Raw genomic sequence first — 55,044 nt, forward strand, 5'->3', positions numbered from 1 at the left:
ACTGGAGGTGACGGCAACCGGCGATACGCTCGTCGTCTGGAAGCTCGATCGGCTCGGACGCTCGCTCAGCCATCTAGCGAACATCATGGCTCAGCTCGACAAGCGTAAGATCCGCGTCGTATCGCTGACGGAATATATTGATACGCGCTCGTCGAGCGGGCGCTTTACTTTCCATATGCTCGCGGCCATTGCCGAATTCGAGCGAGGCCTAATTAGTGAGCGGACGCGTGCCGGGATGGAGGCCGCTCGCGACCGGGGCAGCCAGATCGGGCGCCCAAAGGTACTGAGCGACGCCCAATGTATCGAGGCGCGCGACTTGTTGAGACACTACTCCCCGTCACAGGTTGCAAAACGCTTCAATGTGCACCGTGCGACCTTGATGCGACATATCAAATCGTATCTGGCTGAAGCCGAACATATGTATGTTCCTGATGCCGGAATTAATTCGGGCGTGGCCGAACCCCGTCATTCGGCCGAAATTTAGTTTATTTTGAATTGAAAATATATTGTAAAGTCAGATAAATTGGCTGGCGCGAACATTGTTTTCTATCGCATATAGAATCAGTTCGGCATTGTTATCGATACCAAGCTTCTGCATGAGTCTCATTTTATGTGTGCTGATGGTTTTAGCGCCGAGGGAAAACTCGGCGGCAATTTCGTTTATGGTGCAGCCTGCGGCAAGACGCTCCAGCACTTGCTGTTCGCGAGCCGATAGCAATTCCCTGCCAGCCACTACACTTCGCCGGCCGAAGCCGACGCCGAAGGGGAAAATGTCGTCATACGTGCCGCGGAATGAAGTCGTCCCGACGCTCGGCGTTGCGAACGCCTGACGCCAACTCGCCCAGGGGCAGGCGTATTGAGAGTCATACATCATTCCCGAGCTCGGCACGCCTCAACACTCAACCCTTAGGTACCTTACTTGATCTTGACCACGACCTTACCCTTGGCGCGTCCTTGCGCTAGGTACTCAAGCGCTTCCTTTGCCTGTTCAAACGGAAATACCTTGTCAATCACCGGATGGATGCGTTCTGACTTGAGCAGTTTGCCAATCTCGGCAAGTTGAGCACCGTCGGGGCGTACGAAGAGAAATGAGTAGGTGACGTCCCGCGTTCTCGCGAGACGCATGATCTTGCGACTCATTAGGCCAAATACGAACCTCAGGACGAAGTTCAGCCCGCGAGCACGGGCGAACGCTGCGTCCAGCGGCCCGATAAGAGAGACGATCTTGCCTCCTTGACTCAGGATTCCTATCGACTTTTCAATCGCATCACCCCTGATCGTGCCAATCACCACATCGTAGCCGCGCAGCACTTTCTCGAACTCTTGCTTCTTGTAGTCGACTACCTCGTCCGCGCCCAGGCTTGTAACCAACGGGATATTACCCGTACTGGTGTTGGTCCCTACTTTAGCACCGAAATACTTGGCCAATTGGATCGCAAACGTGCCAATACCGCCAGATCCTGCAGGAATGAACACCTTCTGACCCGCGTGAAGATTGGCACGTTCCTTCAGCGCTTGCCAGGAAGTGAGTGCGACCATTGGAACTGAGGCGGCCTGCACGAAGTCGAGATTAGCCGGTTTTGGGGCTGCTGCACTCTCCGGTACAACGGCGAATTCGGCGATAGATCCTCTTCCAAGGTCGAACAGACTTGCAAAGATTGCGTCGCCTTTCTTGAAGCGAGTTACGCGACTGCCAACATCGATCACAATGCCAGCCAGATCGCTACCCATAGTCGCGGGCAGTTGGAACTTCAATACGGGTTTGAAAATTCCCGTCGGAATCATGTTGTCGATCGGGTTCACCCCCGCGGCGTGAACCTCGACCAGCAGTTCGTCGGGCTTTAGTGTGGGGCGCGGAACTTCGGCGAACCCAATCTCGGGTGATTTGCCATAGCGTTTGAATGTGAGTGCTTTCATGTTGCTCTTACTCCGATGTTGCGTTGTATTGTGAAGGCGCTGAACTGAGCCGCACTCACGCCCACGGCTGGAGTACTATCCAGCCGCTTCGACGCGAATGAGAACTTCGTCGTCGGCGAGTGAGGGATCTGGCACATCCTCATAGACCAGGGTTTCAGGGCCTCCGGTCTTATGAAATCGGACTGCTTTCATTTCTTTCTCCAAATTTCGGTGATGCTTTCGGCAAAGCGCGTCACGAATTTTGGTCGAGAATCATGCGCGCTCTGCTGGGTTCGCGAGAAACTTCATACGCCGCTGGTTCACAAAGTATTCATTGCGATAGGAACTCCAGTGCCGTGGGTACGAAGTTGGTGTAATGCTGGAAAATTCCACCATGGCCCGCGTCCTGATAAATGACGAGTTGTGCATGGGGGATGCGGCGGGCCATATCGTGGCTCAAAGCGGTGGGTACCATAATGTCGTTATCCCCATTGGCGATCAGGACAGGCATGGGCAGGTTGGTGAGGTCCTGTGGCGCCTGCTGGCCCCAAGCCTTGATCGCCTTGAGTTGATGAAGGAAGGCGCGAGGTGTAGGCCCTTTGTCACGGCCAGTCTTACGTTCCTTCAACCGTTTCAAGAAGGCGCTTGCTGCCCGCCGGCCATTGGTTGTGGAGGTGAAGAACAGATAGGCCTTTGGATCGCGCAGCGTTAGCAGGCCTTTGAGCATCAGTGGCCAGGACACGGCACCCACACGATCGATGCCGTGACCGCCGGCGGGACCCGTGCCAGTGAGGATGAGCTTGCGCACCAGGCCGGGCGCCTTGAGCGCCACGTCCTGCGCCACGAATCCGCCGAGCGAGAAGCCAAGCAGGTCGACTCGATCAAAACCCATTGCGCGAATCACCGCGATGGTGTCGCGCGCCATCTCGTCCACGGTCACCGGCGCGATACCGCCGGATAAGCCAATTCCTCGATAGTCGATGGTGATAACGCGACGCTTGTGAGCCAAGCCGTCGACGATGCGCGGGTCGAAGTTATCCAGAACGGCTCCCCAATGGTTCAGCAAAACTAAAGGAATTCCGCCGTGCGGACCGAGTTCGCGGTAGGCGAAGGTAGTGCCAGCCGCCTTGACGAAGTTGTTCGGTGCTCGAGCAAACGACGGGGCCGATTGGGTGTCTGGGTTGATGCTCTTCATCATTGACTCCTTGGGTTCTACTTTCATATGTCGAGCATCATGCTGACGGGTAAAAAAAATGCAGTCGGACTTTAATCCGCGCCGCAAGCAAGATGCTCGAGTGCTGCTTCAAGCATCGATTCGGACAACGGCTCTTCGTCGACAGCGCGCGCCAGGATCACGGCCCCAATCATCGTTGCTGTGGTCGCCAGGGCACGCTTGTGCGCATCGGGCTCACCCCAATCGGCCGATTGGCGGGAGACGACTTCGATCATTTCTTTGATGCGGCGCGTAATTACGCGTCGTACAGCCGGCGCCTGACGCGGCATTTCCGTTCCCAGGGCGGCGATTGGGCAACCGACCTCCGGGTTTTTCACGTGCTCCTTGGACAGATAAGCTCGTAGGAGCGCCCGCAGGGAATGCTCGGCGGGCACTGCGGCCGTACAGCGCAAAAAGGTGGCGATGGCATCGGCGCCTGCCCGATCCGCCAACTCGACCAGCATTGCCTCTCTCGAAGCGAAATGTCCGTAAAACCCACCGTGGGTGAGGCCCGCGTGCTTCATGATGTCGCCAATGGCGACGCCGTCATACCCGCTGCGGCGGATCACGCGCGCGCCAGCGTCGACAATGCGCTCGTGCGTGGCTTCCTTTGATCGGGCGGCGGATCGTTTCATAGGACGTTCATCAGCGATGAGTTTCTAATCGCAAGCGCCTCGGCGCTCAACTGCGCGCCCGCAAACGACGCGTGCGAAACGTTCCCCAGCCGCTGCTGAATGCAGACTTCAAGAATGCTGCAAGCCCGCTCTCGTCGGGGCGCGGTTCTCTACCCCTCGCAATGCGCTTGAGCTGGCGCGTGTACCACAGCACCTCCATGATTCCGATGCGATCGACAGTCTTGAGGCCGGTACTGATTGGGTGCACCTGCTGCAGGCTGTCGCGCCCTTGAAGCAACGCGACGGGGGCATCAGGATCGATCGCGAGCAGACGCGCCAAGCCCACCACATCCAGCGCGCTGGAGTGCAGCGCCGCATTCATGCCGGCAGCCGTTCGGAAACCACCGGTCACCATCAGTGGCACTTTGACTGCTGCCCGCACCTTCTGGGAAAATTCAAGGAAGTAGGCTTCTCGGGCCGCGGTGGATTCCTTCTTCGGTTCTCGCATCGCCCCGCTCATGGCCGGCGCCTCATAGGTACCGCCAGAAATCTCGATCAGGTCGATGCCCGCGTCGGTCAACGCGCGGATTGTCTCGATCGATTCTTCTTCCGTAAATCCACCACGCTGGAAGTCGGCCGAATTGAGCTTGATGCCGACCGGGAAGTCTGGACCGACCTGCCGGCGGATTTCCGCATATACGGCCAGTACGAACCGGCGCCGCTTCTCGGGACTGCCGCCCCATTCGTCGCTGCGGCGGTTATGGTGCGGAGAAAGAAATTGGCTAATCAGATAACCATGTGCGCCATGGATCTCTACGCCACTGAACCCAGCCTTCTTGCAAATAGCCGCACTGCGCCCGAAGCGTTCGATGATTTCTTGAATCTCGGACGTGGTCGCTTCGCGCGGTGTCTCGAAGAATGCTGCCATGTCCTCGCGGAAAGGAACCGCAGAAGGCGCCAGGTTGAAGGCGTTCAAACCCTTGGTCGACTGCTTTCCGGGATGGTTAAGCTGCACCCAGATCGACGCCCCTTGCGCGGTTGCAGCCTCCGCCCACTGCCGCAGCACGGGCAAGTCTGCTTCGTCTTCGATCACGACATTCCCAGGCTCGCCCAAGGCGCGGCGGTCGATCATTACGTTGCCTGTCATGATCAGTCCGAGCCCCGAGGCAGCCCAGCGTCGGTACAACTGCACAAGGTCCGGTGTTGGGCGATTATCGTAGGTGCCCAGAGTCTCACTCATGGCGGCCTTGGCGAGCCGGTTGCGCAGAGCGCTGCCATTGGGCAGGCGCAGCGGCTGGTTAAGCAGATCGGGTTTCATGGCAACTCAGAAGACGGTGCGGTCGTAAGGCAAGACGACTTTCGGAGGCTGCAGGAACGCCGTAAGGCCCTGGAACCACAACACTTCCCGGAAGTCGCCGCTGATGGTCAGGTCTTTACTGCTCACCCCCCTGAGGAAAGCCGCTTGGGCATCCTTGGCCGACAGAATCTCGAAGCCTTTGGCGGCACTAGTAAAGGTGAGCGTGAATCGAGGAGTCGCTGCCAGTCCCGCAAACGATCGGACGGTGCCATCTTTGACAACAAAGTAGCGCCCGGCACCCGAAACCGTACGAATCTGGAATACCAGGCTCTTGGACGCGACGTAGCGTGCGGCGTTGGCGTCGCTCCTGATCTTACGTCTGAGCATCTGGGCGAATGCCCACAACAGGAACTTGAACTTAAGCATTTCGGGCCATCCTTTTGACTTGCGAAAAGTGCGTTCGGACTATGACGACCGTCGCGTCACTCGCTCAGAAACTGAATTGCGTGCCCCAGGAAGCGTTGCGGGTACTGGAACTGCGCTGCGTGGCCGGCGTCCGGGTAAATGAACAACTGAGCATTTGGCAAGTTGCGAGCCATGTAAAACGAATTAACCGTCGGGACCATCACGTCGTTCACGCCATTGAGGATGAACGTCGGCTGCCGGATGTTGCGCAGATACGCAAATGGATCGTCTTCCGAGAGCCTCGGCATGTACAGCACGTTGGCCTCAATCTGCGCGATCGAGACCTCCGGCGAGGATGGCGGATCTTGGTCGGCTCGCATATGACGCCGCTCCCAGAACGCCCTTGCTGCCTGCTCAGCCTCTGCTGATCGGCCGAAGAACAGGTAGAGGAAGTCTTCGAACGCAGGGACCGGATTGACCGCTGTCGTCAACACGCGCTGCTCCATTTCGGGATTTCCCCCGCGCGGCCCGGTACCCAGCAGCATCAGCTTGCGCACGAGCTCGGGATGGCGCCAAGTCAGGTCCAGCGCCTGAAACCCTCCCAACGAAAAGCCCAGAACGTCGATTTGCTGCAAGCCGAGTGCGCGAACGAAGGCCGCTGCGTCATCGGCCATGTCCTCAATGCGCGTGCGTGGTTGCCCGCCGGAGGAAGCGACGCCGCGACCGTTGTAGAGAATGACTTCGCGGCTTTGCGCAAGACCATCGGTCATCAGTGGATCCCAGTTGTCCATGCCCCCACGGAAGTGCTGCAGGAACAGTAACGGCGGCTGCGAAGAATCTGCGTTACCCCAGCGGCGGTAGGCGAATCGAGTACCTTCGACATCCACGAAGCGCGTGGGCGTAGTGATATGGGTGTCAATCATGTTTTCACCTGTTGAGGCAGCTTCGCAGCTTCAATGCGCTAGAAATGCCAACACTTGGGGCGCAAAGTCCTCGTGGTATTGGTCGCTCCGCCGTTTGCCGCAATTGCTTTACAGACCACGGCGCCCCCTGAAACAACCAGAGGGTGCAGTGTCGGGATGCAAAAAACGGCTTCTTACAGATCAGGTACAGCCTGACGCTCGCCAAAGGCAGAAACGGCAATAGTCAGGCGTTGAGCTGATAGCGCTCGGCCGCGTGTGCTTGTCGAATGTCCGACATCAGTCCCTGGCGAGCGCCATCCAGCGCGTCCCATCGTCCGGCTACGTGCAGTGGCGGGATCGTGACCAGTTCGCGACGGTCGAACCCAATCAGTGCCGCATCAACCAGCTCTCCGACTTCCATAACTTCGGGAAGCGTGTTCACGTCGACCCCGGCACGCTCCCAGATCTCCGTGCGGGTCGCCGCCGGCAGTACCGCCTGCACGTAAACGCCCTTGGGCGACAATTCGAGGTTCAGGCCCTGCGACAGGAACAGCACGAATGCCTTGGTCGCGCCGTAGATCGACATGCCGAACTCGGGCGCGAAACCTACCACCGAGCCAATGTTGACGATCGAGCCATTACCGGACTGCACAAAGCGTGGAGCGACCGCGGCTGCAAGCCTCGTCAGCGCCGTGGTGTTGAGCGTGATCAGGCGTTCGATGCTTTCAGAGGTTTGCTGCAGGAAGCCGCCAGACTGAGCCACACCGGCATTGTTTATTAGAATTCCTATCCGATCGTCATCGCGCAGACGCGCCTCGAGCGCGGACAGATCGGTGGACTGGGTCAGGTCGGCCTGCAGCACTTCTACGGCCACACCGCTTTCCTCACGCAGGCGCGTTGCCAAGGCATCCAGTCGCGCCTTGTCACGGGCGACAAGGACGAGGTCATGGCCACGCCGAGCGAAGCGCTCGGCGTAGGTGGCGCCGATGCCGCTGGAGGCGCCGGTGATGAGGACTGTCGGAAGCGTGGTCATGGGTACTTTCCTTTGCAAGGGTTCTTCTGGCGGAGACTCAGTCAAGGGCACGAGCTTTAGCCGGAGATCGTCGGATAATCGATGTAGCCTACAGCGCCGCCGCCATAGAGCGTCGCCGGGTTGAGCTGCGTCAGGGGTGCGCCGTGCTGCAGGCGTTCGACCAGGTCCGGGTTGCTGATAAACGGACGGCCGAACGCGAACAGGTCGGCCCTGCCCTCATTGAGTTGAGTGGTGGCGAATTCCAAGTCGTAGCCGTTGTTGGCTAGATAGGTCTGCTTGAAACGGCGGCGCAGCGCGTCATAGTCGAACGCGGCGATATCGCGTGGGCCGCCAGTCGCACCTTCGACTACGTGCAGATAGACGACGCCCTGGGCGCTGAGCTGTTCGGCGATGTAGTCGTACTGCGCTTGCGGATCGCTGCAGGAAATGCCGTTGGCCGGCGAAACGGGCGAGATGCGCACGCCAGTGCGTTCGGCGCCGATTTCCCTGACCACTGCGGCGACCACCTCGAGCAGCAGGCGCGCACGGTTTTCGATCGAGCCGCCGTAGTCGTCGGTGCGATGGTTGGCCCCGTCCTTGATGAACTGCTCCAGCAGATATCCGTTGGCGCCGTGAATTTCCACTCCGTCGAAACCAGCGGCAATAGCGTTGGCGGCAGCCTGTCGAAAATCGTTCACGATGCCCGGCAGCTCGGCAAGTTCCAGGGCGCGTGGTTCGGACACGTCGGCAAATCCGTTGTTGACGAAAGTCTTCGTCTCGGCGCGGATAGCGGAAGGTGCGACCGGCGCCGTACCGCCAGGTTGCAGGTCAGTGTGCGAGACGCGGCCCACATGCCAGAGCTGCACGAAGATGCGTCCACCCTTGGCATGTACGGCGTCCGTGACCTTCCGCCAGCCAGCGATCTGCTCGGGCGTGTACAGGCCGGGAGTGTCCTGATAGCCCTGGGCCTGGGCCGAAACCTGAGTGGCCTCCGTGATGATCAGGCCGGCCGACGCACGCTGGGCGTAGTAGGTCGCGGCATGCTCGCTGGGCACCAACCCGGCGCCGGCACGGTTGCGGGTCAGCGGTGCCATGACGATGCGATTGGCGAGCGTCAGGCCACCAAGGGCGTACGGCTCGAAAAGCGTTTTCTCCGACATGTTGTTCCAGCGTCTGGTGGTGGGAATGGGTTAATAATGATGACCATAATCAAAAGTGTCAAGACTTTGATGACGACCAACATCAATGTATAGTCAGGCCATCAGACAGGAACGCGCCCACGGAGAGGAAAAGTGAAAGTCACCAAGGCACAGGCCCAGGCCAACCGGGCCCACGTTGTTGAAACAGCGTCGACGCTGTTCAGGGAGCGCGGTTTTGATGGGGTCGGAGTAGCGGATCTGATGGGCGCAGCTGGGTTCACCCACGGCGGCTTCTACAAGCACTTCCGCTCAAAGACCGATCTGATGGCAGAATCGGCGGCCTGCGGCATGGCGCAGACCGTTGCGCTGTCGGCTGGGGTGGACGCATCGGAATTCGTGCGACTGTATCTCGCGCGCGAGCACCGCGACTCGCGCGCAACCGGCTGCACGATGGCCGCGCTGGGTGGGGATGCCGCGCGTCAACCCGAAGCGGTCCGGGCCACATTCGCGGACGGCATCGAAAGACTGCTGGCGGCGTTAGTCCAAGAACGTGATTCGTCAGACGGTGCAGACTCGGCGGAGGCCCGAGCGAACTGCCTCGACATCATGGCGCATGCGGTCGGCGCCATTGTGTTGTCGCGCGCGTGCCCGGATGATTCTCCACTGGCCGACGAAATCCTGACGGTATGCCGCGACAAGATTCTCGCGACACTGGGCCCGTCGGCGACAGCGCGCGAACCAGGTCGCAATCAGGGTAACGACAGCTCCGCCAAGTCAAATTGACATCGGGCGCAGACGGCCACCTGGAAGGTATTGGAGATCATGGAATACGAGAGCTCCGACAATTGTTGTTCCCTGCGGGGCCGACTATCGTTCTCTTCTTTTATCCGTACGGGCGCACGAGCAGACCCGCATTTCTGCCGTTTGGATGATCTGTTGACGTGACGCCTTATAGCTTGAGGAGAGGTGAGGGATTGGACCGTGGAACGACGAGTGTCAGATGCTCGCACGCCCGGCTCAGCGCAACATAGAGCAGGCACCGATTCTTCTCGTTGGCAACGAGGTTGTTGGCGTCACGGGGGACCAAGAGCGCTCTTCGGGTTTCCAGCCCCTTCGACTTGTGGATGGTGCTAATCGCTTGAGGCGGCGACTGGCCTTTCCGTACGCCGCGTTGATGTGTCAGTCTCGTGAGAACGGCATTGATGTCCGGGTCCGTATGTATCTGGCGTGCCTCAGCGAATTCCCGCCCCAGATCGATCCGGATGTCGCGAAAATTTGCGCTCGTCTGCATCAACTGATGAATCAGCTCACCGAAAAATCGGAGCCGGGCACCAGCTCGGGATAACGCGTCAACGATATCCGCATCTAATCGAAGATGACGCGTGTATGTCAGATTCGATCAGATGCGGATATGGGCGCTCGGCGCATGGCCGACATACCGCGCCGCTGCCGCAGGGCTTGCGGCAGATGCTGCAGTGACGGTCGAGAAGGCTCGCCGTCGCCCCGTTTCCTTGAGCACACGACGTGTGTCGTGCGAGCCTATCGGCGCGAATCGAGCCTCGCCAGCACGCTGGCCACGATCCGATCGCAACGCGCGCCGCCGAACGAGAACACGTCACGCTCGGCCGATCGACTTCCTGAGCAAGGGATTCTCGCAGCATGCTCCTTGCCCGGAAATGACGCGAACGCACGGTCGCTTCCGGTATACCGAGACACTGTGGCGTTTCCTCGACGCTCAGCTCCTCGACGCAACGCAGGACGAAGACGACCCGGAACGCGTCGGGTAACGCATCAAGCTTGCGCTCGAGCAACGCGCGCAACTCTGCCCGCATGAGCGCGCGATCGGGCGATGAGATTGGGTCTTCGACCATGACGTTCCGCTCGAAATCGCCGATGGTCGACGTGCTGACCATCGGCGCGATGTTATCGCGCCGGGCGCTCCGACGCTGACGCGTAAAACAGGTTCAGCCTGGTCGCAAGCGCGACTGCCGATCGGTTCACGCTGGTGTGGTCCGTGACCATCAATTTTGCGAAGTCCCTGACCTGCGTCGTGTGAGTCTTGCCTATCGCAAGCTTCCCTGCATCGATGCCGACCTGATTCGCCGTCACCACGATCGCGGCGATCCGGGGATCGGTTAACTGCGCATCCTGCGCGCAAGCCGCGAGCGGCAACGTCGAAAGCAGTGCCACCAGGCTCAGTTTGTACGTGAGCGCCATTTGTTTTCTCCTGTCCAGTTTGAACGGCCGTCCTCGCAAGGATCGACGATGGACGGTTCTGTGGCGATAGACGTCACGACTGATCGTCGCGTTCCGCGCCCGACACCGTAGCCGCGCGAATGAAACGAGCGGAATAAACGCACCGGCCTGTCCGTTTACTAACGTCTCAATCGTGTTCGGAGCCAAGTCATGAAACAGGTCCATACAACGCTCGGCGCTGCGATGATGGCATTCGTGCTGACCAGCGTCGTAGCATGCGGCAGTTCATCCCACGTCAGTCAGTACAAGGTCGGCGTACTGGTTTCCGACGGTGCGCTTCCCGCTGCTCACGTGGATACAAACCTGAAGAATCCGTGGGGCATTGCATTCAATCCCAAGGGCTTTGTCTGGGTCGCGGATAACGGGACGCAGCACGCGACGCTCTATGACGGCAATGGCGTGCCGCAATCGCTCGTCGTGACAATCCCCGCCGGCTCGCAAGGCGACGCCGCCCCCACGGGCATCGTATTCAATGGCACGTCAGACTTCGTGGTGACCCAGGGCGCAAAATCGGGGCCGGCGCCTTTCATTTTCGCCGGAGAGGGTGGAACGATCACGGCGTGGTCGCCAGCGGTCAATCCGACATCGGCCGTCACCGTGTTCGACAGCGGCGGCAGCGCCGTCTACAAAGGGCTCGCCATGGCCAGCAACAACGGCGCGAATTTCCTGTACGCAACGGACTTCCACAACAACCGGATCGATGTTTTCGACAGAACCTTCACAAAGGTTACGACGACCGGTGCATTTCAAGATCCCGCTTTGCCGGCAGGGTTTGCGCCGTTTGGAATTCAGGCCATCGGCTCGAAACTTTACGTCTCTTATGCGAAGCAGGACGCGGCAGCACACGACGACGTCGCTGGTGCAGGGTTGGGTTTGATCGACGTGTTCAGCCCGTCGGGACAATTCGTTCAACGCTTCGCCTCGGGCGAGCCGTTGAATGCGCCGTGGGGCATGGCGCTTGCGCCCGCGGATTTTGGCCGCTTCAGCAACACCGTTCTGATCGGCAACTTCGGTGACGGCATGATCCACGCGTTCGATGCGACGTCAGGCATGCTGCGCGGGACCCTGCAGCAACTCGATGGCAAGGCGATCGTCGAGCCGGGGCTGTGGGGCATCGCATTCGGCAACGGCCTCAACAATCAACCCGTCAATACGCTGTTCTTTGCTGCCGGCCCCAACGACGAAGCCGACGGTGTCTATGGCCGCATCGACGTCGGCCCGTGAGCGTTCTCGCCGGGATCGCTTACGGCAATCGCTCGACGCTTGATAGGCCGCGTTGTTTCGATGCAAAGGAGGCCGCCATGGACGCCGCTTACAGAATCGCCATCCTCGCCAGTGTGACCGCCCTCGGCATGACATCGCATGCAAGCCGGGCGGAGCAAACCGTCAACGCGACGTTGCGTTCGAACTCGATCCAGCTCGAGACACACAACGTGAAAGCGGGTCGCGTCACGTTCGACGTCAAGAATGCTGTGGACAACAACATGGAGCACGAACTTGTCGTGCTCAGGACCGATCTCTCGGATGATGCACTTCCTGTCCGCAAACGGCAGGTGCTGGAGCACAGGTTGAGAAAGATCGGCGAAGTCGAAGACATCGCGCCGGGCACGAGCAAGCGCGCGTCATTCAAGCTCACGCCCGGCCACTACGTGCTGATCTGCAACAAGCCGGGACACTACGTTGCGGGCATGCATACGGCGCTTGTCGTGACGCCGTAAGTCACTTCGCGGCCCGAAAGACAGCCCGGAAGCGCCGGGTACCGATGTCGTGCGGTCGGAACCGGAGACTTCGCCACGCGGCGCGGCGTGTGCGTCGTCGACTTCGGCCCCTCTTCAGTTCGTCCGTCGCGCGGCGCCACCTCGGCGTCACGCGGACGGATGCCCTTGTGCTGCTGCCCCCGCCCCTTTTCAACGACGGCACGGCAAGCAGACCAATCAGCGAGAGGGTGACGATCCAGAACGCCACTCGCTGACGTCGACCGTCCGCGGATTTGCACAGGCTGAACCTGCCCGCGTGTTCCAGTGCTGCCGGAATCGCCCCCAATGATCCGGTCATGATGTCGGGAAGACGGTCCATTGAATTTCCATCCGTACACTTCACGATGGACCCTGGAGCACACTCTCGGGTCGAGGCCTGCGGCTCAGTTTTCTGCTGAATTCCGCTGCAGCCAGCGCGTGCGCACCACATGATCGATCGATAACAATCCGGCGCCGCGACACAACAGCACGATCAGCATCGCCGCCCATTGAATGTGTATGGGCCACGCCTGCGGATAGACAAAGATTTCAATCACCGAAGTCATCCCGAGCAGGACCAGCGCGGCGGGCCGGACTGCCAAACCGAGTACGAGCAGCACCGGCATGCTCAGTTCGATCGAGACAGCGATGTATGCGGCGATTTCGGGTGGCAGCACCGGCAACCGGTATTCTTCCGAAAAGAGTTGCAGTGCCGCATCCCAGTTCGCAAGCTTGGTCATCGCCGAGTTCCAGAAGACGGTCGCCACCGCGATCCGCAGCGGAATGGCGAGCAGCCAGTAAGGAACACGCTCGAGCGTCTGCGCGATGCGCAGCAGTGCGTCGGCCGCGCTCGCACGGGTATGGGCGGTTCGTGACAGGCGAGTCATGTCCTTGATCCTCCGTCGAACGCGCAGTCGTTCGCCGACTGCGACGCTTCAGCAAAACATCCGCGTGCAAGACAGGTTGCGAGCAGTGCGTATCCGTGCGCTTCGGGAGCTTTCGCGAGTGCGACACTCACCGTCTCGCCTGCAAAGAGCGCCGTGATGATCTGCCATTCGGCGACACCCAAGCGGAGCGTCTCCACATCTTCGGCCGTGCGCTGCACGAGCAGGTGTGCGGGCGCGTCGTCGAGCCGGATCGCGCGTAGGGCCGAATCGTCGTTCTCGAGCACTGCGCGCCAGATCGCGTCGGCGGGAGCGTTACAGCACAGCAGCCGCGCAGCTGGATGGGGCCACAGCCGCAACTCGCCCAGCGCGACGTCGTCGAGTCGTGCCAGGCGGGCAAGATCGAGTATCGGATCGTCCGGTGCGTGAAGCACGAGATTGACCTGCCATTCGAGGCGTGCGACGTCGCCGAGGTACGGCAGCGACGCGGTCTGCGGCATCTGCGCGAGGAAGTCGGGAAACTGCGCGCCGTATTCGTCCAGCCACGCGCGATGCGGCGGCGCCGTGCTGCAGAACAGGCGCGCGGCACCGTCGAAGAATTCGGGGCCGACCAGACGCTGCACAGCCGGAAAGCTCAGGCGCAGCGCGTTGGCCAGCACGCTCATCGCCGTGTTCCGGTAGATGTTCAAGCGCGCGCGTGGCTCCAGCCCGTCGCCGAGCACCACGGCTGCAACGTCGTCGTTCGCATCGTGATCGGCATCGCACAGCAGGCTGCGGCTGAAAGCCTGCTGCACGTCAGCAAGCGAATGCGTTTGCGGTTTCATTTCGAATCGCCTCCCGTACGGCATCCGCGATGGCCGCCTCCTGAATCAGAACCTCGAGCGTGGGCACGTCGTTGTCCCATTCGATCAGCGTCGGCACCTGGCCAAAACGCCGTAGCGCCGCTTCGTAGAGTGTCCACACCGCGGGCGCGACGCGCGAGCCATGATCGTCGATGCGCAGTGTTCGGCCGTTCTCGAGTTGCATCGTGCTATGGCCGGCGAGATGGATTTCGCCGATTGCCGCCGGCGGCAGCGTAGCGAGATAGGTATGCGGATTCCAGCCATGATTGCAGGCGCTGACGTAAACGTTGTTCACGTCGCAAAGCAGGCCGCATCCCGTGCGCCGCGCGATTTCCGAAAGAAATTCCCACTCTGGAATGGTCGAGTGGACGTAGCGCAAATAGGTGGACGGGTTCTCCACCAGAATCTGCCGCCCGAGCACGGTCTGCACCTGGTCCACATGCCGGCATACGACCTCCAGTGCCTCCTCGGTCATCGGCAAGGGCAGCAGGTCCGCCAAATAGGTTCCGCCCACCGCGCTCCACGACACATGCTCGGAAACCAGGTCGGGCTCGAAACGCAGCACTGCTGCACGCACCCGTGCGAGATGCACGGCGTCCAGCCCGTCCGCGCTGCCGATGGACAAGCCCACGCCATGCAGCGACAGCGGGTAATCGCGACGAATCGCATCCAGACATCGCGACGCCGTGCCACCGCCCATGTAGTTCTCGGTGTGCACCTCGAACCATGCGACAGCCGGCCGCTCGTCAATGACCGTCCGATGGTGCCGGAAGCGCAGCCCGACGCCCGCCCGGGCCGGAATCGGGCGCGGCGCCGGGCGATGCGGCGCGGATACGCTCATGATGGGGCGGGCCGTCAACCGGCCTTGAGCTTGCCGCCGGCGATCTTGCCGCAATCGCCTGCCGGCAACAGCACGAACGACTTCGAATCACGAGCCTGCGTGGCCTGCCCCGCGCACGAATGCGCGCCCTCGGCGCAGTCGTTCTTGGCGACCGCGTTCACGCCGTAGCATTTTTCCAGATGGTTCTGCGCCATCTTCGCCATGTTGTCCTTGACGACCTGGGGCATATTGCTCATATCCTTCATACCCTGCGCCAGTCCCGGAGCGGCTTGCATGGCAAGCGCAAGTCCGATCGCGGCTGACAGGGAGGAAACGGCTAAGGCGGATTTGCTCATGGTGTCTTCTCCTGAAGATCGAGAGATCGCCGGTGCGCGACCTTGTCAGAAAATTCGCTCCGCGGCGACTAAAGGTTACGCAGCGCACCGGAAAATTTTCTGCGCCGGACCTTGTAGCGGGATACCTTGGAAATGACCGACGACGAAAGCCATCGTGCAAAGCGTATCCGTCTGGTCCGGCCGGCAGCCGGTCCCGAGGCAGGTAGCGGACGGGCGGCGATTCGGGAGGACGGATCGCCCGACTGGTCGATGCTGATGGCGTGCGCACAGATCGGCGACCGGGACGCCTACCGCCGGCTGCTCGAGAGCGTCACCCCGTACTTGAGGCGACTTGCTGCACGCCACGGCGTCCACCCCGATGCCGTCGAGGATGTGGTGCAGGACATACTGATCACCCTTCATCAAGTGCGCCACACCTACGCGCCCGAGCGGCCATTCGGGCCGTGGCTGGTATCGATAGCGAGTCGCCGCATCGTCGACGCGCTGCGTCGCCAGGGCCGTGCGGCATCACGCGAGATGTCGCTCGACCCCGACCACGAAACCTTGGCCGGCGACGGAGCGAATCTTATGGAGGAGGCAGCCGATGCGCAGGTGCTGCGCGACGCGCTTGCCCGGTTACCCCAGGGCCAGCGCGACGCGATCCGGATGCTCAAACTCGAGGAAATGTCGTTGAAGGAAGCGGCCGTCGCGAGCGGCATGACGGTTGCCGCCCTGAAGGTCGCGGTCCATCGCGGGATCAAGACATTACGTAAATTGCTGGCGAGAAAAGGGACAGCTGAATGATACGGCCGACCTCCGAACTGATCGAATCGCTGGTAGCGGACAGCACGCCGGTCCGCCCGCTGCGCCGGCCGCTGTGGCGGGCAACAGGCTGGCTGACGTTCGCGGCGCTGCTGCTCCTTGCCATCGCCGTCGCGCACGGCTTGCGGCCGGATCTGTCGTTGAAGCTGCACGAGCGAGCGTTCGTCACCGGCATCGCAGCGGCGGCGGCAACAGGAATTCTGGCCGCCATCGGCGCGTTCATCGCGAGCGTGCCGGGGCGCTCGCTGCGATGGCTTCTGTTGCCGTCGCCGGCTCTGTTCGTCTGGATCTCGACGATCGGCTACGGTTGCCTGACGAATTGGGTCGAAATCGGCCCCGACGGCCTGTCGCCGGGCGAAACAGCCCGCTGTTTTGCGACGCTCGTGCTCACCGGTGTGCCGCTTTCGTTGACGCTGCTGATCATGCTGCGCCATGCCGCACGTCTCGCGCCGGTGCCCGTGGTCATGGCGGGAAGCGTTGCCGTCTCCGCGATGACGGCGGTCGCGCTATCGCTCTATCATCCGCTCGACGCCACGATGATGATTCTCGCGTGGAACGTCGGACTGACGATTGTCCTGCTGATCGCAAGTGCGTCATACGGTGCGCGGCTGCTCCGTTGGGTCGGGGCGGGCGTGTGATCGACAGATGGCCGGCAGCCGATTGTCCGGCCGCTCGCATCGGGCCTGCCGTTACGCACGGCCCGACCCAACGGAGCAGCCGCACGAGCGGCGCATAGCCGTGCTCATTACACGCGCTTCAACGCTTCCAGCCCCTCCGGCAGCTTCGCATCCGGAAACTGCGTGGACAGCGTCGCATCCCGCCACCGGGCGGCTTCTTCCGCGCGCTGCGTTTCCGCCTGCTCGCATACGAACAGCGCATCGCCGCCGAGCAGCAGGCGCATCGGCACGTCGTCGCGCCGCGACAGCTCGACGATCAGCTTCGCGATCCGCGCCGGATCGCCGACCTCGTGGCCGGCATATGCGCCGTACAGCTCGAGAATCTTCCCGACCGACGGCTGATAGTCGGGCAGCAGGCCGTCGACGCTGCGCTTCGCCTGCGCGGCCCAGTCGGTGCGCATCCCGCCCGGCTCGAGCGTGCACACGCGCACGCCGAACGGCGCGACTTCCTTCGACAGCACGTCGCTGAACCCGCCGACCGCCCACTTCGCCGCCTGATACGCGGACAAACCGGCCGTCGACGTACGCCCGCCGACCGACGATACCTGGAAGATGTGGCCCGCGCGCTGCGCACGCATCGTCGGCAGCACCTCGCGCGTCAGGTTGATCACGCCGAACAGGTTCGTTTCGATCTGGTCGCGGAAGTCGTCGGCGCCCATCTGCTCGAACGGCACCGTATGGCCGTAACCCGCGTTGTTCACCAGCACGTCGATGCGGCCGAACGCTTCGCGTGCCGCCGCGACAGCCTGCGCGGCCGCCGCTTCGTCGGTGACGTCGAGCGCCACCGGCAGCAGCCGGTCGCCGTATTGCTCTGCCAGATCGGCCAGCCGCGCGGGATCGCGCGCACCGGCCACCAGCCGGTCGCCCGCCGCCAGCACCGCTTCCGAAATCGCTCGCCCAAGGCCGCGCGCGGCCCCTGTTACCAGCCAGACTTTCGACATTTTTCCACTCCTCGAAAAGATGAAACCACGAAAATGAATGATTACTCACTCATTAATATCGACGATGCATCGATGATTCGTGCGATGCGTCGCCCTGCCTGAAACCGTCCTGCCTTCCGCCGTACCGCCCACGCACCGCCCACGCACCGCCCACGGCGGCCACCCCTTCCGTCACATCGTTCGCGTCACGCTCACACCGCGTGCAGCACAGCCCACAGCGCACGAAACCCGGCCTCCCGGTACGCATCGGCCCGCGCCGGATCGCGCGCGACCGACTCCATCGCCGTTTCCGCGATCGACGTAAACAGCGCCGCGCAGAACGCGTGCGCTTCATCGGCCGTCAGCCCGCGCGACGCGACGATCTGCTCCCGCAGCAGCGAGCGGATCGTGCCGAAGCCTTCGGCGCCGGCCGCGCGATGCACGTCGTCGATGCGCCCGCTCACGCCGAGCTGCTGCAGCGCACGCCGCCCGTCCGGATTCGCGACGCCCCACGACACATAGCCGTTCCACGCATGCCGCACGGCCTGTTCGGCCGGCGCGCCTTCCGGAAACCCGGCCATCATCGCTTCGCGCATGTCGGCCTTCAGGCTCAGATACAGCGCATTCAGCAACGCATCCTTGGTCTCGAAGTACGTGAACACCGTGCCTTCCGCCACGCCGGCGAGCCGCGCGATGCGCGCGGTCGTCGCGGTCGCGCCGTCCTCGGCAAGCGCGCGGGCGGCGGCGGCGAGGATGGCTTCGTGCTTGTCGGGACTGCGCGGTCGGGCCACGTTCGATTCCTTTAATGAGTGAGCACTCAATCATAATCAGGCCGCCCGACGGAACGCAAGCCCTGTTACATCTTGGGGGAACGCACACGCAATCCATCAAAACCGTGCACTATTATCGTTTTGCCGTACCGGTGCCGGCCATCCGGCGCCCGATGCCTTCGACGTTCGTTTCACGTTCCCCGTTTCAAACCGCGAACCACTCATGACGAATCAGCCTACCCAGACCGCGGCCGACCGGCCCGTCGACATGATCATCTTCGGCGGCGGCGGCGACCTGGCCGCCCGCAAGCTGTTGCCCGCGCTGTACATGGCGCACCTGCACTGCAACCTTCCGCCCGAGACGCGCATCATCGCCGTCGGCCGCCGCGACTGGGGCATCGACGGCTATCGCAAGTTCATGGACGAGCAGTCGCGCCCGTTCATCGACGAGAAGGCGTTCAACGCCGACGCGTGGAGCCGTTTCCTCGACCTGTTCAAGTACGTGCTGATCGACGTGAACGCGCCGGACGACTACCTGCGCCTCGCCGAAGCGGCGCGCGGCGACGCGATCCGCGTGTTCTACCTGTCGACGTCGCCGGAGCTGTTCACGACGATCTGCGACAACCTGTCGGCCGCGCACCTCGTCGACGCGCGCTCGCGCGTCGTCCTCGAAAAGCCGCTGGGCCACGATCTCGCATCCGCGAAGGCGATCAACGATGCGGTCGGCAAGCACTTCGAGGAATCGCAGATCTATCGGATCGACCACTATCTCGGCAAGGAAACCGTGCAGAACCTGATGGTGCTGCGCTTCGGCAACCCGATCTTCGGGCCGCTGTGGCAGGCACCGAACATCCGCAGCGTGCAGATCACGGTCGCGGAAACGGTCGGCGTCGGCAGCCGCGCGGGCTTCTACGACCATACCGGCGCGCTGCGCGACATGGTGCAGAACCATCTGCTGCAGCTGCTGTGCATCGTCGCGATGGAGCCGCCCGTGTCGCTCGACCCGGACGCGGTGCGCGACGAGAAGCTGAAGGTGCTGCGCTCGCTGCGGCCGATGGCGCTGTCGGACGTCGCGCGCGACACGGTGCGCGGCCAGTACACGGCCGGCGCGGTCGACGGCCAGCCGGTCAAGGGCTATCTCGAGGAAGACAACGTGCCGGCGGACAGCCGCGCGGAAACCTTCGTCGCGCTGCGCGCGCACATCAACAACTGGCGCTGGGCGAACGTGCCGTTCTTCCTGCGCACGGGCAAGCGGCTGCAGCGCCGCCAGTCGGAAATCGTGATCGAGTTCGCGGACATGCCGTTCTCGATCATCCCGACCGGCCCGCGCCACTACGGCAACCGCCTCGTGATCCAGCTCCAGCCGGAAGAGTCGATCCAGTTGCAGATGCTCGCGAAGGAACCGGGCAGCGGCATGAACATGGTGCCCGTCAGCCTGAACCTCGACCTGCAGCAGGCGATTCCGGAACGGCGCGCGGAAGCGTACGAACGGCTGCTGATCGACGTGATCCGCGGCCGCCTCACGCACTTCATGCGCCGCGACGAGCTCGAAGCCGCATGGTCGTGGGTCGAGCCGATCCTCGACGGCTGGAAGCAGCTCGGCGACCGGCCGCGCCTGTACACGTCCGGCACGTTCGGGCCCGCGGCCTCGTCGGCGCTGCTCGCGCGCGACGGCATGTCCTGGTCCGAAGAAGCGTAACCGCAGCACGACGGCGTGCCGCCGCGCGGCACGCCGGGCCAATCGGGGCGTGTGCCCGCCCCGTCTTTCTCGCTTTCCCCGCAAGCCGCCCGCCGCCGCTAGCGCGGCTCCAGCCACGCGGCCTTGCGCCGGGCCGGCGCATCGCTGCCGCTGCTGCCGCCACCGCCGCCCAGCACCTCGATCATGTAATCGACGAACGACGCGATCCGCGACGAGATCGCGGTATTGCGGTAGTACACCGCATGGATCGGCTGCTCGACGTCGAGCGTCTGGCGCGCGAGCAGCTGCACGAGCCGCCCCGCTTCGCGATCCTGCGCGGTCATGAAATCCGACAGGCAGACGATGCCCGCGCCGTCCAGCGCGAGCTGCCGCAGCGTCTCGCCGCTCGACGACCAGATGCCCGGCTCGATCCGGCACGGTTCGCCGTCGGTGCCGAGGATCGGCCACACGTTCAGCGATTCGGGCTGCGTGAAGCCGAGCAGCGTGTGCCTGCCGAGATCCTCGACCTTGCGCGGCAGGCCGTGCGCTTCGACATACGCGGGGCTCGCGAGGATGCGCAACCGGCTGTTGCCGATGCGCCGGCTGTGCAGCGTCGAATCCTTCAGGCGGCCGATCCGGATCGCGACGTCGGTGCGCCGCTCCAGCAGGTCGATGATTCCTTCGTTGCTGTTCAGCTCCAGCTCGACTTTCGGGAAGCGTTCGCGGTAGCCGCGCACGAGCGGCACGATCACGTGCAGCATGAACGGCGTCGCGGCGTCGACGCGCAGGCGCCCCGACGGCATCTCGCGACGCGCGAGCATCTGCTCTTCCGCATTCTCGACCGACTCGATGATCGCGCGCGCGTCCTGCAGGAATGCGCGCCCTTCCTCGGTCAGCTCGAGCCGGCGCGTGGTCCGGCGCAGCAGCGTGGTCTTCAGCTTCTCCTCGAGCCGCGCGAGCGTGCGGCTCGCCGCCGACACGGTGAGGTCGAGCTGCTGCGCGGCAGCGGTGATCGAACCGGTGTCGACCACGGCGGCAAAGGCCTGGAGTTCGTCGAGCGTGATTTTCATTGTTGATTTGAAATCAAAACAATTTGGTTTATAGACCAGTTTTTCAGCAAAAGTAAAGGCGGCACACTGCGATCCATCCTTACTGGAACCAGGATCCCATCATGCCACTCGCCCTGCTTGCGCTGACCATCAGCGCCTTTGCCATCGGCACCACCGAATTCGTGATCGTCGGGCTGATCCCGACGATCGGCGCCGACCTCGGCGTCAGCCTGCCGTCGGCCGGGCTGCTCGTCAGCCTGTACGCGCTGAGCGTCGCCATCGGCGCGCCGCTCCTGACCGCGCTCACCGGCCGCGTGCCGCGCAAGACGCTGCTCGCCGCGCTGATGGCGCTCTTCACCGTCGGCAACCTCGTCGCATGGCAAGCGCCCGGCTACGAATCGCTGATCGTCGCGCGCATCCTCACGGGCCTCGCGCACGGCGTGTTCTTCTCGGTCGGCTCGATCATCGCGACCACGCTCGTGCCGAAGGACAAGGCCGCCAGCGCGATCGCGACGATGTTCAGCGGGATGACCGTCGCGTTCGTCGCCGGCATTCCGCTCGGCACCTTCATCGGCCAGCACTTCGGCTGGCGCGCGACGTTCCTGATCGTCGCGCTGTTCGGCCTCGTCGCGTTCCTCGGCGCGGTCGCATTCGTGCCGCGCGCGCTGCCGCAAACGCCGCCGGCGCCGCTCGCCCGCCAGCTTCGCGTGCTCGCGCAGCCGCGCCTGCTGCTCGTCTATGCGATGACGGCCGTCGGCTACGGCGGCTCGCTGATCGCGTTCACGTACATGGCACCGCTGCTCGAACAGATCGCCGGCTTCACGCCGTCGCAGGTGAGCCTCGTGCTCGTCGGCTACGGCGTGTCGGTCGCGTTCGGCAACGTGTGGGGCGGCAAGCTCGCGGACGCCGTCGGCCCCGTGAAGGCGCTCAAGCGGATCTTCCTGCTGCTGGCGATCGTGCTGCTCGCGCTGACCTTCACGATCCACGTCAAATGGCTCGCGGTGCTGACGATGCTCGCGTGGGGCGCGGTCGCGTTCGGCAACGTGCCGGGGCTGCAGGTGTATGTCGTCAAGCAGGCGCGCCACTTCGCGCCGGACGCCACCGACGTCGCATCGGGCTTCAACATCGCCGCGTTCAACCTCGGCGTCGCCGGCGGCTCGTCGCTCGGCGGCCTGATCGTCGCGAACGTCGGCCTCGGCCACACGCCGTGGATCGCCGCGGTCGTCACGCTCGGCGCGTTCGCGCTCACCGCGCTGAGCGGCCGTCTCGACCGCCACCAAGGGCTGCCGGCACGCACGGCAGAACCCGTCGAACTCGCCCATTGAACGTCACATCTTTTTGCAGGAGCTGATCAGCATGAACGCATCGACCCAGCGTCCGCCGTTCGCCGGCAAGACATTCGAAGTCCGTTACGACGGCCTCGCCGCGCTCAACGCGTATGACGAGGACGGCCGCCGCATGCGCTACGAGATCACCGAAGGCGCATACGCCGGCGCGAAGGGCGAAGTCGCCTGCACGTGGCAGCACATCGCCGGCGAGACCTACGCGATCTCGTGGCAGGAAGCCGACCGCGCGACGGTCGTGCATATCGACGATTTCGCCGCCGGCACGTCGCGCTCGTTCTTCACCGCGCCGTCGCTCGATTTCTACCTGCTCGAAGGCAGCCTGCGTGCGATCTGAACGGAGCCCGACGATGTCCACTTCACTCGACAAACTCGCCGACGGCGGCTTCAGCGTCGGTATCGAACTGCCGCTCGACAACGACTGGTCGCCGGCCGGCGACGCGAAGCGCCAGCATGACGGCCGCCGCCCCGGCGTGCCCAACCTGGAAATCCACGCGGAGCTCGCGCAACTGGCCGACACGCTCGGCTTCCGCGCGCTCTGGGTGCGCGACGTGCCGGTGTACGACCCGTCGTTCGGCGACGCCGCGCAGGTGTTCGAAACGTTCTCGTATCTCGGCTACCTCGCCGGCATCACGCGCGACATCCTGCTCGGCACGGCGGCCGTCGTGCTGCCGCTGCGCGAGCCGCTGCTGACGCTGAAATCGGCCGCGACGATCCAGGAACTGAGCGGCGGCCGCCTGCTGCTCGGCGTCGCGAGCGGCGACCGGCCGGTCGAATATCCGCTGTTCGGCCGCGACTTCGCATCGCGCGGCACGAATTTCCGCGACCAGATCGCGCTGCTGCGCGACGGCGCGCGCGGACACCTGCCGCCCGGCCTCGACGTGCTGCCGGCCGCCCGTTCGCCGGTGCCGCTGCTCGTCGCGGGCCTCGCGCAGCAGACGCCCGCGTGGATCGGCGAACACATGGACGGCTGCCTCGCGTATCCGGGCACGCCGGCCGACCACGCGCAGCGTGCCGCGAACTGGCGCGCGGTGGCAGGCGACAAGCCGTACGTGAGCTTCATCCATCTCGACCTCGCGGAAGATCCGCACGAACCGCTGCAGCGGCACCGCTTCGGCGCCCGCGCGGGACGCATCGCGCTGACCGAGGAACTCGCTGCGATGCGCGACGCCGGCGTGCGGCACATCGGCCTGCATTTCCGCCGCAACCGCCGTCCGCTCGACGAGACGATGGCCGAGATCGCAGCGGACGTGCTGCCGGCGTTCCATGCGAATGCGAACGCGAGCGCGCGAACACACGTCGCATAAGGCCGGCAACGGCCCTCAGCGGGCCCGGTTCACGATCGATATTTGAATTCAAATCAAATATTTTTGACCTCTAAAGGCGTTTATCTCATCAGTCTCAAACGCCAGAATGACTCGCATACCGCAACCGTTCCCCTCTCCCAGGAGCACACGATGAGCAAGATTCCCGCATTCGGCCTCGGCACCTTCCGCCTGCAAGGCCAGGTCGTCGTCGACTCGGTCCGCAACGGCCTCGAGGTCGGCTACCGCGCGATCGACACCGCGCAGATCTACGCCAACGAAGCCGAAGTCGGCGAAGCGATCGCCGCATCGGGCGTGCGCCGCGAAGACCTGTTCCTGACCACCAAGATCTGGGTCGACAACTACGCGCCGGACAAGCTCGTGCCGAGCCTCGAAGAAAGCCTGCGCAAGCTGCGCACCGACCATGTCGACCTGACGCTGATCCACTGGCCGGCCCCGGACAACGGCGTCGCGCTCGACACGTTCATGACCGCGCTGGCCGATGCGAAGGCAAAGGGCCTCACGCGCCAGATCGGCATCTCGAACTTCAACATCGCACTGACGAAGGAAGCGATCGCGGCCGTCGGCAAGGATGCGATCGCGACGAACCAGATCGAACTGAGCCCGTACCTGCAGAACCGCAAGCTCGTCGAGTTCCTGAACGGCGAAGGCATCCACGTGACGTCGTACATGACGCTCGCGTACGGCAAGGTGCTCGGCGACCCGGTGATCGGCGCGATCGCGCAACGTCATCACGCGACGCCCGCACAGGTCGCACTCGCGTGGGCGCTGCAGCTCGGCTACTCGGTGATTCCGTCGTCGACGAAGCGCGAGAACCTCGCGAGCAACCTGCTCGCACAGACGCTGCGCCTGACCGACGAAGACATGGCGCAGATCGCCGCGCTTGACCGCAACGGCCGCGAAGTCGACCCGGCCGGCCTCGCGCCGAAGTGGGACTAAGCGCGCCGCACCCTCAATCGACCCGTCCGCGGCCGGCCGGCCGTGGCACCGACAGGAATTCATCATGACCCAGGACCCGCTTTTTCAACCGCTGCGACTCGGCACGCTGACGCTGCCGAACCGCATCGTGATGCCGCCGATGACGCGTTCGCGCGCGAGCCAGCCCGGCGACGAAGCCAACGAACTGATGGCCGCGTATTACGCTCAGCGCGCGAGCGCGGGCCTGATCGTCAGCGAAGGCACCTATATCGCGCCGCTCGGCAAGGGCTACGCGTGGACGCCCGGCATTCACACGCCGTCGCAGGTCGCCGGCTGGCGCAAGGTGACGGACGCCGTGCATGCTGCGCACGGGCGCATGTTCGCGCAGCTGTGGCACGTCGGCCGGCTGAGCCACACGAGCCTGCTCGGCGGCCGGCAACCCGTGTCGTCGTCGCCGATCCAGGCGAAGGGCGTGAACGTGTTCATCGCCGGTGAAGACGGCAGCACGCCGGGCTTCGTGCAGGCGTCCGAGCCGCGCGCGCTGACGATCGACGAGATCCGCGAGATCGTCGGCCAGTACCGCGCCGCCGCGCGCCACGCGATCGAAGCCGGCTTCGACGGCGTCGAACTGCACGGCGCGAACGGCTATCTCGTGAACCAGTTCATCGACTCGAATGCGAACACGCGCACCGACGCGTACGGCGGCTCGCTGGAAAACCGGCTGCGCTTCCTGCGCGAAGTCGCGCAGGCGCTGATCGAAGGCACCGGCGACGCGTCGCGCGTCGGCATCCGCCTCGCGCCGCTGACCACGCTGAACGGCTGCGTCGACGACGATCCGGAAACGACCTACCTCGCCGCCGCGAAGCTGCTCGGCGAGCTCGGTGTCGGCTACCTGCACATCGCGGAAGCCGACTGGGACGACGCACCGCTGATGCCGGTCGAATTCAAGCGGCAACTGCGCGCCGCGTACCCGGGCGTGCTGATCTACGCCGGTGCATACACCGCCGAGCGCGCGCGCGAAGCGATCGCCGCCGGCTGGGCCGACCTCGTCGCCTTCGGCCGCCCGTTCGTCGCGAACCCCGATCTGCCCGAGCGCCTGCGCACCGGCGCCGCGCTCACGCCGCACGACCGCAACACGCTGTTCGGCGGCGGCGCACAGGGCCTGACGGACTATCCGACGCTCGCGCAAGCCGCCGCGTGAACGATCCACTGGAATCCGACATGAGAATCACGCTCCCTTCCCGCCTGGGTTTCGGCACGGCGCCGCTGGGCAACATGTATCGCGACATCCCGAACGAAGAAGCACTGGCCACGGTCGATGCGGCCTGGGAAAGCGGCATCCGCTACTTCGACGCCGCGCCGCTGTATGGCGCGGGCCTCGCCGAGCTGCGCCTCGGTGAAGCGCTCGCAGGCCGTCCGCGCGACGAATATTCGCTCGGCACGAAGGTCGGCCGGCTGGTCCTCGACGAACACGAGGACGCGTCGCAGCGCGATCTCGGCGAGAAGGGCGGACTGTTTCGCCATGGCCTGCCGAACAAGATCGTCTACGACTACACCGAGGACGGCACGCTGCGCTCGATCGAAGCGAGCCTCGAGCGGCTGCGCACCGACCGGCTCGACACCGTGTGGATCCACGATCCGGCCATCGACTTCCACGGCGAGCGCTGGCTCGACGTGTTCGACGTCGCGATGTCGGGTGCGGCGAAAGCGCTCACGCGGCTGCGCGACGAGAAGGTCATCAAGGGCTGGGGCCTCGGCGTGAACCGCGTCGAGCCGTGCGAGCTCGCACTCGAACGCTCGGATCCCGACGGCTTCCTGCTCGCCGGCCGCTACACGCTGCTCGACCATGCGGGCGCGCTCGAACGGCTGATGCCGGAAAGCGTCGCGCGCGGGCTCGGCATCATCGTCGGCGGTCCGTACAATTCCGGCGTGCTCGCCGGAGGCACCCACTTCGAGTATCAGCCGGCGACGCAGGACATGCTCGATCGCGTCGCGCGCATCCGGCAGATCGGCGAGCGCTTCGGCGTCGATGTTCGTGCGGTGGCGCTGCAGTTCTCGCTCGCGCACCCGGCCGTCGCCGCCGTGATCCCCGGCGCGAGCCGGCCCGATCGCATCGACGAGAACCTGCGGCTCGCCGCGGCGCCGATTCCGTCCGAACTGTGGGGCGTGCTGAAGGCCGAGCGCCTGATCGCGGAACACGCGCCGACGCCGGCCGGCGCGGCCTGAGCCGCTTAAGCGCGACCGCCGCGACGAGCGGCCGCGCATAGCCATTCGGTCGCAATCGCGGCGACTATCGCCGCGATTGCCATTTCCGAATTGCAGCCTGCGCAATCGGCGTCTAGCGTTTACGGGATCGACTCCGCACGACCGTCACCCGACCTGAAAGGACGCCCCGCCATGCCAAGCCGTTCCCCGAAACGCGACATGCTGCTGGCCCTCGCGGCCGGCCTTTCCTTCTCGGCTTTCACGTTGCCGGCTTACGCCGACGATGCGGCCGGTCTCGCGCCGCCCGAGCCTGCGACGCCCGTGCTCTCGACGACCGCGACCGGCGTGCAGATCTACGCATGCGAATACGACAATGAACACCGGCTCGCGTGGACATTCCAGCGCCCGGAGGCGATGCTGTTCGATGCCGGCGGCACGCTCGTCGTCCGGCACGGCGCGGGGCCGTCGTGGGAAGCGCTCGACGGCAGCCGCATCACCGGCAAGAAGCTCGCGGAAGCGCCGAGCGCACGCCCGAACAGCATTCCGCAACTGCTGCTCGCCGCGACGCCGGCCGCAACCGGCACGCTGGCCGGCGTGCGCTTCGTGCAACGGCTCGATACCGCGGGCGGCACGCCGCCGGCCGCGACGTGCGCGACCGAGCATGCGATCGGCCGCTTTCCGTATTTCGCGCGATACGTGTTCCTGAAGTAACGCACGGCGGCGCCCCCAAGCGCGGACGCCGCCTTCAGGTTGCTCGCAGCCCGTCCATTTGATCAGTTATCCTGCATTTATGGATTGGATACGTGGCATCTTCATCGTCGTCGTTCAGGCTACGAAATGATGCGCGCGCGTCAGCGTATCCGCATCGACAGCTCGACATCGCCGCCGAACGGCACCGACAGATAGCCGTTTTCCGGCGCGCGCACATAAGCGAGGTAGTCAGGGCTGTATTCCGCGTTGTCGGCGACGACGAACGCACCCGCCCCGAGCCGCGGTTCGACCAGCGCGAGTATCTCGGGATACAGCGCCTTCGCGCCATCGAGCAGCAGCAGATCGACCGTATCCGGAAGGTCGGCGGCCAGCGTGCGCAGCGCATCGCCTTCGCGAATCTCCACGAGATCGGCAAGCCCGGCGGCCGTCAGGTTCGCCCGCGCGCGCACGACCTTCGACGGCTCGAACTCGCTCGTGATCAACCGGCCGCCGCCGTTGTCGCGCAGCGCGGCCGCAAGATGCAGCGTCGAAATGGCGAACGACGTGCCGAATTCGACGATCGCCCGCGCGCCGCGGCTGCGCGCGAGCATGTACAGCAGCGTGCCCGTCTCGCGCGATACGGCGAGCGGGTAGTCCTTCAGCCGCGCATAAAAATCGGCGTAGTCGGTCTTGCTGCGCATCAGCCGCGCGTGCTCGTCGTGCGACAGGTCGGCAAAGTCCGGGCTCGTCGCGGGCGACGACGCGTCGGCCTCGTCGAACAGGCGCTCCAGCAGCGAGGCAAGCGGGTCGAGAATCAGGGTGGTCATGCGAATCTCCGGTATCGGGTTGAGTGCGTCGTTGCACCCGATTAGAATATGACGAACTATTCAGGTTTTACTATTCGCATTGGCAAACCGCTCATGACCGACCGCCGAAACACCCGGATCGCCACGCGCAAACAGCCCCGGCAGGCCCGCTCGACGCGTCTCGTCGAAGACGTCCTCCAGGCCGCTGTTCAGGTTTTGGCGAGCGAAGGCGCGCAGCGCTTCACGATGGCGCGCGTCGCCGAGCGGGCCGGCGTGAGCGTCGGCTCGCTGTACCAGTACTTCCCGAACAAGGCGGCCGTGCTGTTCCGGCTGCAGCACGACGAATGGCGGCAGACGTCCGAGATGCTGCGCGGCATGCTGGAGGACGCGCGTCAAACGCCGCCCGAGCGGCTGCGCACGGCCGTCCACGCGTTCATCCGTTCGGAATGCGACGAGGCGCGCATGCGCATCGCGCTCGACGACGCCGCGCCGCTCTATCGCGACGCGCCCGAGGCGCGGGAAGCAAAAGCGGCCGGCAACCGCATCTTCCAGGCGTTCATGCGGGAGGCGCTGCCCGATGTGCCGGACGCCACGCGCGCGCTCGCATGCGACCTGATCACCACCACGCTCGCCACGGCCGGCAAGGCGTTTTCGGAAAGCGAGCGCACACCTGCGGAAATCGACGCGTATTCGGCGGCCATGGGCGACATGTTTTGCGCGTACCTCGAGCGTCTCGCGCACAATTGACGCGTGGACGGGACCGGCCACGACGAAAGACTTTCGTAATGCCCGATGCACCACCCGCTGCCGCCCTGCCCGCCGGCCCCGCGTTCAAATAGTCGCCTTAACGGATTCGAACTAGGCGTATACACGCGTTCCGGCACGACGAAGCCCCGTTTCACGCCGATATAAGCGCTGCGACATGCGCTGCATGCTCTTCCCCCAATGGGACGTGATGGGCGGTTCGCCTAACCTTCGCTACGGCAAAGCACACGTGACGGGGTCGACCACACCACGCATCGTACGACGCGACACGCTCGCGATCGTTTCGATTCGCGCATGACGACACGGATCACGCGTCATTCGTCCCCACGACGTTGCCGACAATTCCAACCAGATTCGAGACACCCTGACGACGGCTCGCTGCGGGCCGTTTCAGCATGCTGATAAAGGAGCAAGCTCATGAGTGATACCCCGGTGCAGCCGACGGTCGGCGTCGGCACGGATGAAACGGACTTTGGCACCCAGGGAGTCATCGACCGGTACTTCGGCATTTCGTCGCGCGGCAGCACGCAGCGCCGCGAAATCATTGCGGGCGTGACCACGTTCCTCGCGATGGTCTATTCCGTGTTCGTCGTGCCCGGCATGTTCGGCAAGGCCGGCTTCGACACGAGCGCCGTGTTCGTCGCGGTCTGCCTCACCACCGCGTTCGGCTCGCTGCTGATGGGCCTGTGGGCGAAGCTGCCGATCGCGATCGGCTGCGCGATCTCGCTGACCGCGTTCACCGCGTTCGGCCTCGTGCTCGGCAAGGGGCTGCATCCAACGGTCGCGCTCGGCGCCGTGTTCCTGATGGGCCTCGTGTTCACGGGCATCTCGGTCACCGGCGTGCGCTCGTGGATCCTGCGCAACCTGCCCGCGGGCGTCGCGCACGGCACCGGCATCGGCATCGGCCTGTTCCTGCTGCTGATCGCGTCGAACGACGTCGGCCTCGTGATCAAGAACCCGGGTGCCGGCCTGCCGGTCTCGCTCGGCCAGATCACCGCGTTCCCGGTCATCATGTCGGTCGTCGGCCTCGCCGCGATCTTCGGCCTCGAAAAGCGTCGCGTGCCGGGCGGCATCCTGCTCGTCGTGATCGCGATCTCGGTGTTCGGCCTCGTGTTCGACCCGGCCGTGAAGTACCACGGCATCTTCGCGCTGCCGTCGCTGAGCGCACCGGGCCATGCGTCGCTGATCGGCGCGATGGACATCAAGGGCGCGCTGTCGATGGCCGTGCTGCCGAGCGTGCTGGCGCTGGTGATGACTGCCGTGTTCGACGCAACCGGCACGATCCGCGCGGTCGCCGGGCAGGCCGGCCAGCTCGACGAGAACGGCCGCATCATCAACGGCGGCCGCGCGCTGACCGCCGATTCGCTCAGTTCGATCTTCTCCGGCTTCCTCGGCGGCGCGCCGGCGGCGGCCTACATCGAGTCGAGCGTCGGCGTGGCCGCCGGCGCGAAGACGGGCCTCGCGGCGGCCGTGGTCGGCCTGCTGTTCCTCGTCGTGATGTTCTTCTCGCCGCTCGCGGGCCTCGTGCCGTCGTACGCCACGGCACCCGCGCTGATGTACGTCGGCCTGCTGATGCTCGGCAGCGTGAGCAAGCTGCACATGGACGACATGGTCGATGCGATGTCGGGCCTCGTGTGCGCCGTGTTCATCGTGCTGACCGCGAACATCGTGACGGGCATCATGCTCGGCTTCTCGACGCTCGTGATCGGCCGCATCGCGAGCGGCGAATTCCGCAAGCTCAACGTCGGCACCGTGCTGATCGCGGCCGTGCTCGTCACGTTCTATCTCGGCGGCTGGGCGATCTGACCGCGGATCGTGCGCGACGTCGCCGGCAGAAGGACGGCGCGCATCAGGACGACAACGTCTCCTCCACCATCATCGTTGATGGTCTCCCGCCTGGGAACGCGAGTTTCCGGGCTTTTTTTGTCGATGCGGCGCGGTGCGATGCGCATCGCCGAAGCGGCGCGGCGCGAATTCGCGCCCGGTGCTACGATCGAGCTTTGCCTTCAGGAGCCGCCATGAACGCGCTCGGCATCGTCTCCGAATCGAGCACCCGGACCTCGGCGCGCAAGCCGCCGTTCATCCCGTCGTTCGGCTTCCACGAAGTGCACGAATCGCAGCCGATCCATGCGTCGCCGGCCCGCATCATCGACGCGGTCGCGGCGCTCGACATGCGCGCCGATCCGGTCATCGATGCACTGATGACGGTGCGCGAATTCCCGTCGGCCATCGTCGACACGCTTCGCAACGGGCCGGCCCGAAGCGAACGCGCGCGTTTCGGTTTCCACACGTTCACGCTGCTTCACCGGGACGACACGTCGCTGTCGCTCGGTCTCGTCGGACGCTTCTGGCGCCCGACGACCGACGTGCGCGCCATCGCCGATGCAACGGCCTTCGTCCGGCACGACGACCCACGCGACGCGAAGCTGGTGCTCCGGTTCGAAGTCGTCGGGCTGGCATCGGGTGCGTACATCCTGCGTACCGAAACCTTCATCCACTGCCCGATCGCACGGACGCGGCGGCTGTTTACGCCGTACTGGCTCGCGATCCGGCTCGGGAGCGGGTGGATCCGGCGCCGCATGCTGGCGGCCGTCGAAACGGCGCTCGCGTAAGCCAACGCATCAAAACGGCTTGATCACGACCAGCCCGACGACGATCCCCGCCGCGACCACGACAGCGCCCGCTGCGTGCCCGAGCCATTGCGCGGGCACGACGACGAGATCGTCGCGTTCCATGCGCCGCAGCGTGCCGGCCAGCATCCCGTGCAGCGCCGACAGCGCGGTGACGACCGCCAGCTTCACCGACAGCCACGCGGCGCCGAACCAGTGTCCGCTCAGCGCGATCGCAATCCCCGTGATCCAGACGAGCGCGAGCGCGGGCACCGTCACCGAACGATCCCAGCGCCGCACCGCGCGATGCACGGCGAGGTTGGCGATACGGATGCCGACGGACAGCATCAGCAGCCCGCCGACGAACGTGACGACGGCGACGACATGCGCGGCCTTGAGCAGCAGGTAAATCATTGCGCGTGCCGCCTGCGCGCGATCCATCCGGCGCTCGCCAGCCCCGCAAACGGCACGACGGCCGACAGCACGAGCCGCGCGACGTCGCCCTTGCTCCACAGCCCGCTCGACGCGGTGCCGACGACCGCCCACACGTACATCGCGAAAGCGATACCGTGAATCGGGCCCATGATCGATACCGCGGCCGGATAACCGGCCAGATGCTTGAGCGGCACGGCAATGCACACCAGCACGACGAGCGTGGTCGCCTCCAGCAGCGACAGATACTGCAGGTTGCGCAACGCATTGCGATCGCCTTGTTTCATTGATGGGCCCCCAGGTTGGTCAGCCGCAATTATGGCGTGTGGCACGGGCCCGATCCATTGGCTAGAATGCCATCTTTAAACGGATTCTGGCCACGGCCTCGAACGCCATGCATACGGTCGCCGTCCTCGCTCTGCCCGATGTCGTCCCGTTCGATCTGGGCGTCGCATGCGACACGTTCGCGCGCGTGCGTTCGCCCGGCGTCGAGCATGCGTACCGCGTGCGCGTGTGCAGCGAGCATGCGCGCGTCGCCGGCGACCTGTTCGAACTGCGGCCCGCGTTTCGTCTCGATGCGCTCGCCGACGCCGACACGATCGTCGTCCCCGGCACGTCCGTGCCGCTTGCGCCGACGTCGCGCCGCGCGATCGCGGCCCTGCGCGCGGCGGCCGCGCGCGGTTGCCGGATCGCGTCGATCTGCAGCGGCGCGTTCGTGCTCGCGGAAGCCGGTCTGCTCGACGGCCTGCGCGCGACGACGCACTGGCTGGCGGCCGGCGAACTCGCGCGCCGCTACCCGAACGTGACGGTCGACCCGAACGTGCTGTTCATCGACAACGGCCAGATCCTGACGTCGGCCGGCGCAGCGGCCGGCCTCGATCTGTGCCTGCACATGATCCAGGCCGACTACGGCGCGGCGGTCGCCGTCGACGCCGCACGCTGCGCGGTGGCGCCGCGCGTCCGCGAAGGCGGGCAGGCGCAGTTCATCGCGCCGGAATGGCCGGCCGGCACCGACGGGCTGCAAAGCCTGATGGACTGGCTGCAGGCCAACCTGCACAAGCCGCTCACGCTCGACGCGATGGCCCGCAAGGCGTCGACGAGCGTGCGCACGCTGACGCGGCGCTTTCAGGAGCAGACGGGCACGTCGCCGCGGCAATGGCTGCAGACCGCGCGCGTCAGGCATGCGCAGCAGTTGCTGGAAGTCACGGAGCTGTCGATCGAACATGTGGCAACGGAAGCCGGGTTCGGTTCGGTGACCGCGTTTCGCGAGCGGTTCGCGCGCATCGTCGGCACGTCGCCGCAGCGGTATCGTCACGCGTTCCGCGCGCGGTCCGGCGCATGACGCTCGCGCTGCGCATCGGCACCCGATGCGTCGCCCCGACGACGTGAACCCACGCGCACAATCGTCAGGATCGCGACCGGAAGCCGCCGCCCCCGCCACTTCGCCCGCCAAAGCCCCTTTCGCGCCAACCGGACCCGACCGATGACCCGCATCCGCAATCCCCTGAACATCGCGCAGCTCCAGGCATTCGTCTCCGCCGCGCATCTCAAGAGCCTGCGCGCCGCCGCACGCGAGCTCGGCGTCACGCAGCCCGCGATCACGCACACGATCCGCGAACTCGAAACGGCGCTCAACGCGGAACTGCTCGCGCGCAGCGTGCGCGGCGTCGAGCTGACCGCCTGCGGCCATGCGCTGCTGCCGCGTGCCGAGCAGTTGCTCGGCGACATCCGCCGCACGGTCGAGGCCGTCGAGCAGGTGAAAGGCGAGATGTCGGGGCGCGTCGCGGTCGGCACGATGCCGTCGATCGCGCTGACGGCGCTGCCGCACGCGGTGACGGCGTTCCGCCGGTCGATGCCGAACGTCAGCCTGCATCTCGAGGAAGTGACGGTGCCCGACGCGCTCGCTCAATTGCGCAACGGCACGCTCGACATCGCCGCGATGCACCATGTGCCCGCGCTCGACCGCGATTTCACGCAATCGCCGCTGCTGTCGACCGAATTCACCGTCGTGATGCGCGAGGGCCACCCGCTCGCGCATGCGCGCCGTTTAGAGGAATTGCTCGACGCCGAGTGGATCGTCACCGTCGGCGCCGAGCAGTTTCCGCACAGCGTGATGGTCGGGATGTTCGAGGCGCGCGGGCTGCCGCTGCCGAAACGTCTGCTGAGATCGCCGATGTCGTTCGCGGTGACGCTCGGGCTCGTCGCGCGCTCGGACGTGATCGGCTGCTTCACGCGCCCGCTCGCCGCGATGGTCGCGCCGCTCGGCATCCGCACGGCCGAACTCGACGAAAGCATGCCGCGCTTCGACCTGTCGATCATCGCGCGGCGCGACATGCTGCCCACGCCCGCCGTTTCTCGATTCGTCACGTGCCTGCAGCGGGCGGTCAACGAAACGCTCGGTTGAATCGTTCCTGTGTCTGAAACGGTCGCGCGCCCCCGCGCGCCGCCGCCGGGCCCGGTATCGGGGCTTGTCCTAGGCGCCCTGCCGGTATTTTGTCTTGATAATCTCCGCACGTCGCGCGCCCGCATCGGGCGGGCGAAACGGACAGTCCGGCGCGAAGCCGTGCCGGACCGAAGGCTTATGGCGCGGCACAACCGCGCACCCATCGAACAAAACGAGGAGTCACCGAGTGAAAAAGATTCTTGCGGCTGTGACCGTTGCCCTGCTTGCCGTATCGGCCGGCAGCGCGTATGCGAAGGACTGGACGACCGTGCGGTTCGGCGTCGACGCAAGCTACCCGCCTTTCGAATCGAAAGGCCCCGACGGCAAGGTGGTCGGCTTCGACGTCGACCTCGGCAACGAAATCTGCCGCCGCATGAACGCGAAGTGCGTGTGGATCGAAAACGACTTCGACGGGATGATCCCGGCACTGAAGGCGCGCAAGTTCGACGGCGTGCTGTCGTCGATGTCGATGACGCCGGCGCGCGAGGAACAGATCGCGTTCTCGTCGAAGCTGTTCAATACGCCGACGCGCCTCGTCGCGAAGAAGGGCGCCGGCCTGCTGCCGACGGCCGAATCGCTGAAGGGCAAGTCGATCGGCGTCGAACAGGGCACGATCCAGGAAACCTACGCAAAGACCTACTGGGCGGCGAAGGGCGTGAAGGTCGTCCCCTACCAGAACCAGGACCAGGTCTATGCCGACCTGATCGCGGGCCGTCTGGACGGCGCGCTGCAGGACGCGGTGCAGGCCGAGATCGGCTTCCTGAAGACGCCGCGCGGCGCGGGCTTCGATTTCGCAGGCAAGGATATCGACGATCCGAAGACGCTCGGCAACGGCGCCGGCATCGGCCTGCGCAAGGAAGACACCGACCTGAAGGCGAAGATCGACAGCGCGATCACCGGCATGCGCAAGGACGGCACGTACGACAAGATCGCGAAGAAGTACTTCGATTTCGACGTCTACGGCAAGTAATCCGGCAAGCAAGCGAGTCATTCGCTTCGAAGCAAACGGGCTCCGCGAGGAGCCCGTTTTTTTCCGCGCCAACCTCATGATTCTCAAGGAAAAACAGCGTGCTCCGGCACCGGTTTGATGGCGGCGACGCAGGCAACGTACAATCAATCTTCCACGCACACCGGATCATTCGCGGCTGCGCCGCACTCCCCTCATCATGCAAACGCAGACCCATCCGCTGATTTCCCCCGCCGTCGGCACCGAACGCCAGATCACGAGCTTCCACTACGGCCCGCGCGGCGGCAAGAAGGTCTATATCCAGTCGTCGCTGCACGCGGACGAACTGCCCGGCATGCTGGTTGCCGCGCTGCTGCGCCGCAAGATCGCCGCGCTCGAGACGGCCGGCAAGCTGCGCGGCGAAGTCGTCATCGTGCCCGTGCCGAACCCGATCGGCCTGTCGCAACACGTGTTCGGCGATCACCTCGGCCGCTTCGAGCTCGGCTCGATGCAGAACTTCAACCGCAATTTCTACGATCTCGCGGCGCTCGTGCTGCCGCGCGTCGAAAGCCGGCTCACGAACGACGCGCAGCGCAACCTCGTCGCCGTGCGCGCCGCGATGCGCGAAGCGCTCGACGAGCAGAAGCCGCGCACCGAGCTCGACTCGCAGCGCCTCGCGCTGCAGAAGCTGTCGTTCGACGCCGATATCGTGCTCGACCTGCACTGCGACAGCGATGCGGTGATGCACCTCTATACGAACCCCGATCTGTGGCCGGACGTCGAGCCGCTGTCGCGCTATCTCGACGCGCAGGCGTCGCTGCTCGCGCTGAACTCGGTCGGCAACCCGTTCGACGAGATCCACAGCTTCTGCTGGTCGGATCTGCGCAACCGCTTCGGCGACCGCTTCCCGATCCCGAACGGCGCGATTTCCGTCACGGTGGAACTGCGCAGCGAACGCGACGTGTCGTACGAGTTCGCCGAAAAGGATTCTCAGGCGATCGTCGAATACCTGACCGAGCGCGGCATCGTCGACGGTACGCCGGCGCCGCTGCCGCCGCTCGCGCATCCGGCCACGCCGCTCGCAGGCACCGATCCGCTCGTCGCGCCGGTGTCGGGCGTGATCGTGTTCCGCACGCCGGTCGGCGCGATGATCGAGGCCGGCCAGGAAGTGGCCGACATCGTCGATCCGCTGACCGATCGCGTCGTCACGCTGAAGAGCAGCGTGTCGGGCGTGCTGTATGCGCGCCAGATCGTGCGCTTCGCGACGGCCGGCATGGAAGTCGCGCGAATCGCCGGCGCAACCGCGATCCGCACGGGTTCGCTGCTGTCGGCCTGAGATCGGCCCGCGCGCCGGGTAACGGCGCGCATCGACGCGTTCCAACGCGCACCAATGCAATCGCCCGCTAGCGCGGGCGATTTGCTTTCCGATATGCCCGGCGATCCGGCCGGGCGGCGGCACGCCTGGGCGATCAGAACGCCGGCACGATCGCGCCGCCGAACTTCTGGTCGATGAACTTGCGCACGTCGTCCGATTCATAGGCCGCGACGAGCTTCTTCACCCACGGCTTGTCCTTGTCCTGCGCGCGCACCGCGATCAGGTTCGCGTACGGGCCGCGCAGATCCTCGATCGCGATCGCATCCTTCACCGGCGTGAGCCCCGCCTTCACCGCGTAGTCGGTGTTGATCGACGCGGCATCGACATCGGGCAGCGCGCGCGGCAGCTGAGCGGCATCGAGCTCGACGATCCTGATCTTCTTCGGATTCTCGGCGACGTCGAGCGGCGTCGCGTTCACGCCGTTCGTGCCGGCGCCCGGCTTCAGCTTGATCACCCCGTATTTCTGCAGCAGCAGGAGCGCGCGGTTGCCGTTCGACGGATCGTTCTGGATCCCGACCTTCGCACCGACCGGCAAGTCCTTCAGCGACTTGATCTTCTTCGAATAGAAACCCATCGGCGCAGTGTAGGTAAGCCCGACGTTGACGATCCTGTAGCCGCGCTGCTTGATCTGACTGTCGAGGAACGGCTGGTGCTGGAAGCCGTTCGCGTCGAGGTCGCCCGAATCGAGCGCCGCGTTCGGCTGCACGTAGTCGTTGAATTCGATGACCTTGATCGCAAGCCCTTCGCGCGCGGCCACTTTCGTTACTTCGGTCCAGATCTGCGCGTCGGGGCCGCTCATCGTGCCGATCTTCAGCGTTTGCGGGTCGGCGTGCGCGCCGGGCGCCGCGAATGCCAGCGCCGCGGCGAGTGCGCCGAGGCCGGTCAGGATCGAACGTCGCATGGTGTCCTCTTGTCCCGTGTCGTTGTTGGAGCACGGATCGTGGCACGGGGCCCGAACACCGCCAACCAAGCTTATTTCATGTGCATATTCCCGATCCGGATCGAATCTCAGCCGAAATCGGTATAACTCCCCGCTATACAACCGGGCAGAATCCAATGTCGCATCGGCACCACACATTCTTCATATGACAGTCGCTGTCATATTCATTACGTGGCCCGCCGATAAAGTTGCCGCCGGTCCGTGAAAGCGCCCACAGAGAGCGCCGGAACCGCAACTGGACACGCCATTTATTCGCTCGGAGAATCCTTTGAACAAGAAACTGTTGACCATCGCCGCCCTCGCAGCAACGGCCGGCACGGCACACGCGCAAAGCAGCGTGACCCTGTACGGCGTCATCGATGCCGGTATCAGCTACGTGAACCACAGCAAGACCGCCACCGGCGGCTCGGGCAAGCTGTTCAAGTACGACGACGGCGTTGCCCAGGGCAGCCGTTGGGGCCTGCGCGGCACCGAAGACCTCGGTGGCGGCCTGAAGGCGATCTTCGTGCTCGAAAACGGCTTCAACAGCGGCAACGGCACGATCGGCCAGGGCGGCGCGATCTTCGGTCGCCAGGCTTACGTCGGCCTGAGCCAGTCGCAATACGGCACGGTCACGTTCGGCCGTCAGTACTCGTTCTCGACCGACATCCTCGGCTCGAACTACTCGACGGGCGGCAACACGGTCGCGGGTAACTACGCGTACCACGTGAACGACGTCGACCAGCTCACGTCGAGCCGCATCAACAACTCGGTGAAGTTCCAGAGCGCGAACTACGCCGGCTTCACGTTCGGCGCGTTGTACGGCTTCTCGAACTCGACCGACTTCGCCGGCGCACCGGCCACGACGTCGGGCACGACGACGACGGCAGGCTCGTCGCGCGCATACAGCTTCGGCCTGAACTACGCGAACGGCCCGTTCTCGCTCGGCGCTGCCTACACGGACATCCGCTTCCCGAGCCAGTCGACGCCGGCGTTCTCGACGACGATCGCGAACATCAGCACGGGCAACATCCGCGACCTGCGCACGTATGGCGTCGGCGGCCGCTACATCTTCGGCCCGGCGACCGCATGGCTGCTGTGGACGCGCACGCAGTTCACCCCGCTCGCGAGCGGCGCATCGGGCACGTTCTACAACGCATACGAAGCAGGCCTGAAGTATGCGATCACGCCGGCCCTGTCGGCAGCAGCCGGCTACACGTACACGAACGCGACGCAGAGCGGCGGCTCGGCGCACTGGAACCAGGGCAACCTGGGTCTCGACTACGCGCTCAGCAAGCGCACGGACGTGTACGGCCTCGTCGTCTACCAGAAGGCGTCGGGCAACAACGTGCAGGCGCAGATCGGTTCGAGCACGAGCTACTTCAACACGTCGGGCAACGGCTCGTCGAACCAGCTCGCCGCTCGCGTCGGTATCCGTCACAAGTTCTAAAGCATCCGCTTAACTCGCGGATCACGACGGCAAGAAGCGCCCCGCTCCACGCGGGGCGCTTTTTTATCTGCTTTTAAGTTTCGCTTAATTCTGGGCTGAGAGGATGCTCTCACCCCCCCTGTTGGCCGCCTGAGCATCGGCGGCTTTTTTTTTAAATGCCGACGGCGCCGCCATCGATTGCCCACAAGACAGGATCGGAGGCCATGATGATCGAAGATACCGTTTTCAGCCATCTGCACGCGATTCTGACGTGCCAACACTCGCTGCCGGTCCAGAGCTGCCGCGTATCGGTAGCAATGCAGCGCCCGTGGGGCCGCCCGTACCGGCTCGTCGAATGGACGATGCATCTCGACGCGCCCGCGCGGCGCCAGATCGTGCCGGCCGAATCGACCGACGAAGAGATCGCCGAGGTCGTTGCATCGCACGTGCCGGGCCGGCTTTACGGCGACGGCCGGCTGCAGTTCTGAACGCCTTCCCGTTCCCCCGCTTCCCGCATTTCGGCCGTCCCGCACGCATCGTGCGGCAGTCGGTCTCGTTTGACGCGGCAACGAAACCTGCTACGCTGCGCGTTTTCGTCCACGCAACACACGATGGAAAACGCATTCAACGAACGCGGCGTCATGATCACGCGCAACGGCCTGTCGGCCGCCGGGCAGGTATTCGCGCTGCGTGACATCCGCCACGTCGACGTCGTCAAGATTCCGAAAAACCGTGTCGTTCCGGCGCTGATCTCGCTGATCGGTGCGGCCGCCGCCATCGCAGGCGGCATCGGCGCATCGAGCGCCGCACTCGTCGTCGGCGTGATGCTCGCCGTCGTCGGTTATCTCGCCTGGACCACGCAGGACGTCACGTATCGCCTGATGGTCGAGATGCCCGACGGCAAGCGCGAAGCGCTGTCGAGCGTCGACGCCGAATTCGTCGAACGCGTCGCGCAGGTCGTGCGCGATGCGCAAGCCGCAACGGCTGCAGGCTGATTCCATTCGCATCGCTGCACGCTTGGATTCGCGATCCGCGGATGCGCGCGGCGCGTATCGGCTCGCGCGGCACATCGTTGCGTCGGGCCGAGTCGTCTTCGTCGAATCGGCTTCCCGCGTCATCATCGCGAACCCCGCGCCTGCGCTGCGTACGCCGACCGCCTAGTATGGAAAGAGCGGCCCGCCGCCGCATCGTCCGAGGAGGTCGGCATGAACGTTCAATTGCTGTCCGGCATGCTTCGCGCGCAGGAACTGCTGCTCGTGTCGATGATCCGCGCGCTTCCCCTTGACGAACGCCGTGCGCTCGTCGATCTCTACACCGAACAGATCGCGTTCGCCGAACAGGCGGGCCTCGAAAGCCACAGCGATCGCGCGACGCACGATGCGTTCATCGCGCATGCGCGCAATCTGCTGATCCGCATCGAAGCGCTGGCCTAGCGCCGGCGCGCCTGCGCGTTTCTCCCGAATTTCCCGCCGCGGCTCACTCGAGCCGCGCAGGCAAGCGCTCACCCGCACGGGCCGCTTTCCTTCCTTGTATTGATAATGATTCTCATTTACACTGGTAAAGTTATCAGTTTCTTTCAATTCGCCGTTCGCCGCATGCCGCGCGCGGACGGGCCAGCCAGGTGAACGCGTCACCCAGCCAGCCTTCGGGCTTGTTTTCGTCAATGGGAGACCACCTGTGCATTGCTATCCGCTGGCGCGGCGGCCGATCTGTGCCGCGCTGTTCGGCGCGTTCGGCCTGTCCGCCGCCCCGGCTCACGCCGATTCGTCGCCGCAAGGCGCCACCCCGCCTCCTGCCGTCCTCGTCGCCGCGTCCAAGCGCGGCGATGCGGCGCTGCTCGACCCCGTCACCGTCACGGCCACCCGCACCGCCACCGCCGCGAGCCGCACGGCGGCGTCGGTGTCGGTGATCACCGACGAGGATCTCGAGGAACAGCAGGCCACCAACATCAAGGACGCGCTGCGCTACGAGCCGGGCATCACGGTGCGCCGCACCGCTTACCGCCCCGGCAGCGCCGCGCTCGGCGGGGGCCGCGACGGCGATTCGAGCATCAACATCCGCGGCCTCGAAGGCAATCGCGTGCTGCTGATGGAAGACGGCATCCGCCTGCCGAACGCGTTCTCGTTCGGGCCGCTCGAAGCGGGGCGCGGCGACTACGCCGATCTCGACACGCTCAAGCGCATCGAGATCCTGCGCGGGCCGGCCTCGGCGCTCTACGGCAGCGACGGCCTGACCGGCGCCGTGAACTTCATCACGAAGGATCCGCGCGACCTGCTGTCGATCTACCACAAGCCCTATTACTTCTCGTTCCGGCCGAGCTACGACTCGGCCGACCGCAGCATCGGCGCGACCGTGTCGGCCGCGGGCGGCAACGACCGCGTGCAGGGGACGATCATCGCCGACGGCCGCCGCGGCCACGAGGTCGACACGCGCGGCGGCAACAACTCGGCGAGCACGCTGCGCACGACGTCGAACCCGCAGGACGTCTATTCCGAATCGCTGCTCGGCAAGCTCGTGCTGACGCCCACCGCGCGCGACACGATCAAGTTCACCGCGGAAACCGGGCAGCGGCGCGTGAGCACCGACGTGCTGTCCGCGATCAATCCGCCGACCACGCTCGGCCTCACGACGAACGACCGGCTCGAGCGCAACCGCTTCAGCGTCGACTACGACTTCCGCGACGACGCGTTCCGCTGGTTCCAGACCGCGCATGTGCAGTTCTACTACCAGGACGCGAAGCAGGACCAGTACGCGTTCGAGACGCGCGGCGCGCCGCTTAAGTCGCGCTCGCGCGACAACCAATACAAGGAACGCACGTTCGGCGGCTCCGCGTTTGCCGAAAGCGGCTTCGCGACGGGCCCGCTCGCGCACAAGCTGCTGTATGGCGTCGACGGCAGCCTGTCGCGCGTGACGAACCTGCGCGACGGCACGGTGCCGGGCGTCGGCGAAGCGTTCCCGAACAAGGCGTTCCCCGACACCGACTACACGCTGTTCGGCGCGTTCGTGCAGGACCAGATCGGCTACGGCCGCCTGCTCGTCACGCCGGGCCTGCGCTTCGACACATACCGGCTGAGCCCGACCGGAAACGATCCGCTGTTCACCGGCAAGGCCGTGTCGACGAGCGCGAACGAACTGTCGCCGCGCGTCGCCGTGCTCTACGAGATCACGCCCGCGGTCATTCCGTACGTGCAGTATGCGCACGGCTTCCGCGCGCCGACGCCCGACCAGGTCAACAGCAGCTTCTCGAACCCGGTGTACGGCTACACGTCGATCGGCAACCCGAACCTGAAGCCCGAGACGAGCGATACGTTCGAAGCGGGCCTGCGCGGCAAGGCCGGCACCGGCTACGGTGTCGTGCGCTACAGCGCGGCCGCGTTCACGGGCCGCTACCGCAACTTCATCTCGCGCACGACGATCGCCGGCAGCGGCCGGCCGACCGACCCGTCCGTATTCCAGTACGTGAACTTCGCCGACGCGCGTATCCACGGCCTCGAAGGCCGCGCCGAATGGGCGATGCCGAACGGCATCACGCTGAAGACGGCGATGGCGTTCACGAAGGGTTCGACGCAGAACGACGGCGCGGCCAGCCAGCCGCTCAACACGGTCAACCCGTTCTCGGCCGTGTTCGGCGTGCGCTACGAGCCGGGCGAGCGCTGGTTCGTGCAGACCGACCTGCTGTTCCAGGCTGCGAAACGCGACAAGGACATCGACAAATCCGACTGTTCGAACAAGGCGTGCTTCACGCCGCCGTCGTCGTTCGTCGTCGACCTGCGCGGCGGCTACCGCTTCAACAAGCACGTGAGCGCGACGATCGGCATCCGCAACCTGTTCGACCGCAAATACTGGAACTGGTCGGACGTGCGCGGCATCGCGGCCGATTCGCAGGTGCTCGACGCCTATACGTCGCCCGGACGCACGGTCGCCGTCAGCATGAAAGTGGATTTCTGATGCGCGACGCCCGCGCTGCCACCCCAACCGTTACTTGAAGGAGTCCGACATGATGCAATCCGCCCTTCCCGGTCAACCGGCCGGCCCGGCCCGCGCGGCCGCCGCATTGCGCGACGCGTTCATCAAGCTCAAGACCGAGCGCCAGCTGCGCAACCGCGACGTCGCGCAGGCGCTCGGCGTCAGCGAAGGCCAGGCGCTCGCCGCGTTCGTCGGCGAGCACGTCGTGCGGCTCGACGCGCGCTTTCCGGCGATGTTCGAGGAAATGCCGCGCCTCGGCCGCGTGATGGCGCTCACGCGCAACGACACGGCCGTCCACGAAAAGGACGGCGAATATGCGCAGATGAGCCATGACGGCCCCGTCGGCCTCGCGCTCGGCGACATCGACCTGCGGATCTTCTATCGTCACTGGGTGTCGGCGTTCGCGGTGCGCGACGAGACCGCGCACGGCCCGCTGAAGAGCCTGCAGTTCTTCGACGCGCAGGGCCACGCGATCCACAAGGTCTACCTGCGCGCACACAGCGACCACGCCGCGTACGACGCATTCGTCGAACGCTGGCGCGCGCCATCGCAGGAACCGGGCCTCGACGTCGCGCCCGCCGCGCCGAAGGCGCCCGAACGCGCCGACACCGAGATCGACGTCCCGAGCTTTCGCGCGGCGTGGAATGCGATGACCGACACGCACCAGTTCTTCGGCATCACGCAGCGCTTCGGCGTGAGCCGCATGCAGGCGCTGCGCCTCGCCGATCCGCAATACGCGTATCCGGTCGAAACCGCGCGTGCGCTGCGCCACGTGCTCGAACGGGCCGCGCAAAGCGGCCAGCCGATCATGGTGTTCGTCGGCAATGCGGGGATGATCCAGATCCATACGGGCCCCGTCGCGAACGTGCGCGAGGTCGGCGCGTGGATCAACGTGCTCGACCCGGGCTTCAACCTGCACGTGCGCGAGGACCTGATCGCCGCCGCGTGGGTCGTGAAGAAGCCGACGAGCGACGGCATCGTCACGTCGCTCGAACTGTTCGACCGGCAGGGCGACCACGTCGCGCTGCTGTTCGGCGAACGCAAACCGGGCAAGGTCGAACGCGACGACTGGCGCGCGCTCGTCGCGACGCTGCCGCCGGCCGCACGCGGGGACGCGCGGTGAGCGCGCGATCGTTCGATCCGCGGCGCCGCACGGTGCTGGCGAGCGCGGCGGCTGGCGCGCTCGCGGGCGCGCTGCCGGGCCGCGTGCTCGCACAAGCCGCGCAGGCCGCACCGAAGCGCGTGGTCGTGATCGGCGGCGCGCTCGCGGAAACTGCGTTCGCGCTCGGCGGTGCCGAGACGCCGCGCTACCGGCTCGTCGGCGCCGACACGACCTGCACGTACCCCGACGCCGCGAAGCGCCTGCCGAAGGTCGGCTACCAGCGCGCGCTGTCGGCCGAGGGGCTGCTGTCGCTGCGGCCCGATCTCGTGCTCGCGTCGGCCGAAGCCGGCCCGCCCACCGCGATTGCGCAGGTGAAAAACGCCGGTGTCGCGGTGACGACGTTCGACGAACGCCACGACGTCGAGTCGGTGCGCGCGAAGATCACCGGCGTCGCGCAGGCGCTCGACGTGCGCAATGCGGGCGCCGCGCTGCTGCAGCGCTTCGATCGCGACTGGCAGGCCTCGCGCGACGCGGTCGCCGTACGCGCATCCGGCAGCGCGCAGCCGCCGCGCGTGCTGTTCGTGCTGAACCATACCGGCAACCAGGCACTCGTCGCCGGCCAGCGCACGGCCGCCGACGCGATGATCCGCTACGCGGGTGCGCGCAACGCGATGCAGGGCTTCGATCACTACAAGCCGCTGACGACCGAGGCACTCGCGGCCGCCGCACCCGACGTCGTGCTGATCTCCGACGAAGGGCTCGCGGCCGTCGGCGGCCGCACCGCGCTGCTCGCCACGCCCGGCTTCGGCGCGACACCGGCCGGCCGCGCGCAGCGCGTCGTGTCGCTCGATGCGCTGTTCCTGCTCGGGTTCGGCCCGCGCCTGCCGCTCGCCGTCACGACCCTGCACCGACGCCTGTCGGATGCGTTCGCCTGATTCCGGACCGCCCCGATGCCCGCTCACGCTTCGCCTTTCCCTGCACCGTCGCCCGCCTCGCGCTCCGGCGCCGCGCGCATCGGCACGTCGCGCCGCTTTGCACCGTTCGCGCTGGCCGCGCTCGCGTGCCTCGTGTGCGCGATGTCCGTCGTCGCGCTGTGCGTCGGCGCGTACCGCATTCCGCTCGCGCAAGCATGGGCCGCGCTGAGCGGCGATGCAACCGCTCAGCAGGCCCGCGCGGTGCTGCTCGACATCCGTGCGCCGCGTGTCGCGCTCGCGCTGCTGGTCGGCGGCGGCTTCGGCGCGACCGGCGCCGCGATGCAGGCGCTGTTCCGCAATCCGCTCGCGGATCCGGGGCTCGTCGGCGTGTCGAGCGGCGCCGCACTCGGCGCGACGACGACGATCGTGCTCGGCCCCGCCCTATTTGCCGCGCACGTGAGCGCGGCCGCATTGCCCGTCGCGGCCTTTGCGGGCGCGCTTGCGGTCGCGGCGCTCGTCTACCGGCTCGCCGCATCGCGCGGCCGGCTCGCGCTGCCGCTGCTGCTGCTCGCCGGCATCGCGATCAACGCGCTGGTCGGCGCGGCGATCGGGTTGCTGACATTCGTCGCCGACGACGCGCAGTTGCGCTCGCTGACCTTCTGGAGTCTCGGCAGTCTGGGCGGCGCGCAATGGTCCGCGCTGGCGGCCGTCGCGCCGTGCGTCGCGATCGGCTGCGTGCTGCTCGCGCGCGAACGCGATGCGCTGAACGCGCTGCAGCTCGGCGAAACCGAGGCACTGCATCTCGGCGTGCCGGTGCAGCGGCTGAAGCGGCGCGTGCTCGTCGCGGTCGCGCTCGCGGTCGGCGCGCTCGTGTCGTGCGCGGGCATCATCGGCTTCATCGGGCTCGTCGCGCCGCATTGCGTGCGGCTCGCGTGCGGCCCCGACCAGCGCATCGTTCTGCCCGGCGCCGCGCTGCTCGGCGCGTTGCTGACGCTCGCCGCCGATCTCGCCGCGCGCACGGTCGCCGCGCCCGCCGAAATCCCGCTCGGCGTGCTGACCGCGCTGCTCGGCGCGCCGTTCTTCCTCGCGCTGCTGTGGAAAAGCCGCGGCGCGCTCGGCGGGTAACCCTTCCGTCACGATGACCATGCTGACCGCCCACCATCTCGACGTCGCCCGCCGACACACCGCCATCCTTCGCGACCTGTCGCTGTCGATCGAGCCCGGCCGCGTGACCGCGCTGCTCGGCCGCAACGGCGCAGGCAAGAGCACGCTGCTGAAGACCTTCGCCGGCGAGCTGACCGGCAGCGTCGCGCCGAACAGCGTGCGCGTGACGGGCGACATCACGCTGAACGGCGAACCGCTCGCGCGCATCGACGCGCCAAGGCTCGCGTGCCTGCGCGCGGTGCTGCCGCAGGCCGCGCAGCCGGCCTTCCCGTTCAGCGTCGACGAAATCGTGCTGCTCGGCCGTTATCCGCATGCGCGGCGCAGCGGTGCGCGGCACGTGATCGCGCACCGCGATCGCGACATCGCGTGGCGCGCGCTCGAACGCGCGGGTGCCGAAGCGCTCGTCGGCCGCGATGTCACGACGCTGTCGGGCGGCGAACTTGCACGCGTGCAGTTCGCGCGCGTGCTCGCGCAGCTGTGGCCGGACGACGACGGTGTGGAGGGCAGCCTGCGCTACCTGCTGCTCGACGAGCCGACCGCCGCGCTCGATCTCGCACATCAGCACCGGCTGCTCGAAACCGTGCGCGCGGTCGCACGCGAATGGCGGCTCGGCGTGCTTGCTATCGTGCACGACCCAAACCTCGCCGCACGGCACGCAGATACGATCGCGATGCTCGCCGACGGCACGATCGTCGCGCACGGCGCGCCGCGCGACGTGATGACGCCCGCGCATATCGCACAATGCTACGGATTCGCGGTGAAGATGGTGGAAACCGGCGACGGTACGCCGCCGGTGATGGTGCCTGCGTAGCGTAGGCAAATACTGCACGGTCGTTGCGTCGCTCGATGTCCTACGCTGCCTTCAACTGCCGTTCACCCAACATCATTCGCGCATCCCCTTCGAGGAGCCTCGCGTGCCGCTTTCAATGACCCGCATCATCCTGTACGTCCGCGACGTAGCGTTGCAGAAGGCGTTCTACCAGCGGTATTTCGACCTCCCAGTCATCGAGGAAATCAACGGTGAATGGGTCGTGCTCGACGCGGGTGCGATCGAACTGGCGCTGCATCTGGCGGGCCCCGCGTTTCGCCAGACAACCTCGTTCGTGCATGCGAATTCCGACGCAAACGCCGTGAAGCTCGTTTTCTCGATCGACGCCGATATCGACGCGCACCGCGACCGGCTCGCCTGCGATGGCGTGACCGTGCGCGATCTCAAGCGCTACGACGGCTTCGCGTACCGGATGTACGACGGCCTCGATCCGGAGGGCAACGTCTTTCAGGTGATGCAGCCGGACTGAACTTCGGCGCGCGGGCCGCGCTCAATGCTCGCCATCCGCCGCGCCGAAGGTCCGCATCTTCCACCCGAGCCGCACCGCAAGCATCCGCATCGAGAATCCGGCCGCCAGCGCGATCACCGTCGCAAAACTCGCATCGATGCCGAAATGCTGGATCCCGACATACAGCGTGCCCGTGACGAACGCAACGCTCGCATACAGCTCCTCGCGCAGGATCAGCGGCATCTCGTTGCACAGCAGGTCGCGCAGCATCCCGCCGCACACGCCCGTGATCGCGCCGGCCAGCACGACGATGATCGGCGCCGTGCCCGTCGACGCGCCGATGTCGCAGCCGATGATCGTGAACGCCGCGAGGCCGATCGCGTCGACGGTGACGAACAGCGTCTTCATCCGCGCGACATGCCGTGCGGCCCACGATGCGACGGTCGCCGCGACGAGCGTGATCACGAGGTATTCGGGATGCGCGATCCAGCCGAGCGGATAGTGGCCGAGCAGCACGTCGCGCACGGTGCCGCCGCCGAGCGCCGTCACCGCGCCGACGAGCGCGAGCCCGAAGCGGTCCATCCCGCGCCGCATGCCCATCAGCGCCCCCGACATCGCTTCCGCGACGATCGCAATCAGATAGAGCGTATGCATCGCGCGCGTCAGTCGTCGGTCCGGAACAGGTCGAGCACGCGTTCGCGCTCGGCCGCATCGACCGCTGCGGGCATCGGCTCGTCGGGCTTGCCGCGGTCGGCCGGCGCGTCCGACGCGTCCTGCACCGCCGCGCCGCCGCAGGCGAAGCGGCTGCGGATGTACGGCGGCACATCGGCCGTGCACGTGCCGCGCGTGTATTCGGCGTAGACGAAGTCGCCGTCGACGAGCGCGACGTCCTGCGGTGGCGAAGCATCGACGGGCGTGCGCCCGTCGACGGCCGTCTTCATGTAGTCGAGCCAGACCGGCAGCGCCAGCGTCGCGCCGGTCGTGCGCCCCATCGGACGCGGCGTGTCGTAGCCGAGCCACGCGACCGCGACGATGCCCGACGAATAACCGGCGAACCATACGTCCTTCGATCCGTTCGACGTGCCCGTCTTGCCGGCCGCGTCGTCGCGGCGCAGCGCGAGCGCGCCGCGCGCGGTGCCGGAGCGCACGACGTCGCGCAGCATGCTGTCCATCACGAACGCGTTGCGTGCCGACACGACGCGCTCGCCTGCCGGCACGGTCGCCTCGTACATCGCGCCGCCGTGACGCTGCTTCACCGACAGGATCAGGCGCGGTTCCATCCGCGTGCCGCCGTTCGCGAACACGCCGTATGCGCTCGCGAGTTCGAGCGGCGTCACGGCGCCCGCGCCGAGCGCGAGGGGCAGCGACGCCGGATTGCGCTGCGCGTCGAAGCCGAAGTGCACCGCGTGCTGCTGTACGTAACGTGCATCGGTGGCCTGCATCAGACTGACCGCGACCAGATTCTTCGAGCGCACGAGCCCGCGCCGCACCGGGATGAAGCCCTCGTAGCGGTTGCCGAAATTGCGCGGACGCCACGGTCGCGCGCCGGTTTCCTCATGCGTGAGCGTGCGCTGCGTATCGTCGACGAGCACGCCGGGGAAATAGCCCTTCTCCAGCGCCGCCGAATAAACGAACGGCTTGAAGCTCGAGCCCGGCTGGCGATACGCCTGCAGCGCATGGTCGAACACGTTGCGATTGAAATCCGCGCCGCCGACGAGCGCGAGCATGTCGCCGGTGGCCGCATCGAGCGACACGAGCGCGCCTTCGAGCCCGTTGCGCGCATCGCGCGTCGCGCGTGGCTGCCGGCTCAGCGTGCGGTCGAGCGCGGCTTCGGCCGCGCGCTGGTCGCGCATCGAGACCGTCGTCGTCACGTCGAGGCCGAGCGTATAGGCATCGTCGTGAAAACGCTCGACCATCATGCGGCGCGCGCGCTCGGCAACGTACGGCGCGGCGACGATCCCGGGCGGCGGCGTGGTCGCCAGCACGATCGGCGCGTCGACGGCCGCGCGGTACGTCGCGTCGTCGAGCTCGCCGAGCACATGCATCCGGCCGAGCACATAGTTGCGCCGCGCGGTCGCGCGCGCCGGATTGACGACCGGGTTGAACGCGGACGGCGCCTTCGGCAGCCCCGCGAGCACGGCCGCCTCGCCCGCGCTCAGCGCGTCGAGCGGCTTGCCGAAATACACGTTCGCGGCCGCCGCGAAACCGTACGCGCGCTCGCCCAGATAGATCTCGTTCATGTACAGCTCGAGCAGCTTGTCCTTGCTGTATTCGCGTTCGAGCCTGACCGCCATCAGGATCTCGGCGAGCTTGCGGCTCAGCACCTTGTCGCGCGTCAGGTAGAAGTTGCGCGCGACCTGCATCGTGATCGTGCTGCCGCCCTGCCCGGGCTGCCCCGTCACGACGTTCGCGAACGTTGCGCGCGCGAGGCCGCCGACATCGACCGCGCCGTGCTGATAGAACTTCGCGTCCTCGGCCGCGAGCAGCGCCTGCCGCATCAGCGGCGGAATGCGTTCGAGCGGCACGAACTCGCGCCGCTCGACGCCGTATTCGGCCAGCAAGTCGCCGTCGCGCGAGAAAATCCGCAGCGGCAGCGCGGGACGATAGACGGCCAGGTGCTCGACGGACGGCAACTGCATCCAGATTCGCTGGATCGTCCATGCGCCGATGCCCGCGCACGCGAGCGTCAGGCCGAGCAGCGCGCCCGCGAGCGTGCGCCACATGCGTCGGCGGCGCGGCGGCGCGGGTTGCGGCGGAGGGGAAGCGGTGTGGTCGGTCATGTCGGGCTCCTTCTTCGAGGCCGCGACGGCCGGCGCGCGACAGGCGCCTGCCGATCGCAGAAGGCGCGCATTGTCGAAGGGATAGCGCGAAACCGGAACATTCTTTAGCCAAACTTTGGCAGGCTGAATTTTATTTAGGAAAGCGCGCCGGAGCCGTTCGCGCAGCGCATGCCGGCTTGCGGCGCACCGTCGGACAAACCGCGCGGCATGCGGTCCGGTTCGCCTGTACCATCGCGTGATGTTCGATCGATACATCGGCCTGTGGGGCCTCGTTCCCGACGGCGGCCCGATCCTGACCGCGAGCGGCGGCCTGCTGCCCGTTCTCTGGCACGCGCGACCCGCGATGCTGAAGGTCGCCACGTGCGACGAAGAGCGTCGCGGCAATGCGCTGATGACCTGGTGGAACGGGCAAGGCACCGCACAGGTGTGGCAGCACGACAGCGACGCGATCCTGCTCGAACGCGCGCAGCCGGCGCCGTCGCTGGCCGGCTTTTCGGCTTCGGGTCATGACGACGACGCGATGCGCATCGCGTGCGACGTCGTCGCGCGGCTGCACGCGCATCGTGCTGAGCCGCCTGCGGTCGTGCCGCTGCACGACTGGTTCCATGCACTGCTGTCGGATGCCACGGCCAACGACGTGCTGCGCCGATCGGCCGCAACGGCACGCGCGCTGCTGTCGGCACAGCCCGTCGATGAAGTCGTCCTGCACGGCGACATCCATCACGGCAACATCCTGCATTTCGGCTCACGCGGCTGGCTCGCGATCGACCCGAAGGGGCTGCGCGGCGATCGCGCGTTCGACTACGCGAACCTGTTCTGCAATCCCGCGCACGACATCGCGGTCGACCCGGTGCGCTTCGAGCAACGCGTCGCGTGCGTGGCCGACGCCGCGCAGCTCGACCGCCGCCGGCTGCTGCAGTGGATTCTCGCGTGGGCGGGCCTGTCGGCCGTATGGCTGATGGAAGACGGCCTGCCGCCCGATACGCGGCTGCAGGTCGCGACGCTGGCCGCGGCCGCGCTCGGCCTGTAGCACGCACGACGCCGGCCGCACCGCCCATGAAAAAGCCCGCCGGCATGCACCGGCGGGCTTGCGTATTCGACTGCTGGCGCGGCGCTTAGCGCGCGGGGCTCAGCGTCAGGTTCATGTGACGGTTCACATCCTTGTACAGCAGGTAGCGGAAGCGGCCAGGGCCGCCCGAATAGCATGCCTGCGGGCAGAACGCGCGCAGCCACATGAAGTCGCCCGCTTCCACCTCGACCCAGTCCTGGTTCAGGCGATAGACGGCCTTGCCTTCGAGCACGTACAGGCCGTGCTCCATCACGTGCGTTTCAGCGAACGGAATCACGCCGCCCGGCTCGAACGTCACGATGTTCACGTGCATGTCGTGGCGCATGTCGCTCATGTCGACGAAGCGCGTCGTCACCCACGCGCCGTTGGTGCCCGGCATCGGGATCGGCTCGACGTCCTGCTCGTTGGTCACGAAGGCTTCGGGGAGCGGGATGCCGTCGACGGCCTGGTAATGCTTGCGGACCCAGTGGAAGCGCACCGCGGCATCGCTGACGTTGTGCAGCGTCCAGTCCGCGCCCGGCGGAATGAACGCGTAGCCGCCCGGCTTCAGCACGTGTTTCGAACCCTGCAGGGTCAGCTCGGCTTCGCCTTCGACGACGAACAGCACGGCTTCGGCGTTCTTGTCCTGCTCCGGCTTGTCGCTGCCGCCGCCCGGGTTCACTTCGACGATGTACTGCGAGAAGGTTTCGGCGAAACCCGACAGCGGGCGGGCGATCACCCACAGGCGCGTGTTCGTCCAGAACGGCAGCCAGCTCGTGACGATGTCGCGCATCACCCCCTTCGGGATCACCGCGTACGCCTCGGTGAACATCGCGCGATCGGTCAGCAGATCGGTCTGCGGCGGGTGGCCGCCATGCGGCGCGTAATACGTTGTCTTAGACATATGCATCCAGGCAATGGGTTGGTCCGGCCCCGGGCGCAAACGGCATCGGGCGGCACGCATGCGCGTGCGACGCGCATGCGGCGGCGGGACATCGTCGCCGGGGTGGTTTGAAAGCGCATGCGCCTTCGTTCGGTCGGCCAGGCTTCGCGACGGATCCGTCCGGTTGATCGGACGCGGCGACCGATGCTGGTGGGTCCGGCGGCCGAGCCGCGGCGTTCGCGCTCATGCAACGAGGCGAGACGCGGCGGATGACTCGGTTCGATTCCGTACGCGGGCGTCGTTGACGATAGCGAAGTCGATCGCGATCGACCAATTAAATGTTGCGATGCTATCCATTCGATTTCCCACTACTTGCCGGCGCGTGCGATGCGCGGCGAAGCGGCGTGGCGCGGCGGTCTGCGTATCAGGGAAATCCTCACGGTCGGGGGGGGACGCGAACGATCGCCCGGACGTTGGCGATGCGATGCATCCGACCACGGCAACACGGGTTGCACGCGCGGGCCGCGATACATCTGGTTACGCAGATCGAGGATGGTCAATACGCGCGTGGCCGCGAAGCACTCCGCCCCTATCGCGAACCATCGTCAGGCTGGAACCGGCAGGCGTGTCGAACGGAATCTGCGTAATGGCGTTCGCCGATCTTGCGCCGGCGCATTCAGGCGCGGCAGGCTTTGTAGTCGGGAAGCGGGGAAATACGGCGAGGAGAGAAATTGCCGGCCCGTCGGTCGGGCGTATGGCAGCAGCTGATGAAGCCGGAAAGGTCGCCGGTCTGGCCGGCGATGGCGGCCCGGCAGGCCGCCGGGCCGATTCTCGCGTCGGGGGCCGACGCCGTCGGCGCGAAGGTGCGCAGGTCGCGCACCGTGCCGCGCCAGCAGCGATCAGTCCCAGTCGCGGTGGTGATGATGCTTGTGGCGACGATAGCCGCGATCGCCGCGATAACCGCGATCGCCGTAATCGCGTTCGTACGAGCTGCGCGACATGTTGCCGCCGAGCGCGGCGCCCGCGCCGCCGCCGACCGCCGCGCCCAGCAGGCCGCCCGTGCGGCCGCCCATCGCGTTGCCTGCCGCGGTACCTGCGCCGCCGCCGAGTGCGCCGCCGATGATCGCGCCGGTGCGCTCGCGACGGTTCGACGTCACCGCACCACCCGCGCCGCCGCCGATGGCGCCGCCGATTACCGAGCCGGTGCTGCCGCCGACCGCGCCGCCGACCGCTGCGCCGGCAACCCCGCCGAGCGCGCCGCCAAGCGCGTTGTTCAAGTCACCGGCCAATGCCGGCAGTGCAGTCGTGCCGGTCAGCGCGGCGACGACGAGAGCGGGGGCGATTTTCTTCCACATTCCCGTATTCTTCCTTGTTCGCAATCTGGTTATCGAAGGTCCGCTCGGTACGACGATCTGAATCGATCGATGTCGGTTCAGGCATTGTGCCGAACCCCGGACCAATTCATTTCATTGAGCTTGCGGCGAAGAATAGCATCGGTCCCACACCCCTGCCGTGGACATTCTGGTAACAAGTTGTTTGCGAATAACGGACCTCGAACGCGCTCCCCGAAATCGCCCGAAACCCTTGCCGGTATTGGCTTCGGCGGTGGTCCGACCCTCACGAATGGCAGACCGGCCACGCGCAACGTCGCACGTTCGAGACACACGTGGCAACACATCGGGCACGTGCCGTGAGCACGCGCCGAAACGACGGTCGGGGTGGGACGAAGGGTCAGTACACGCCGGGCAGCAGCCGCCAGGTCCGCGCGCAATACGCGTCGTATTCGGCGCCGAATTGCGAACGCAGCAGCGCTTCCTCGGAGCGGATGCGCGCGACGAGCGGCACCGTCATCAGCGCGACCAGCAGCACGCCGACGCCCGAGCGGAACGCAAGCGCCCAGCCGACCGAATTGACGAGCAGGCCGAGATAGCTCGGATTGCGGATGCGGCGATAGATGCCGTCGGTCACGAGCGTATGGCCCGGCTGGATCGCGACGAGCCCGCTGAAGCGCTTGCCGAGCACGAACACGGGCCAGATGCGCAGCGCCCCGCCCGCGATGTACAGCGCGACGCCGAACCATCGCACCGTATCGCCGCCGAGGGTCCAGACATCGAGCCGGTCGGTCAGCGCGGGCAGATACGCGAGCAGGAAGCCGCTCACCGCGAATGCCGCGAGCACCCAGCGGTTGTCGCGGTTCTCGCGCTCGCCGGCGCTCAGGTTGCCTTCGGTGAACATCGCGACGACGGCCATCGCGAGTGTCGCGACGACGATGACGATCAGCGGCGGATGCGAGAAAAAGGCGGCGAACCCGCCGAAACCGAACACGGCGAGCCCGAGATAGACGAGCGTGGATACGCCCGACAGGACAGCGAACTTGCGTGTGACGGACATGGCTGCCTCACAGGACGCTCTTTCCTGTGAAGTATAGGAACCGCGCG

At 65.8% G+C, this 55,044-nt stretch carries 58 protein-coding genes and 3 pseudogenes; 32 read left to right on the forward strand and 29 right to left on the reverse strand.

All coding sequences use genetic code 11. The features are described from left to right. A partial coding sequence (locus BT264_RS19355; RefSeq protein WP_072467047.1) for a recombinase family protein occupies positions 1-484 on the forward strand: 484 nt, incomplete at its 5' end. A gap of 30 nt (positions 485-514) precedes the next feature. Here BT264_RS19355 and BT264_RS40040 read toward each other — a convergent pair. The 9 genes and pseudogenes from BT264_RS40040 to BT264_RS19400 form a co-directional block, all read right to left on the reverse strand. Beyond that, a pseudogene (locus tag BT264_RS40040) lies at positions 515-721 on the reverse strand (response regulator transcription factor); the annotation flags it as partial. Between the two features lie 194 nt (positions 722-915). Further along, complete coding sequence (locus BT264_RS19365; protein ID WP_072440273.1) at positions 916-1,917, reverse strand: NADP-dependent oxidoreductase; 1,002 nt, start codon at positions 1,915-1,917, stop codon at positions 916-918. Positions 1,918-2,227: 310 nt separating this feature from the next. Next, on the reverse strand, positions 2,228-3,091 hold the full coding sequence (locus tag BT264_RS19370; RefSeq protein ID WP_072440310.1) for an alpha/beta fold hydrolase: 864 nt from the start codon (positions 3,089-3,091) through the stop codon (positions 2,228-2,230). 71 nt (positions 3,092-3,162) lie between these two features. Continuing rightward, positions 3,163-3,744: a TetR/AcrR family transcriptional regulator gene (locus tag BT264_RS19375; RefSeq protein ID WP_072440271.1), complete on the reverse strand. Its 582-nt coding sequence runs from the start codon at positions 3,742-3,744 to the stop codon at positions 3,163-3,165. A 46-nt stretch (positions 3,745-3,790) separates the two neighbouring features. Continuing rightward, positions 3,791-5,041 (reverse strand): NADH:flavin oxidoreductase/NADH oxidase family protein, encoded by a 1,251-nt coding sequence (locus BT264_RS19380; protein WP_072440270.1) that lies wholly within the window; start codon positions 5,039-5,041, stop codon positions 3,791-3,793. Positions 5,042-5,047: 6 nt separating this feature from the next. Beyond that, positions 5,048-5,446, reverse strand: coding sequence for a helicase (locus BT264_RS19385; RefSeq protein WP_072440268.1), 399 nt, complete (start codon positions 5,444-5,446; stop codon positions 5,048-5,050). 56 nt (positions 5,447-5,502) lie between these two features. Next, a complete protein-coding gene (locus tag BT264_RS19390) occupies positions 5,503-6,348 on the reverse strand; it encodes an alpha/beta fold hydrolase (protein ID WP_072440266.1) in 846 nt (281 codons plus the stop codon). Positions 6,349-6,571: 223 nt separating this feature from the next. Then, positions 6,572-7,360 (reverse strand): SDR family NAD(P)-dependent oxidoreductase, encoded by a 789-nt coding sequence (locus BT264_RS19395; protein WP_072440264.1) that lies wholly within the window; start codon positions 7,358-7,360, stop codon positions 6,572-6,574. A 56-nt stretch (positions 7,361-7,416) separates the two neighbouring features. Further along, positions 7,417-8,499 carry an alkene reductase gene (locus tag BT264_RS19400; protein ID WP_072440262.1) on the reverse strand — a complete coding sequence of 361 codons (1,083 nt, stop codon included), beginning with the start codon at positions 8,497-8,499 and terminating at the stop codon, positions 7,417-7,419. A gap of 132 nt (positions 8,500-8,631) precedes the next feature. Between BT264_RS19400 and BT264_RS19405 the strand changes: the two genes are divergently transcribed. Further along, positions 8,632-9,261 (forward strand): TetR/AcrR family transcriptional regulator, encoded by a 630-nt coding sequence (locus tag BT264_RS19405; protein ID WP_072440260.1) that lies wholly within the window; start codon positions 8,632-8,634, stop codon positions 9,259-9,261. 166 nt (positions 9,262-9,427) lie between these two features. Here the strand turns inward: BT264_RS19405 and BT264_RS40530 are convergent, their stop codons facing one another. The 3 genes and pseudogenes from BT264_RS40530 to BT264_RS19420 all read right to left on the reverse strand — a co-directional run. Then, positions 9,428-9,769, reverse strand: coding sequence for a C-terminal helicase domain-containing protein (locus tag BT264_RS40530; RefSeq protein WP_072440257.1), 342 nt, complete (start codon positions 9,767-9,769; stop codon positions 9,428-9,430). 248 nt (positions 9,770-10,017) lie between these two features. Then, a pseudogene (locus tag BT264_RS19415) lies at positions 10,018-10,439 on the reverse strand (sigma-70 family RNA polymerase sigma factor); the annotation flags it as partial. Then, positions 10,438-10,695: pseudogene (locus BT264_RS19420) on the reverse strand (DUF4142 domain-containing protein); the annotation flags it as partial. The pseudogenes BT264_RS19420 and BT264_RS19415, both read right to left, overlap by 2 nt. Before the next feature lie 189 nt (positions 10,696-10,884). Between BT264_RS19420 and BT264_RS19425 the strand changes: the two are divergent. Continuing rightward, a complete protein-coding gene (locus tag BT264_RS19425; protein ID WP_072440255.1) occupies positions 10,885-11,958 on the forward strand; it encodes a TIGR03118 family protein in 1,074 nt (357 codons plus the stop codon). A 77-nt stretch (positions 11,959-12,035) separates the two neighbouring features. Continuing rightward, complete coding sequence (locus tag BT264_RS19430; RefSeq protein WP_072440253.1) at positions 12,036-12,452, forward strand: plastocyanin/azurin family copper-binding protein; 417 nt, start codon at positions 12,036-12,038, stop codon at positions 12,450-12,452. 422 nt (positions 12,453-12,874) lie between these two features. Here the strand turns inward: BT264_RS19430 and BT264_RS19435 are convergent, their stop codons facing one another. Genes BT264_RS19435 through BT264_RS19450 form a run of 4 tightly spaced genes read right to left on the reverse strand, consistent with a single transcriptional unit; the run spans position 12,875 to position 15,372 of the window. Further along, positions 12,875-13,357, reverse strand: coding sequence for a DoxX family protein (locus BT264_RS19435; protein ID WP_072440251.1), 483 nt, complete (start codon positions 13,355-13,357; stop codon positions 12,875-12,877). Beyond that, positions 13,354-14,178, reverse strand: coding sequence for an HvfC/BufC family peptide modification chaperone (locus tag BT264_RS19440; protein ID WP_072440249.1), 825 nt, complete (start codon positions 14,176-14,178; stop codon positions 13,354-13,356). The genes BT264_RS19435 and BT264_RS19440 overlap by 4 nt, the downstream gene beginning before the upstream one ends. Continuing rightward, positions 14,150-15,037, reverse strand: a complete 888-nt coding sequence (locus BT264_RS19445; RefSeq protein ID WP_072440247.1) for an MNIO family bufferin maturase — start codon at positions 15,035-15,037, stop codon at positions 14,150-14,152. The genes BT264_RS19440 and BT264_RS19445 overlap by 29 nt, the downstream gene beginning before the upstream one ends. Positions 15,038-15,051: 14 nt before the next feature. Further along, positions 15,052-15,372 (reverse strand): BufA1 family periplasmic bufferin-type metallophore, encoded by a 321-nt coding sequence (locus tag BT264_RS19450; protein ID WP_072440245.1) that lies wholly within the window; start codon positions 15,370-15,372, stop codon positions 15,052-15,054. Positions 15,373-15,504: 132 nt separating this feature from the next. Here BT264_RS19450 and BT264_RS19455 point away from each other — a divergent pair, with 132 nt between their 5' ends. Both BT264_RS19455 and BT264_RS19460 read left to right on the forward strand, forming a co-directional pair. After that, entirely contained in the window at positions 15,505-16,155 is a 651-nt protein-coding gene (locus BT264_RS19455) for a sigma-70 family RNA polymerase sigma factor (protein WP_072440243.1), read from the forward strand. After that, on the forward strand, positions 16,152-16,811 hold the full coding sequence (locus BT264_RS19460; protein ID WP_371287111.1) for an NrsF family protein: 660 nt from the start codon (positions 16,152-16,154) through the stop codon (positions 16,809-16,811). The genes BT264_RS19455 and BT264_RS19460 overlap by 4 nt, the downstream gene beginning before the upstream one ends. Before the next feature lie 107 nt (positions 16,812-16,918). Here BT264_RS19460 and BT264_RS19465 read toward each other — a convergent pair whose 3' ends face one another. Together BT264_RS19465 and BT264_RS19470 are read right to left on the reverse strand one after the other, a co-directional pair. Beyond that, a complete protein-coding gene (locus BT264_RS19465; RefSeq protein WP_072440241.1) occupies positions 16,919-17,791 on the reverse strand; it encodes an SDR family NAD(P)-dependent oxidoreductase in 873 nt (290 codons plus the stop codon). Between the two features lie 191 nt (positions 17,792-17,982). Further along, the gene (locus BT264_RS19470) at positions 17,983-18,561 is read right to left on the reverse strand and encodes a TetR/AcrR family transcriptional regulator (protein ID WP_072440239.1); all 579 of its coding nucleotides are present in this window, start codon (positions 18,559-18,561) and stop codon (positions 17,983-17,985) included. A 202-nt stretch (positions 18,562-18,763) separates the two neighbouring features. Here BT264_RS19470 and zwf point away from each other — a divergent pair, with 202 nt between their 5' ends. Further along, complete coding sequence (gene zwf / locus BT264_RS19475) at positions 18,764-20,239, forward strand: glucose-6-phosphate dehydrogenase (protein ID WP_072440237.1); 1,476 nt, start codon at positions 18,764-18,766, stop codon at positions 20,237-20,239. Positions 20,240-20,337: 98 nt separating this feature from the next. Here the strand turns inward: zwf and BT264_RS19480 are convergent, their stop codons facing one another. Then, a complete protein-coding gene (locus BT264_RS19480) occupies positions 20,338-21,288 on the reverse strand; it encodes a LysR family transcriptional regulator (protein WP_072440235.1) in 951 nt (316 codons plus the stop codon). A gap of 101 nt (positions 21,289-21,389) precedes the next feature. On the opposite strand from BT264_RS19480, the gene BT264_RS19485 reads away from it, so the two are divergent. The 7 genes from BT264_RS19485 to BT264_RS19515 all read left to right on the forward strand — a co-directional run bounded on the left by BT264_RS19485 (position 21,390) and on the right by BT264_RS19515 (position 27,769). After that, a complete protein-coding gene (locus tag BT264_RS19485; RefSeq protein ID WP_072440232.1) occupies positions 21,390-22,592 on the forward strand; it encodes an MFS transporter in 1,203 nt (400 codons plus the stop codon). Positions 22,593-22,623: 31 nt separating this feature from the next. Continuing rightward, positions 22,624-22,947 carry a MoaF-related domain-containing protein gene (locus BT264_RS19490; RefSeq protein ID WP_072440306.1) on the forward strand — a complete coding sequence of 108 codons (324 nt, stop codon included), beginning with the start codon at positions 22,624-22,626 and terminating at the stop codon, positions 22,945-22,947. Between the two features lie 13 nt (positions 22,948-22,960). Continuing rightward, positions 22,961-23,917 carry an LLM class oxidoreductase gene (locus BT264_RS19495; RefSeq protein ID WP_072440230.1) on the forward strand — a complete coding sequence of 319 codons (957 nt, stop codon included), beginning with the start codon at positions 22,961-22,963 and terminating at the stop codon, positions 23,915-23,917. A 150-nt stretch (positions 23,918-24,067) separates the two neighbouring features. Next, complete coding sequence (dkgB, locus tag BT264_RS19500) at positions 24,068-24,874, forward strand: 2,5-didehydrogluconate reductase DkgB (protein ID WP_072440228.1); 807 nt, start codon at positions 24,068-24,070, stop codon at positions 24,872-24,874. A gap of 64 nt (positions 24,875-24,938) precedes the next feature. Then, entirely contained in the window at positions 24,939-26,054 is a 1,116-nt protein-coding gene (locus BT264_RS19505; protein WP_072440226.1) for an alkene reductase, read from the forward strand. Between the two features lie 20 nt (positions 26,055-26,074). Next, the gene (locus BT264_RS19510; protein WP_072440224.1) at positions 26,075-27,079 is read left to right on the forward strand and encodes an aldo/keto reductase; all 1,005 of its coding nucleotides are present in this window, start codon (positions 26,075-26,077) and stop codon (positions 27,077-27,079) included. A 171-nt stretch (positions 27,080-27,250) separates the two neighbouring features. Next, positions 27,251-27,769 (forward strand): DUF3455 domain-containing protein, encoded by a 519-nt coding sequence (locus BT264_RS19515; protein WP_072440222.1) that lies wholly within the window; start codon positions 27,251-27,253, stop codon positions 27,767-27,769. Between the two features lie 140 nt (positions 27,770-27,909). On the opposite strand, the gene BT264_RS19520 is transcribed toward BT264_RS19515, so the two are convergent. Beyond that, positions 27,910-28,575 carry an O-methyltransferase gene (locus BT264_RS19520; RefSeq protein ID WP_072440220.1) on the reverse strand — a complete coding sequence of 222 codons (666 nt, stop codon included), beginning with the start codon at positions 28,573-28,575 and terminating at the stop codon, positions 27,910-27,912. 93 nt (positions 28,576-28,668) lie between these two features. Here BT264_RS19520 and BT264_RS19525 point away from each other — a divergent pair, with 93 nt between their 5' ends. From BT264_RS19525 to BT264_RS19535, 3 genes are all read left to right on the forward strand, one after another. Next, a complete protein-coding gene (locus BT264_RS19525; protein ID WP_371287110.1) occupies positions 28,669-29,301 on the forward strand; it encodes a TetR/AcrR family transcriptional regulator in 633 nt (210 codons plus the stop codon). Between the two features lie 435 nt (positions 29,302-29,736). Beyond that, positions 29,737-31,125, forward strand: coding sequence for an NCS2 family permease (locus BT264_RS19530; protein ID WP_072440216.1), 1,389 nt, complete (start codon positions 29,737-29,739; stop codon positions 31,123-31,125). Between the two features lie 212 nt (positions 31,126-31,337). Continuing rightward, entirely contained in the window at positions 31,338-31,931 is a 594-nt protein-coding gene (locus BT264_RS19535) for a hypothetical protein (RefSeq protein WP_072440214.1), read from the forward strand. 9 nt (positions 31,932-31,940) lie between these two features. Here the strand turns inward: BT264_RS19535 and BT264_RS19540 are convergent, their stop codons facing one another. After that, positions 31,941-32,342, reverse strand: coding sequence for a CopD family protein (locus BT264_RS19540; protein ID WP_072440304.1), 402 nt, complete (start codon positions 32,340-32,342; stop codon positions 31,941-31,943). Next, complete coding sequence (locus BT264_RS19545; protein WP_072440212.1) at positions 32,339-32,647, reverse strand: DUF3817 domain-containing protein; 309 nt, start codon at positions 32,645-32,647, stop codon at positions 32,339-32,341. Before BT264_RS19545 ends, BT264_RS19540 begins: the two co-directional genes overlap by 4 nt. A gap of 107 nt (positions 32,648-32,754) precedes the next feature. Here BT264_RS19545 and BT264_RS19550 point away from each other — a divergent pair, with 107 nt between their 5' ends. From BT264_RS19550 to BT264_RS19565, 4 genes are all read left to right on the forward strand, one after another. Beyond that, on the forward strand, positions 32,755-33,702 hold the full coding sequence (locus BT264_RS19550) for a GlxA family transcriptional regulator (RefSeq protein ID WP_072440210.1): 948 nt from the start codon (positions 32,755-32,757) through the stop codon (positions 33,700-33,702). 141 nt (positions 33,703-33,843) lie between these two features. Further along, positions 33,844-34,764 carry a LysR family transcriptional regulator gene (locus BT264_RS19555; protein ID WP_072440209.1) on the forward strand — a complete coding sequence of 307 codons (921 nt, stop codon included), beginning with the start codon at positions 33,844-33,846 and terminating at the stop codon, positions 34,762-34,764. Between the two features lie 226 nt (positions 34,765-34,990). Beyond that, positions 34,991-35,773: an ABC transporter substrate-binding protein gene (locus BT264_RS19560; protein WP_072440207.1), complete on the forward strand. Its 783-nt coding sequence runs from the start codon at positions 34,991-34,993 to the stop codon at positions 35,771-35,773. 196 nt (positions 35,774-35,969) lie between these two features. Continuing rightward, positions 35,970-37,085 (forward strand): succinylglutamate desuccinylase/aspartoacylase family protein, encoded by a 1,116-nt coding sequence (locus BT264_RS19565; protein ID WP_072440205.1) that lies wholly within the window; start codon positions 35,970-35,972, stop codon positions 37,083-37,085. Positions 37,086-37,218: 133 nt separating this feature from the next. Here the strand turns inward: BT264_RS19565 and BT264_RS19570 are convergent, their stop codons facing one another. After that, positions 37,219-38,025 (reverse strand): MetQ/NlpA family ABC transporter substrate-binding protein, encoded by an 807-nt coding sequence (locus tag BT264_RS19570; protein WP_034181708.1) that lies wholly within the window; start codon positions 38,023-38,025, stop codon positions 37,219-37,221. A 307-nt stretch (positions 38,026-38,332) separates the two neighbouring features. On the opposite strand from BT264_RS19570, the gene BT264_RS19575 reads away from it, so the two are divergent. The 10 genes from BT264_RS19575 to BT264_RS19620 all read left to right on the forward strand — a co-directional run bounded on the left by BT264_RS19575 (position 38,333) and on the right by BT264_RS19620 (position 47,916). After that, positions 38,333-39,493 carry a porin gene (locus tag BT264_RS19575; RefSeq protein ID WP_072440203.1) on the forward strand — a complete coding sequence of 387 codons (1,161 nt, stop codon included), beginning with the start codon at positions 38,333-38,335 and terminating at the stop codon, positions 39,491-39,493. 206 nt (positions 39,494-39,699) lie between these two features. After that, positions 39,700-39,960 (forward strand): DUF2866 domain-containing protein, encoded by a 261-nt coding sequence (locus tag BT264_RS19580; protein WP_072440302.1) that lies wholly within the window; start codon positions 39,700-39,702, stop codon positions 39,958-39,960. A gap of 123 nt (positions 39,961-40,083) precedes the next feature. Next, positions 40,084-40,467 carry a DUF6232 family protein gene (locus BT264_RS19585; protein ID WP_072440201.1) on the forward strand — a complete coding sequence of 128 codons (384 nt, stop codon included), beginning with the start codon at positions 40,084-40,086 and terminating at the stop codon, positions 40,465-40,467. Between the two features lie 210 nt (positions 40,468-40,677). Beyond that, entirely contained in the window at positions 40,678-40,905 is a 228-nt protein-coding gene (locus BT264_RS19590; RefSeq protein ID WP_034181704.1) for a hypothetical protein, read from the forward strand. 244 nt (positions 40,906-41,149) lie between these two features. Beyond that, positions 41,150-43,420 carry a TonB-dependent hemoglobin/transferrin/lactoferrin family receptor gene (locus tag BT264_RS19595; protein WP_072440197.1) on the forward strand — a complete coding sequence of 757 codons (2,271 nt, stop codon included), beginning with the start codon at positions 41,150-41,152 and terminating at the stop codon, positions 43,418-43,420. A 49-nt stretch (positions 43,421-43,469) separates the two neighbouring features. Next, the gene (locus tag BT264_RS19600; RefSeq protein WP_072440299.1) at positions 43,470-44,561 is read left to right on the forward strand and encodes a hemin-degrading factor; all 1,092 of its coding nucleotides are present in this window, start codon (positions 43,470-43,472) and stop codon (positions 44,559-44,561) included. Beyond that, on the forward strand, positions 44,558-45,475 hold the full coding sequence (locus BT264_RS19605) for a heme/hemin ABC transporter substrate-binding protein (protein WP_072440195.1): 918 nt from the start codon (positions 44,558-44,560) through the stop codon (positions 45,473-45,475). The genes BT264_RS19600 and BT264_RS19605 overlap by 4 nt, the downstream gene beginning before the upstream one ends. 15 nt (positions 45,476-45,490) lie before the next feature. Beyond that, complete coding sequence (locus BT264_RS19610; protein ID WP_072440193.1) at positions 45,491-46,579, forward strand: FecCD family ABC transporter permease; 1,089 nt, start codon at positions 45,491-45,493, stop codon at positions 46,577-46,579. 19 nt (positions 46,580-46,598) lie between these two features. After that, a complete protein-coding gene (locus BT264_RS19615) occupies positions 46,599-47,429 on the forward strand; it encodes a heme ABC transporter ATP-binding protein (protein WP_072440191.1) in 831 nt (276 codons plus the stop codon). Between the two features lie 103 nt (positions 47,430-47,532). Further along, the gene (locus BT264_RS19620) at positions 47,533-47,916 is read left to right on the forward strand and encodes a VOC family protein (RefSeq protein ID WP_072440189.1); all 384 of its coding nucleotides are present in this window, start codon (positions 47,533-47,535) and stop codon (positions 47,914-47,916) included. Between the two features lie 21 nt (positions 47,917-47,937). Here BT264_RS19620 and BT264_RS19625 read toward each other — a convergent pair whose 3' ends face one another. After that, positions 47,938-48,549 (reverse strand): trimeric intracellular cation channel family protein, encoded by a 612-nt coding sequence (locus tag BT264_RS19625; RefSeq protein ID WP_072440188.1) that lies wholly within the window; start codon positions 48,547-48,549, stop codon positions 47,938-47,940. Positions 48,550-48,557: 8 nt separating this feature from the next. Further along, entirely contained in the window at positions 48,558-50,675 is a 2,118-nt protein-coding gene (locus BT264_RS19630; RefSeq protein WP_072440187.1) for a penicillin-binding protein 1A, read from the reverse strand. A 238-nt stretch (positions 50,676-50,913) separates the two neighbouring features. Between BT264_RS19630 and BT264_RS19635 the strand changes: the two genes are divergently transcribed. Further along, positions 50,914-51,705 carry an aminoglycoside phosphotransferase family protein gene (locus BT264_RS19635; protein WP_072440185.1) on the forward strand — a complete coding sequence of 264 codons (792 nt, stop codon included), beginning with the start codon at positions 50,914-50,916 and terminating at the stop codon, positions 51,703-51,705. Positions 51,706-51,790: 85 nt separating this feature from the next. Here the strand turns inward: BT264_RS19635 and BT264_RS19640 are convergent, their stop codons facing one another. The 4 genes from BT264_RS19640 to BT264_RS19650 all read right to left on the reverse strand — a co-directional run bounded on the left by BT264_RS19640 (position 51,791) and on the right by BT264_RS19650 (position 54,997). Then, positions 51,791-52,627, reverse strand: coding sequence for a bifunctional allantoicase/(S)-ureidoglycine aminohydrolase (locus BT264_RS19640; protein WP_072440183.1), 837 nt, complete (start codon positions 52,625-52,627; stop codon positions 51,791-51,793). Positions 52,628-53,282: 655 nt separating this feature from the next. Then, a complete protein-coding gene (locus BT264_RS38430; protein WP_143155750.1) occupies positions 53,283-53,486 on the reverse strand; it encodes a hypothetical protein in 204 nt (67 codons plus the stop codon). 19 nt (positions 53,487-53,505) lie between these two features. Further along, positions 53,506-53,961, reverse strand: a complete 456-nt coding sequence (locus BT264_RS19645) for a hypothetical protein (RefSeq protein WP_034181694.1) — start codon at positions 53,959-53,961, stop codon at positions 53,506-53,508. A 376-nt stretch (positions 53,962-54,337) separates the two neighbouring features. After that, positions 54,338-54,997 (reverse strand): methyltransferase family protein, encoded by a 660-nt coding sequence (locus BT264_RS19650; protein WP_072440181.1) that lies wholly within the window; start codon positions 54,995-54,997, stop codon positions 54,338-54,340. Positions 54,998-55,044: the final 47 nt, after the last annotated feature.

Origin of the sequence: Burkholderia sp. NFPP32, assembly GCF_900119325.1 — a bacterium.
Lineage (GTDB): Bacteria > Pseudomonadota > Gammaproteobacteria > Burkholderiales > Burkholderiaceae > Burkholderia > Burkholderia pyrrocinia_C.

Bases quoted from the DNA above. Each gene is read 5' to 3' on its own strand.
- BT264_RS19400 (WP_072440262.1), bottom strand. From the start codon at position 8,499: ATGTCGGAGAAAACGCTTTTCGAGCCGTACGCCCTTGGTGGCCTGACG.
- BT264_RS19515 (WP_072440222.1), top strand. From the start codon at position 27,251: ATGCCAAGCCGTTCCCCGAAACGCGACATGCTGCTGGCCCTCGCGGCC.
- BT264_RS19615 (WP_072440191.1), top strand. From the start codon at position 46,599: ATGCTGACCGCCCACCATCTCGACGTCGCCCGCCGACACACCGCCATC.
- BT264_RS19450 (WP_072440245.1), bottom strand. From the start codon at position 15,372: ATGAGCAAATCCGCCTTAGCCGTTTCCTCCCTGTCAGCCGCGATCGGA.
- BT264_RS19585 (WP_072440201.1), top strand. From the start codon at position 40,084: ATGGAAAACGCATTCAACGAACGCGGCGTCATGATCACGCGCAACGGC.
- BT264_RS19465 (WP_072440241.1), bottom strand. From the start codon at position 17,791: ATGTCGAAAGTCTGGCTGGTAACAGGGGCCGCGCGCGGCCTTGGGCGA.
- BT264_RS19370 (WP_072440310.1), bottom strand. From the start codon at position 3,091: ATGAAGAGCATCAACCCAGACACCCAATCGGCCCCGTCGTTTGCTCGA.
- BT264_RS19425 (WP_072440255.1), top strand. From the start codon at position 10,885: ATGAAACAGGTCCATACAACGCTCGGCGCTGCGATGATGGCATTCGTG.
- BT264_RS19365 (WP_072440273.1), bottom strand. From the start codon at position 1,917: ATGAAAGCACTCACATTCAAACGCTATGGCAAATCACCCGAGATTGGG.
- BT264_RS19600 (WP_072440299.1), top strand. From the start codon at position 43,470: ATGATGCAATCCGCCCTTCCCGGTCAACCGGCCGGCCCGGCCCGCGCG.
- BT264_RS19525 (WP_371287110.1), top strand. From the start codon at position 28,669: ATGACCGACCGCCGAAACACCCGGATCGCCACGCGCAAACAGCCCCGG.
- BT264_RS19630 (WP_072440187.1), bottom strand. From the start codon at position 50,675: ATGACCGACCACACCGCTTCCCCTCCGCCGCAACCCGCGCCGCCGCGC.
- BT264_RS19530 (WP_072440216.1), top strand. From the start codon at position 29,737: ATGAGTGATACCCCGGTGCAGCCGACGGTCGGCGTCGGCACGGATGAA.
- BT264_RS19430 (WP_072440253.1), top strand. From the start codon at position 12,036: ATGGACGCCGCTTACAGAATCGCCATCCTCGCCAGTGTGACCGCCCTC.
- BT264_RS19535 (WP_072440214.1), top strand. From the start codon at position 31,338: ATGAACGCGCTCGGCATCGTCTCCGAATCGAGCACCCGGACCTCGGCG.
- BT264_RS19580 (WP_072440302.1), top strand. From the start codon at position 39,700: ATGATCGAAGATACCGTTTTCAGCCATCTGCACGCGATTCTGACGTGC.
- BT264_RS19375 (WP_072440271.1), bottom strand. From the start codon at position 3,744: ATGAAACGATCCGCCGCCCGATCAAAGGAAGCCACGCACGAGCGCATT.
- BT264_RS19650 (WP_072440181.1), bottom strand. From the start codon at position 54,997: ATGTCCGTCACACGCAAGTTCGCTGTCCTGTCGGGCGTATCCACGCTC.
- BT264_RS19485 (WP_072440232.1), top strand. From the start codon at position 21,390: ATGCCACTCGCCCTGCTTGCGCTGACCATCAGCGCCTTTGCCATCGGC.
- BT264_RS19570 (WP_034181708.1), bottom strand. From the start codon at position 38,025: ATGCGACGTTCGATCCTGACCGGCCTCGGCGCACTCGCCGCGGCGCTG.
- BT264_RS19435 (WP_072440251.1), bottom strand. From the start codon at position 13,357: ATGACTCGCCTGTCACGAACCGCCCATACCCGTGCGAGCGCGGCCGAC.
- BT264_RS19495 (WP_072440230.1), top strand. From the start codon at position 22,961: ATGTCCACTTCACTCGACAAACTCGCCGACGGCGGCTTCAGCGTCGGT.
- BT264_RS19610 (WP_072440193.1), top strand. From the start codon at position 45,491: ATGCCCGCTCACGCTTCGCCTTTCCCTGCACCGTCGCCCGCCTCGCGC.
- BT264_RS19395 (WP_072440264.1), bottom strand. From the start codon at position 7,360: ATGACCACGCTTCCGACAGTCCTCATCACCGGCGCCTCCAGCGGCATC.
- BT264_RS19645 (WP_034181694.1), bottom strand. From the start codon at position 53,961: ATGTGGAAGAAAATCGCCCCCGCTCTCGTCGTCGCCGCGCTGACCGGC.
- BT264_RS19490 (WP_072440306.1), top strand. From the start codon at position 22,624: ATGAACGCATCGACCCAGCGTCCGCCGTTCGCCGGCAAGACATTCGAA.
- BT264_RS19385 (WP_072440268.1), bottom strand. From the start codon at position 5,446: ATGCTTAAGTTCAAGTTCCTGTTGTGGGCATTCGCCCAGATGCTCAGA.
- BT264_RS19565 (WP_072440205.1), top strand. From the start codon at position 35,970: ATGCAAACGCAGACCCATCCGCTGATTTCCCCCGCCGTCGGCACCGAA.
- BT264_RS19460 (WP_371287111.1), top strand. From the start codon at position 16,152: ATGATACGGCCGACCTCCGAACTGATCGAATCGCTGGTAGCGGACAGC.
- BT264_RS19540 (WP_072440304.1), bottom strand. From the start codon at position 32,342: ATGATTTACCTGCTGCTCAAGGCCGCGCATGTCGTCGCCGTCGTCACG.
- BT264_RS19505 (WP_072440226.1), top strand. From the start codon at position 24,939: ATGACCCAGGACCCGCTTTTTCAACCGCTGCGACTCGGCACGCTGACG.
- BT264_RS19440 (WP_072440249.1), bottom strand. From the start codon at position 14,178: ATGAAACCGCAAACGCATTCGCTTGCTGACGTGCAGCAGGCTTTCAGC.
- BT264_RS19625 (WP_072440188.1), bottom strand. From the start codon at position 48,549: ATGCATACGCTCTATCTGATTGCGATCGTCGCGGAAGCGATGTCGGGG.
- BT264_RS19380 (WP_072440270.1), bottom strand. From the start codon at position 5,041: ATGAAACCCGATCTGCTTAACCAGCCGCTGCGCCTGCCCAATGGCAGC.
- BT264_RS19545 (WP_072440212.1), bottom strand. From the start codon at position 32,647: ATGAAACAAGGCGATCGCAATGCGTTGCGCAACCTGCAGTATCTGTCG.
- BT264_RS19555 (WP_072440209.1), top strand. From the start codon at position 33,844: ATGACCCGCATCCGCAATCCCCTGAACATCGCGCAGCTCCAGGCATTC.
- BT264_RS19590 (WP_034181704.1), top strand. From the start codon at position 40,678: ATGAACGTTCAATTGCTGTCCGGCATGCTTCGCGCGCAGGAACTGCTG.
- BT264_RS40530 (WP_072440257.1), bottom strand. From the start codon at position 9,769: ATGCAGACGAGCGCAAATTTTCGCGACATCCGGATCGATCTGGGGCGG.
- BT264_RS19520 (WP_072440220.1), bottom strand. From the start codon at position 28,575: ATGACCACCCTGATTCTCGACCCGCTTGCCTCGCTGCTGGAGCGCCTG.
- BT264_RS19550 (WP_072440210.1), top strand. From the start codon at position 32,755: ATGCATACGGTCGCCGTCCTCGCTCTGCCCGATGTCGTCCCGTTCGAT.
- BT264_RS19455 (WP_072440243.1), top strand. From the start codon at position 15,505: ATGACCGACGACGAAAGCCATCGTGCAAAGCGTATCCGTCTGGTCCGG.
- BT264_RS19390 (WP_072440266.1), bottom strand. From the start codon at position 6,348: ATGATTGACACCCATATCACTACGCCCACGCGCTTCGTGGATGTCGAA.
- BT264_RS19480 (WP_072440235.1), bottom strand. From the start codon at position 21,288: ATGAAAATCACGCTCGACGAACTCCAGGCCTTTGCCGCCGTGGTCGAC.
- BT264_RS19445 (WP_072440247.1), bottom strand. From the start codon at position 15,037: ATGAGCGTATCCGCGCCGCATCGCCCGGCGCCGCGCCCGATTCCGGCC.
- zwf (WP_072440237.1), top strand. From the start codon at position 18,764: ATGACGAATCAGCCTACCCAGACCGCGGCCGACCGGCCCGTCGACATG.
- BT264_RS19635 (WP_072440185.1), top strand. From the start codon at position 50,914: ATGTTCGATCGATACATCGGCCTGTGGGGCCTCGTTCCCGACGGCGGC.
- BT264_RS19510 (WP_072440224.1), top strand. From the start codon at position 26,075: ATGAGAATCACGCTCCCTTCCCGCCTGGGTTTCGGCACGGCGCCGCTG.
- dkgB (WP_072440228.1), top strand. From the start codon at position 24,068: ATGAGCAAGATTCCCGCATTCGGCCTCGGCACCTTCCGCCTGCAAGGC.
- BT264_RS19640 (WP_072440183.1), bottom strand. From the start codon at position 52,627: ATGTCTAAGACAACGTATTACGCGCCGCATGGCGGCCACCCGCCGCAG.